General features: G+C 62.3%; 53 protein-coding genes (2 of these 53 cut by a window edge). 32 read left to right on the top strand and 21 right to left on the bottom strand.

From position 1 onward, the window contains the following. The 5 genes from RYH70_RS20270 to RYH70_RS20250 all read left to right on the top strand — a co-directional run. Positions 1–1,785 carry the 3' portion of a VIT and vWA domain-containing protein gene (locus RYH70_RS20270; RefSeq protein ID WP_284455561.1) on the top strand. The gene continues 282 nt to the left of window position 1, outside the view, so the window shows 1,785 of its 2,067 coding nt (coding positions 283–2,067); its start codon lies beyond the left edge, outside the window; its stop codon occupies positions 1,783–1,785. 198 nt (positions 1,786–1,983) lie between these two features. Next, entirely contained in the window at positions 1,984–2,460 is a 477-nt protein-coding gene (locus RYH70_RS20265; protein WP_022997273.1) for a peroxiredoxin, read from the top strand. 136 nt (positions 2,461–2,596) lie between these two features. Then, positions 2,597–3,406 carry a mechanosensitive ion channel family protein gene (locus RYH70_RS20260; RefSeq protein ID WP_022997272.1) on the top strand — a complete coding sequence of 270 codons (810 nt, stop codon included), beginning with the start codon at positions 2,597–2,599 and terminating at the stop codon, positions 3,404–3,406. Between the two features lie 52 nt (positions 3,407–3,458). Further along, a complete protein-coding gene (locus tag RYH70_RS20255) occupies positions 3,459–4,076 on the top strand; it encodes a glutathione S-transferase family protein (RefSeq protein WP_022997271.1) in 618 nt (205 codons plus the stop codon). A gap of 377 nt (positions 4,077–4,453) precedes the next feature. Then, the gene (locus tag RYH70_RS20250; RefSeq protein WP_233917639.1) at positions 4,454–6,340 is read left to right on the top strand and encodes a hypothetical protein; all 1,887 of its coding nucleotides are present in this window, start codon (positions 4,454–4,456) and stop codon (positions 6,338–6,340) included. 211 nt (positions 6,341–6,551) lie between these two features. Here RYH70_RS20250 and RYH70_RS20245 read toward each other — a convergent pair whose 3' ends face one another. Beyond that, positions 6,552–6,893, bottom strand: a complete 342-nt coding sequence (locus RYH70_RS20245) for a DUF3301 domain-containing protein (protein ID WP_022997269.1) — start codon at positions 6,891–6,893, stop codon at positions 6,552–6,554. An 88-nt stretch (positions 6,894–6,981) separates the two neighbouring features. Between RYH70_RS20245 and RYH70_RS20240 the strand changes: the two genes are divergently transcribed. Then, positions 6,982–7,215 carry a hypothetical protein gene (locus tag RYH70_RS20240; protein WP_022997268.1) on the top strand — a complete coding sequence of 78 codons (234 nt, stop codon included), beginning with the start codon at positions 6,982–6,984 and terminating at the stop codon, positions 7,213–7,215. A gap of 4 nt (positions 7,216–7,219) precedes the next feature. On the opposite strand, the gene RYH70_RS20235 is transcribed toward RYH70_RS20240, so the two are convergent. Beyond that, complete coding sequence (locus RYH70_RS20235; protein ID WP_022997267.1) at positions 7,220–7,981, bottom strand: ABC transporter permease; 762 nt, start codon at positions 7,979–7,981, stop codon at positions 7,220–7,222. Further along, a complete protein-coding gene (locus tag RYH70_RS20230; protein ID WP_022997266.1) occupies positions 7,978–8,937 on the bottom strand; it encodes an ABC transporter ATP-binding protein in 960 nt (319 codons plus the stop codon). The genes RYH70_RS20235 and RYH70_RS20230 overlap by 4 nt, the downstream gene beginning before the upstream one ends. A gap of 131 nt (positions 8,938–9,068) precedes the next feature. Here RYH70_RS20230 and soxR point away from each other — a divergent pair, with 131 nt between their 5' ends. Continuing rightward, a complete protein-coding gene (gene soxR / locus RYH70_RS20225) occupies positions 9,069–9,530 on the top strand; it encodes a redox-sensitive transcriptional activator SoxR (RefSeq protein ID WP_022997265.1) in 462 nt (153 codons plus the stop codon). Positions 9,531–9,537: 7 nt separating this feature from the next. Here the strand turns inward: soxR and RYH70_RS20220 are convergent, their stop codons facing one another. After that, entirely contained in the window at positions 9,538–10,149 is a 612-nt protein-coding gene (locus RYH70_RS20220) for a hypothetical protein (RefSeq protein WP_317009582.1), read from the bottom strand. After that, a complete protein-coding gene (locus RYH70_RS20215) occupies positions 10,139–11,857 on the bottom strand; it encodes a hypothetical protein (RefSeq protein ID WP_317009581.1) in 1,719 nt (572 codons plus the stop codon). Before RYH70_RS20215 ends, RYH70_RS20220 begins: the two co-directional genes overlap by 11 nt. A gap of 187 nt (positions 11,858–12,044) precedes the next feature. Here RYH70_RS20215 and RYH70_RS20210 point away from each other — a divergent pair, with 187 nt between their 5' ends. The 4 genes from RYH70_RS20210 (at position 12,045) to RYH70_RS20195 (ending at position 16,116) form a co-directional block, all read left to right on the top strand. Continuing rightward, on the top strand, positions 12,045–12,914 hold the full coding sequence (locus tag RYH70_RS20210) for an HAD family hydrolase (protein ID WP_317009580.1): 870 nt from the start codon (positions 12,045–12,047) through the stop codon (positions 12,912–12,914). A gap of 125 nt (positions 12,915–13,039) precedes the next feature. After that, on the top strand, positions 13,040–14,149 hold the full coding sequence (dctP, locus tag RYH70_RS20205) for a TRAP transporter substrate-binding protein DctP (protein WP_317009579.1): 1,110 nt from the start codon (positions 13,040–13,042) through the stop codon (positions 14,147–14,149). A 91-nt stretch (positions 14,150–14,240) separates the two neighbouring features. Continuing rightward, positions 14,241–14,798 carry a TRAP transporter small permease subunit gene (locus RYH70_RS20200; protein WP_317009578.1) on the top strand — a complete coding sequence of 186 codons (558 nt, stop codon included), beginning with the start codon at positions 14,241–14,243 and terminating at the stop codon, positions 14,796–14,798. A 10-nt stretch (positions 14,799–14,808) separates the two neighbouring features. After that, complete coding sequence (locus RYH70_RS20195) at positions 14,809–16,116, top strand: TRAP transporter large permease (protein WP_317009577.1); 1,308 nt, start codon at positions 14,809–14,811, stop codon at positions 16,114–16,116. Between the two features lie 147 nt (positions 16,117–16,263). Here the strand turns inward: RYH70_RS20195 and RYH70_RS20190 are convergent, their stop codons facing one another. After that, the gene (locus tag RYH70_RS20190; RefSeq protein WP_317009576.1) at positions 16,264–17,184 is read right to left on the bottom strand and encodes a LysR substrate-binding domain-containing protein; all 921 of its coding nucleotides are present in this window, start codon (positions 17,182–17,184) and stop codon (positions 16,264–16,266) included. A 1-nt stretch (position 17,185) separates the two neighbouring features. After that, a complete protein-coding gene (locus tag RYH70_RS20185) occupies positions 17,186–17,938 on the bottom strand; it encodes an SDR family NAD(P)-dependent oxidoreductase (RefSeq protein WP_022997257.1) in 753 nt (250 codons plus the stop codon). Between the two features lie 296 nt (positions 17,939–18,234). On the opposite strand from RYH70_RS20185, the gene thpD reads away from it, so the two are divergent. Then, positions 18,235–19,179 carry an ectoine hydroxylase gene (gene thpD / locus RYH70_RS20180; protein ID WP_097059083.1) on the top strand — a complete coding sequence of 315 codons (945 nt, stop codon included), beginning with the start codon at positions 18,235–18,237 and terminating at the stop codon, positions 19,177–19,179. 139 nt (positions 19,180–19,318) lie between these two features. Here thpD and mmsB read toward each other — a convergent pair whose 3' ends face one another. From mmsB to RYH70_RS20155, 5 genes are all read right to left on the bottom strand, one after another. Further along, complete coding sequence (gene mmsB, locus RYH70_RS20175) at positions 19,319–20,209, bottom strand: 3-hydroxyisobutyrate dehydrogenase (RefSeq protein WP_022994658.1); 891 nt, start codon at positions 20,207–20,209, stop codon at positions 19,319–19,321. A gap of 53 nt (positions 20,210–20,262) precedes the next feature. After that, positions 20,263–21,393: an enoyl-CoA hydratase/isomerase family protein gene (locus tag RYH70_RS20170; protein ID WP_317009575.1), complete on the bottom strand. Its 1,131-nt coding sequence runs from the start codon at positions 21,391–21,393 to the stop codon at positions 20,263–20,265. A gap of 51 nt (positions 21,394–21,444) precedes the next feature. After that, positions 21,445–22,596: an acyl-CoA dehydrogenase family protein gene (locus RYH70_RS20165; protein WP_063141243.1), complete on the bottom strand. Its 1,152-nt coding sequence runs from the start codon at positions 22,594–22,596 to the stop codon at positions 21,445–21,447. 78 nt (positions 22,597–22,674) lie between these two features. Then, complete coding sequence (locus RYH70_RS20160) at positions 22,675–24,180, bottom strand: CoA-acylating methylmalonate-semialdehyde dehydrogenase (RefSeq protein WP_022994661.1); 1,506 nt, start codon at positions 24,178–24,180, stop codon at positions 22,675–22,677. A gap of 118 nt (positions 24,181–24,298) precedes the next feature. Continuing rightward, a complete protein-coding gene (locus tag RYH70_RS20155) occupies positions 24,299–25,609 on the bottom strand; it encodes a GntP family permease (RefSeq protein WP_179746428.1) in 1,311 nt (436 codons plus the stop codon). Between the two features lie 127 nt (positions 25,610–25,736). On the opposite strand from RYH70_RS20155, the gene RYH70_RS20150 reads away from it, so the two are divergent. Then, the gene (locus tag RYH70_RS20150; RefSeq protein WP_022994663.1) at positions 25,737–26,657 is read left to right on the top strand and encodes an AraC family transcriptional regulator; all 921 of its coding nucleotides are present in this window, start codon (positions 25,737–25,739) and stop codon (positions 26,655–26,657) included. Positions 26,658–26,765: 108 nt separating this feature from the next. Here RYH70_RS20150 and RYH70_RS20145 read toward each other — a convergent pair whose 3' ends face one another. Genes RYH70_RS20145 through RYH70_RS20135 form a run of 3 tightly spaced genes read right to left on the bottom strand, consistent with a single transcriptional unit; the run spans position 26,766 to position 29,813 of the window. Then, on the bottom strand, positions 26,766–28,166 hold the full coding sequence (locus RYH70_RS20145; RefSeq protein WP_022994664.1) for a GTPase/DUF3482 domain-containing protein: 1,401 nt from the start codon (positions 28,164–28,166) through the stop codon (positions 26,766–26,768). Next, a complete protein-coding gene (locus tag RYH70_RS20140; RefSeq protein ID WP_284455344.1) occupies positions 28,163–29,521 on the bottom strand; it encodes a DUF2868 domain-containing protein in 1,359 nt (452 codons plus the stop codon). Before RYH70_RS20140 ends, RYH70_RS20145 begins: the two co-directional genes overlap by 4 nt. A gap of 46 nt (positions 29,522–29,567) precedes the next feature. Beyond that, positions 29,568–29,813, bottom strand: coding sequence for a hypothetical protein (locus RYH70_RS20135; RefSeq protein WP_022994666.1), 246 nt, complete (start codon positions 29,811–29,813; stop codon positions 29,568–29,570). A gap of 385 nt (positions 29,814–30,198) precedes the next feature. On the opposite strand from RYH70_RS20135, the gene RYH70_RS20130 reads away from it, so the two are divergent. Genes RYH70_RS20130 through RYH70_RS20105 form a run of 6 tightly spaced genes read left to right on the top strand, consistent with a single transcriptional unit; the run spans position 30,199 to position 35,944 of the window. Continuing rightward, positions 30,199–32,997 carry a monovalent cation/H+ antiporter subunit A gene (locus RYH70_RS20130; RefSeq protein WP_026948736.1) on the top strand — a complete coding sequence of 933 codons (2,799 nt, stop codon included), beginning with the start codon at positions 30,199–30,201 and terminating at the stop codon, positions 32,995–32,997. Then, on the top strand, positions 32,997–33,356 hold the full coding sequence (locus tag RYH70_RS20125) for a Na+/H+ antiporter subunit C (protein ID WP_026948735.1): 360 nt from the start codon (positions 32,997–32,999) through the stop codon (positions 33,354–33,356). The genes RYH70_RS20130 and RYH70_RS20125 overlap by 1 nt, the downstream gene beginning before the upstream one ends. Further along, complete coding sequence (locus tag RYH70_RS20120) at positions 33,356–34,846, top strand: monovalent cation/H+ antiporter subunit D (RefSeq protein WP_022994669.1); 1,491 nt, start codon at positions 33,356–33,358, stop codon at positions 34,844–34,846. Before RYH70_RS20125 ends, RYH70_RS20120 begins: the two co-directional genes overlap by 1 nt. Then, a complete protein-coding gene (locus RYH70_RS20115; protein WP_022994670.1) occupies positions 34,843–35,331 on the top strand; it encodes a Na+/H+ antiporter subunit E in 489 nt (162 codons plus the stop codon). Before RYH70_RS20120 ends, RYH70_RS20115 begins: the two co-directional genes overlap by 4 nt. After that, a complete protein-coding gene (locus tag RYH70_RS20110; protein ID WP_022994671.1) occupies positions 35,325–35,594 on the top strand; it encodes a K+/H+ antiporter subunit F in 270 nt (89 codons plus the stop codon). The genes RYH70_RS20115 and RYH70_RS20110 overlap by 7 nt, the downstream gene beginning before the upstream one ends. 17 nt (positions 35,595–35,611) lie before the next feature. Beyond that, entirely contained in the window at positions 35,612–35,944 is a 333-nt protein-coding gene (locus RYH70_RS20105; protein WP_022994672.1) for a Na+/H+ antiporter subunit G, read from the top strand. 732 nt (positions 35,945–36,676) lie between these two features. On the opposite strand, the gene yihA is transcribed toward RYH70_RS20105, so the two are convergent. Next, a complete protein-coding gene (gene yihA, locus RYH70_RS20100; RefSeq protein ID WP_026948734.1) occupies positions 36,677–37,312 on the bottom strand; it encodes a ribosome biogenesis GTP-binding protein YihA/YsxC in 636 nt (211 codons plus the stop codon). 215 nt (positions 37,313–37,527) lie between these two features. Between yihA and RYH70_RS20095 the strand changes: the two genes are divergently transcribed. The 10 genes from RYH70_RS20095 (at position 37,528) to RYH70_RS20050 (ending at position 48,084) form a co-directional block, all read left to right on the top strand. Further along, positions 37,528–37,815, top strand: coding sequence for a c-type cytochrome (locus tag RYH70_RS20095; protein ID WP_022994674.1), 288 nt, complete (start codon positions 37,528–37,530; stop codon positions 37,813–37,815). A 23-nt stretch (positions 37,816–37,838) separates the two neighbouring features. Beyond that, positions 37,839–38,480, top strand: coding sequence for a c-type cytochrome (locus RYH70_RS20090; RefSeq protein WP_284455345.1), 642 nt, complete (start codon positions 37,839–37,841; stop codon positions 38,478–38,480). Positions 38,481–38,767: 287 nt separating this feature from the next. Then, positions 38,768–39,409, top strand: a complete 642-nt coding sequence (locus tag RYH70_RS20085; protein ID WP_022994676.1) for a thiol:disulfide interchange protein DsbA/DsbL — start codon at positions 38,768–38,770, stop codon at positions 39,407–39,409. Between the two features lie 8 nt (positions 39,410–39,417). Beyond that, entirely contained in the window at positions 39,418–40,317 is a 900-nt protein-coding gene (locus RYH70_RS20080) for an endonuclease/exonuclease/phosphatase family protein (protein WP_026948732.1), read from the top strand. Positions 40,318–40,485: 168 nt separating this feature from the next. Further along, positions 40,486–42,612, top strand: coding sequence for a transcriptional regulator NosR (gene nosR / locus RYH70_RS20075; RefSeq protein WP_317009574.1), 2,127 nt, complete (start codon positions 40,486–40,488; stop codon positions 42,610–42,612). 38 nt (positions 42,613–42,650) lie between these two features. Continuing rightward, on the top strand, positions 42,651–44,558 hold the full coding sequence (gene nosZ / locus RYH70_RS20070; protein ID WP_026948730.1) for a TAT-dependent nitrous-oxide reductase: 1,908 nt from the start codon (positions 42,651–42,653) through the stop codon (positions 44,556–44,558). Positions 44,559–44,596: 38 nt separating this feature from the next. Continuing rightward, complete coding sequence (locus RYH70_RS20065; protein ID WP_055100356.1) at positions 44,597–45,898, top strand: nitrous oxide reductase family maturation protein NosD; 1,302 nt, start codon at positions 44,597–44,599, stop codon at positions 45,896–45,898. After that, on the top strand, positions 45,885–46,751 hold the full coding sequence (locus RYH70_RS20060) for an ABC transporter ATP-binding protein (protein ID WP_317009573.1): 867 nt from the start codon (positions 45,885–45,887) through the stop codon (positions 46,749–46,751). The genes RYH70_RS20065 and RYH70_RS20060 overlap by 14 nt, the downstream gene beginning before the upstream one ends. Further along, entirely contained in the window at positions 46,748–47,575 is an 828-nt protein-coding gene (locus RYH70_RS20055) for an ABC transporter permease (protein ID WP_022994683.1), read from the top strand. Before RYH70_RS20060 ends, RYH70_RS20055 begins: the two co-directional genes overlap by 4 nt. Before the next feature lie 8 nt (positions 47,576–47,583). Continuing rightward, positions 47,584–48,084, top strand: coding sequence for a nitrous oxide reductase accessory protein NosL (locus RYH70_RS20050; RefSeq protein ID WP_317009572.1), 501 nt, complete (start codon positions 47,584–47,586; stop codon positions 48,082–48,084). 101 nt (positions 48,085–48,185) lie between these two features. Here RYH70_RS20050 and RYH70_RS20045 read toward each other — a convergent pair whose 3' ends face one another. The 3 genes from RYH70_RS20045 to RYH70_RS20035 form a co-directional block, all read right to left on the bottom strand. Beyond that, on the bottom strand, positions 48,186–49,181 hold the full coding sequence (locus tag RYH70_RS20045; protein ID WP_080530207.1) for an IS110 family RNA-guided transposase: 996 nt from the start codon (positions 49,179–49,181) through the stop codon (positions 48,186–48,188). A 360-nt stretch (positions 49,182–49,541) separates the two neighbouring features. Then, positions 49,542–49,859, bottom strand: a complete 318-nt coding sequence (locus RYH70_RS20040; RefSeq protein WP_022994685.1) for a c-type cytochrome — start codon at positions 49,857–49,859, stop codon at positions 49,542–49,544. A gap of 115 nt (positions 49,860–49,974) precedes the next feature. Beyond that, a complete protein-coding gene (locus tag RYH70_RS20035; protein ID WP_022994686.1) occupies positions 49,975–51,327 on the bottom strand; it encodes a deoxyguanosinetriphosphate triphosphohydrolase in 1,353 nt (450 codons plus the stop codon). A gap of 178 nt (positions 51,328–51,505) precedes the next feature. Here RYH70_RS20035 and RYH70_RS20030 point away from each other — a divergent pair, with 178 nt between their 5' ends. Together RYH70_RS20030 and RYH70_RS20025 are read left to right on the top strand one after the other, a co-directional pair. Continuing rightward, entirely contained in the window at positions 51,506–52,180 is a 675-nt protein-coding gene (locus RYH70_RS20030) for a type 1 glutamine amidotransferase domain-containing protein (RefSeq protein ID WP_022994687.1), read from the top strand. Between the two features lie 53 nt (positions 52,181–52,233). Beyond that, complete coding sequence (locus RYH70_RS20025) at positions 52,234–52,725, top strand: glutathione peroxidase (protein ID WP_026948366.1); 492 nt, start codon at positions 52,234–52,236, stop codon at positions 52,723–52,725. Between the two features lie 187 nt (positions 52,726–52,912). On the opposite strand, the gene RYH70_RS20020 is transcribed toward RYH70_RS20025, so the two are convergent. Together RYH70_RS20020 and trhA are read right to left on the bottom strand one after the other, a co-directional pair. Beyond that, positions 52,913–54,943 (bottom strand): TonB-dependent receptor family protein, encoded by a 2,031-nt coding sequence (locus tag RYH70_RS20020; RefSeq protein WP_022994689.1) that lies wholly within the window; start codon positions 54,941–54,943, stop codon positions 52,913–52,915. A gap of 165 nt (positions 54,944–55,108) precedes the next feature. Then, complete coding sequence (trhA, locus tag RYH70_RS20015; RefSeq protein WP_080531752.1) at positions 55,109–55,765, bottom strand: PAQR family membrane homeostasis protein TrhA; 657 nt, start codon at positions 55,763–55,765, stop codon at positions 55,109–55,111. 214 nt (positions 55,766–55,979) lie between these two features. Here trhA and RYH70_RS20010 point away from each other — a divergent pair, with 214 nt between their 5' ends. Next, positions 55,980–56,659 carry the beginning of a catalase gene (locus RYH70_RS20010; protein ID WP_284455352.1) on the top strand. Its footprint extends 763 nt past the window's final position, so 680 of the gene's 1,443 nt are visible here — the first part of the coding sequence; the start codon lies at positions 55,980–55,982; its stop codon lies beyond the right edge, outside the window.

Below are 56,659 nucleotides of genomic sequence, written 5' to 3'. Positions count from 1 at the left end.
GGCAAGCCGGTCACCGGCGAGGTGCTGGAGAAACAAAAAGCCCGCGAGGTCTACGAGCAGGAGAAAGCCGCCGGCCGCGACGCCGGTCTGATGGAAAAGGACGATTACCGCACCTTCGATGTCTTCGTCAGCCCGGTACGGGCGGGCCAGGACACCCGGGTGCGGCTGGTGTATCTGCAACCGGCTTTTGTCGATACCGGCATCGGCCGTTATGTCTATCCTCTGGAAGAGGGCGGCGTGGATGAAGAGCGCCTGTCGTTCTGGACCGCCAACGACAAAGTGGAGCAGCACTTCACCTTCACCATGAACCTGCGCACCGGCTATCCGGTGGAGGCGGTGCGTCTGCCCAAGCACCCGCAGGCCCGGGTCAAACAGCTGGGACCACAACAATGGCAAGTGACGCTGGACAGCCGTGCCGGGGCCGCCGAAGAGACGGAAGAGGGCGCGGTGCCCGCCGGTGAAGGCGAGGACCCGGCGTCGCCGGCGGCGGCCTTCAGGCTTGACCAGGATGTGGTGGTTTACTGGCGGCATGCGGCGGATCTGCCGGGCAGTGTGGACCTCGTGGCTTATCGTGCCGCTGGCGCCTCCCGCGGGACCTTCATGCTGAGCCTGACCCCGGGGGACGATCTGCAGCCGATCACCACCGGCAGCGACTGGGTATTCGTGTTGGATATCTCCGGGTCCATGCAGGGCAAGCTGGCGACGCTGGCCGAAGGAGTCAGCCAGGCGCTGGGTAAACTGCGCCCCGGTGACCGTTTCCGTATCGTTCTGTTTGATGACCATGCCAGCGAGCTGACCAATGGCTATGTGGTGGTGAACCCGGAGAACGTGCGTCATTACGTGAAGCGGGTTCAGGCCCTGGGCCCCCAGGGCGGCACCAATCTGTTCGATGGTCTGAAATTGGCGCTGCGGCCTCTGGACGCGGACCGGCCCACCGGCATCGTGCTGGTGACCGATGGCGTCGCCAACGTCGGTGTCACCGATCAGAAGAAATTCCTCGAACTGCTCGAGACCCATGACATCCGCTTGTTCACCTTCGTCATGGGCAACAGCGCCAACCGGCCGATGCTGACCGCGCTCACCGACGCCAGCAAGGGCTTCGCGGTAAACGTCTCCAACAGCGATGACATTGTCGGGCAGATTCTGCTGGCCACCAGCAAGGTCACCCACCAGGCCATGAACAATGTGAAAGTGGAGATCGACGGCGTGAAAACCGCCGATGTGACTCCCGAACGTCTGGGCACCGTATACCGGGGCCGCCAGATGGTGCTGATGGGGCACTATTGGGGCCAGGGCCCGGCGGAGGTGACGCTTACCGCCGAAGTCGGCGGCGAGAAACGCCGCTACAGAACCCGCTTCGAATTCCCCGCCAGCGGAGGCGACAACCCGGAGCTGGAGCGGCTGTGGGCCTATGCCACCATCGAGGGGATGCAGCGGGAGCTGAATAATTTCGGTGACAACGCGGACCTTCGTAACGGCATCATCGATCTCGGTTTGGAGTACGGCCTGGTCACCAACTACACCTCCATGGTGGTGCTGCGGGAGGAGATGTTCCAGCAGTACGGCATCGACCGCGATAACGCCAAACGCCGCGATATCGAACGTCTGGCCAAGGCTCAGCGCGAGCAGGTGACGCCGGTTTCCAATCGGGTTGATGGTTCGCAGCCGATGTTCAAGGGGCATCGCCCTTCCACGGGTGGCGGCGGTGGCGGTGCGTTCGGACCGCTGGCCTGGTTGCCGTTCCTGATTCTGCTGCTGGGTGGATGGTGGCGGCAGCGTCGCTAAGAAGAGATCAGGTCCCAATGAGCAAGTGTGTCGCGGCCCTTTTCACTATGAAAAGGGCCGCGATGTCTTTCTTCCGTCGCACCGGGCCCGGCCATGCCGGTGATGCTGGGAGCGATCACGGATAGCATGCTACATTGACCCGGATTTCCTGGCGCGGAGCGCGCCCTGGCTTCAACGACAACCAAGCGGGACCTGATCATGACTATATCCGTTGGCGATAAACTGCCTGACGTCACCATCAAAACCAATGGCGCCAAAGGACCGGAAGACCTGTCCACCGGCGATTTCTTCAAAGGCCGCAAGGTGGTTTTGTTCGCCGTTCCCGGCGCTTTTACCCCCGGCTGTTCCGTGACCCACATGCCGGGTTTCGTGGTGAACGCTGATGCGTTACTGGAGAAAGTGGATGCCATCGCCTGCATGGCGGTGAACGACGCTTTTGTCATGGGCGCCTGGCAGCAGGACCAGAACGCCGAACACATTACCATGCTGGCGGACGGCAACGCTGAGTTCACCCGTGCCCTGGGGCTGGAATTGGATGCCAGCGGTGCCGGGCTCGGTATCCGCAGTCAGCGTTTCGCCCTGATCGCCGAGGATGGCGTGGTGAAGTATCTGGGCGTGGACGCCAAAGGCGTGGACAAAAGCAGCGCGGAAACCGTGCTGGCTCAACTGGGTTGATAGTGTTCGCTGGCATCGCGCGGTGCCGGCGAACCATGAATATTGTGTAAAAACACCAGCCCGAAGGCGATCCACGAATGGGGATGCCACTAAGGATGCGGCATAATTTTGGGCTTTCAGGAAAAGAGGTGGGTACATGGAACAAATCGAAACATTCATCAATGAAAACCTGATGCCATACGCCTGGAGCTTTGCCATGGCGGTGGTGGTCTTCGTCATCGGGATCTGGGTGGCCAAGCGTCTGGCCAACGGGTTCAAGGGAATGCTGAACAAGCGCCTGGACCCGACGGTGGCCAATTTCCTGGGCAACATCATCCACATCCTGCTGTTTGTCTTCGTGGTGATCGCCGCGCTGGATCAACTGGGTGTCGAGACCACCTCCCTGGTGGCCATTGTCGGTGCCGCCGGTCTGGCGGTGGGTCTGGCACTGAAGGATTCCCTGGGCAACTTTGCCGCCGGCGTCATGTTGATCATGTTCCGGCCTTTCCGTGTCGGGCACTATGTGGAAGTGGCTGGCACCTCCGGTACCGTGAAGGAAGTCCGGATTTTCGCCACCATCCTCAACACTCCGGACAACAAAGTGGTGACGGTGCCCAACGGTCCGATCATTGCCGGCAATATCGTCAACTACTCGGAAATGCCCACCCGCCGGGTGGACATGGTGTTCGGGGTTGGCTATGACTCGGATCTGAGCAAGGTGAAGCAGATCCTGCAGGAAGTGATCGCGGAAGACGAGCGCTGCCTCAAGGATCCGGCGCCGACCATCGTGGTCGGCGAACTGGCGGACAGCTCGGTGAATTTTCTTTGCCGTCCCTGGGTGAAGAACGCGGACTACTGGGGTGTGCTTTGGGATATCACTGAGAAGGTAAAACGCCGCTTCGATGAAGCGGGCATCAACATCCCCTTCCCGCAAATGGATGTGCACCTGAACAAGGTGGATGGCTGATCGTTGAGTGGCCGGTTGCCTGACGGCGCCGGCCCGGAACCGGAGAAGAGCGATGAAAGTGTGGGGCCGCAAGGATTCCACCAACGTGAAAAAGGTGCTGTGGTGCGCCGATGAGCTGGGGCTGGATGTGGAGCATCAGCCGCTCGGTGGCCGTTACGGCGGGCTGGATGAGCCGGTATATCGGGAAATGAATCCGAACGGCCTGATTCCCTGCCTGCAGGACGGCGACCTGGTGTTGTGGGAATCCAATGCCATCGTTCGTTATCTTGGCGCTCAGTACGGCGCCGGTCGAGTGTACGCCTCGGATCCGAAACGCCGTGCCGGCGCGGACAAATGGATGGATTGGGCTTCCACCACCCTGGTGGGGGCCTACAAGGACTGGTTCATCAACCGGGTACGCCAAACCGCGGAGACTCGCGATTCGGCGGCCATGGAACGGGGACTGCGGTTTTTGCGCGAGCAACTGGCGGTGGCGGACCAGGCTCTGGCCAGCCAGCCCTACCTGTCCGGTGATGACTTTGGCATGGGCGATATCCCGCTGGGCTGCCTGAGCTATCCGTGGTTTGAGCTGGATGACCAGCGCCCGGATCTGCCTCATCTGGAAGCCTGGTATCACCGTCTGGCCGAGCGCCCCGCTTATCGACACCGGGTGATGATCGAGATCACCTGATTCCCTTCCTGTCCTGTCGGCCCGCTCTGGCTGACAAGCGATCCTTGCTGGAACAGAAACAGGCCCGGCGTGCCGGTCAGGGCGCGCCAATCTTGTTGTTTTTTGCGCAATCCTGTTACGTGGTTCTCCTGATGGATGAGATAAAAGTCACAATCTGGTTACAGCCGCTGACAACGGAAACCGCGGGGTTACCTGAGCACGCGCCGTTAACATGACGTAAATCACATTCTACATTTTTTCATAGCCACCCTTTGTACATTCGTTCATTCGAGGTTCATCGGTTTTCAGGGGGACGGGGAGCTCAACCCTGGTCACTGGATGACCTGAATTTTTCGAACAATGGTTACTCAATGAGGGTGGAAGCGATGATTACGTCCATGGCAAGAGGCCTGCTACTGTGCTTGATGGTGGTCGCCCTGGCCGCCTGTGGTGGCAGTGGCGGTGGTGGTGGCGGCGGTACGCCGAACGATCCGAACAACCCGGGAACCCCGAATAACCCGGACAACCCCGATAACCCGGACAATCCGGATGACCCTGATAACCCGGACAATCCCGATGATCCGGATGATCCCGACAACCCTGATAACCCCGACGATCCCGACGAGCCGACTCCTGAAGAAGAAGCGGAGTTGTTGACGCTGATCGATAGCAACAACCATTTCACCGCTTCTGTTTGTCCTGGTGCTCTGATCGACTCCAATCTGGGCGATGCGATTGATGTTCTGACTTGTCAGAATGAAGCGCTTGAAAACATTTCCCTGAGCAACGACAACTTGCTGGGCCTGTTGTGTGCCAACGCGGTAGCGGACACCGAGTCCGGTCTGCTGGGTAGCGCCACCAATCCAGACTTCCTGCAAGCCTGTGTATTGGAAAGCGGCACTTACCTGAAGAACACCATCACTGGCTTGCTGGACGGTACCAGCCCGGTGACCCAGGCACTGTGTCCGGCTAACTCCCAGGACGCGGACGGCAACCCGGTGACCTGTCTGGTCGAGGTGCTGCAGTCCACTCCGGATACCATCCAGGGCGTGGTCGGCCTGCTGGGCTGCGAAGACATGATGAACCCGCAGACCTGCCTGACCGGCGTGGCCAACAACCTGGCCAGTGGCGAACTGCTGCTGGGCACCGTGAACACCGTTTCCATGGCGTTGTGCCCGGTGGCCACCAACGCGTCCGAGTTCAACCCGCAAGCGTGTCTTACCGAAGTGCTGGGCGCGGTAACCACCGTGGTTGGCCTGGGTGGCAACTGTGAAGATGGCGAGAACCAACTGACTTGTCTGCTGGATATCGGCGAAGGCCTGGGCCCGATCGCCGATGCCGTTGGCGGCATTCCGGTTCTGGGCGATCTGCTGGGCGGTCTGCTGGAAGGCGGCCTGCCGCTTCCGGGCGACGGCTCCGATCCGCTCACCAGCCTGCTGGAAAACCTGGGCATGCTGGGTGATCTGACCGGCGAGATTCCGGTTCTGGGTGATATCATTGGCGGTATCCTCAACGGCGATATCGGTGGTGACGGCGGCCTGCCGCTGGATCTGGAAGGTCTGCTGGGTGGTCTGAGCGGTGGCGATCTGGAAGCCGTGACCGGCCTGCTGGATCAAGTACCGGTGCTGGGCGACGTGCTGGAGCAAGTACTGGGCGCGCTGACCTGCGAATCCGGTAATCCGCTGTCTTGCCTGGCCGGTGCCGGCGACCAGCTGTCCGGTCTGACCGGTCTGCTGGGTGAGATTCCGGTGCTGGGTGACGTACTCGATCCCCTTCTGGCCACCTTGCTCGGCCTGGCCGACGGTGGCTTGGGTGGTGGTGACGGCAACCCGCTGGATATGCTCACCGGCGCTCTGGATCAGATCCCGGTACTGGGTGATCTGTTGAACCAGATACTGGGTACTTTGGGTGGTGGTCTGCCTGGCGGTGACGGCGGTTTCGAGCCTGATCTGTCCTTGCTGGAGAATATTCCGGTGCTGGGCGATCTGCTGACCGGCCTGCTGGGCGGCGCGCTGGGCGGTGACCTGGATCTGGACGGCCTGCTTGGTGGTGTCCTCGACGGCCCTGTCGGTGACGGCGGTGCCCTGGTTCCGACCGTGGGTGACCTGCTGGAGCAAATCCCGGCCCTGGGTGATCCGCTGGCCGGTCTGCTGGAAACCCTGACCGGTAACGATGAGAGCCTGCTGAAGCAGCTGTTGAGCCCGATTGAGGACGCCCTGCAGGACGTTCCTGTTCTGGGTGACCTGCTGAGCAGCCTGCTGGACCTGCTGTTCGGCTGGACCTGATACCCAGTCGATTCGCAACGAAGCAAAAAACGCCCCGGGAAGCGATTCCCGGGGCGTTTTCTTTTGGGGCAACGAGGCAAGGCACATCGCGGTGTTGTCCCGCCATTATGGAACGGCAAGATTCCCACGGAAGGGACTACGAAGCCGCTGTGGGAGCTTGCCTGCAAGCGAATTGGGGCCGTTTCTCAAGAATTCGCTTCACAGCCGCTCTCTAGTGCAGGCGCTGATCTTCCGGACTGAAGCGATGCGGCGGCAGGGTGATGCTGAGCACCCTTGGCCCCAGCATGCGGGTCTCGCCCTGGTAACGTTCGCCACCGGTGACGGTGAACTCGAAGCTGTAGCAGCGCAGCAGGCACAGCCCTCGGCCCGGATCGCGGCGTACCCGCACACGGCGCAGCGCCACGGTTTCGTCCAGCAACATCACGTCTTCTCTCTGGCAATACCGGCGTGTGGCCAGCAGGGCGCTTTCGCGAATCTTCTGGGCGCGCCAGAACAGGGCCGCGGCGATACACAAGGCGCTGAGCAAAAGCAGGTCCGTGAGTTGCAGATTCATGCTATGTCCGTCAGTTTGGTGATTACCCCGGTATTCACTCCGGGTAAAAGCGCAGTCAATGGCTTCCGGGAAGCCAAGTGAGGTGCTTATGCTGGCTTGGTTGAAACGTTGGTTCCACCGCCCCCCGTCAGCGCCGCCGGAGGAAGACTCCGGCGCCGCCCATGCCGGTGACGAGCCGGAGGATCTACATCGCGGCCGTCACCGTCTGAAGGAACGGTACACCAGCCATTGGGACCTGGACTACCTCAGTCAGGAAGAGCTGGACGAGTTGTTGGGTGACGATGATGATAAGGACCGCCCGGGCAGCTCGAACCGCCGCTGACCGGTTAATTCTTCAGCCGGTAGCCGGTTTTGAAGATCCAGTGGATCCCCCCCACGCACAGCACCATGAACAACACGGTCATGCCCAGGCTGATACCGACATTGACGTCGGCGACGCCATAAAAACTCCAACGGAACCCGCTGATCAGATACACCACGGGATTAAACAGCGTTATCGTTTGCCACACCGGCGGCAGCATGTTCACTGAATAGAAAGTGCCGCCGAGAAAAGTCAGTGGCGTGACGATCATCATCGGAATGATCTGCAGCTTCTCGAAGCCGTCCGCCCACACCCCGATGATGAAGCCGAACAGACTGAAGGTCACCGCGGTGAGTACCAGAAACGTCACCATCCACACCGGGTGGGCGATGTGGAAGTCCACGAACAGCCGCGCGGTGGCGAGGATCAGCAGGCCGAGAATGATCGACTTGCTGGCGGCGGCGCCGACGTAACCGGTGACGATTTCCACGTAGGACACCGGCGCCGACAGGACTTCATAGATGGTGCCCGAGAAACGCGGCATGTAGATGCCGAAGGAGGCGTTGGAAATGCTTTCGTTGAGCAGCATCAGCATGATCAGGCCGGGAATAATGAAAGCGCCGTAGCTGATACCGTCGATCTCCACCATGCGGGAGCCAATGGCGGAACCGAACACCACGAAATACAGCGAGGTGGAAATCACCGGCGAGGCGATGCTTTGCAGCAGCGTGCGCCAGGTGCGGGCCATCTCGAACAGATAGATGGCGCGAATGGCGTGGAAATTCATGCGGACTCCCTCCCGGGTGTGGTTTCATCATGGCGCGACTCATGGACCAGGTGCACGAAGATGTCCTCCAGAGAGCTTTCCCGGGTACGCAGATCGCGGAATTCGATGCCGTTGTCCTCAAGTTGACGCAATAACGGCGCGATGCCACTTTGCTCGTCGCGGGCGTCGAAGGTGAAGGTGATCTCCAGGCCGTCCTCGGACAGCGTCAACGGCAGGGCCGACAGGGCTTCGGGGATCCGCGTCAGCGGCGTCACCAGCTGCACATGCAGTTCGCGCTTGCCCAGTTTCTGCATCAGCGCGTTCTTTTCGTCCACCAGTACCAGCTTGCCATGGTTGATCACGCCGATACGGTCGGCCAGTTCCTCGGCTTCCTGAATGTAGTGGGTGGTCAGAATGATGGTGACGCCGCGCTCGCGCAGTTGTTCCACCAGTTGCCACATATCCCGGCGCAGCTCCACGTCGACGCCGGCGGTGGGTTCATCCAGGAACAGGATCTCCGGTTCATGGGACAGTGCCTTGGCGATCATCACGCGCCGCTTCATACCGCCGGACAACGCCATGATCTTGTCATTGCGTTTGTCCCACAGGGACAGGTCTTTCAGTATCCGTTCAATGTGAGCCGGATTACGTGGCTTGCCAAACAAGCCGCGGCTGAAGGTCACCGTTGCCCACACCGTTTCGAAGGCGTCGGTGGTCAGTTCCTGTGGCACCAGGCCAATCTTTCCGCGCGCCGCCCGGTAGTGCTGCTGGATGTCGAAACCGCCAGCCAGCACGGTGCCGGCGGTGGGGCGGACGATGCCGCAGATGATGCTGATCAGGGTGGTCTTGCCGGCGCCGTTGGGGCCAAGCAGGGCGAAGATTTCCCCTTTATGGATGTCCAGGTCGAGTTGTTTCAGCGCCTGGAAACCCGAGTCGTAGGTCTTGTTGAGATTTCTGACCGAGATAACCGTATCCACGGAGGCTCCTTGTGATGAGGCTTTGTTTCTGGTCGAAGCGGCTCGAAGTAAATCGACGATACCACCACGGTATTGCGAATTCAGAAAGAAAAAGCTACAACCTCAAGCATTGTTAAGGTCAAAGGTGAATCATGGAAAGGCTCAATGCCGATAATGTGGGCAAGGCGCTCACCGTGGGCCAGGTGGCCGAACGCACCGGCCTTGCGGTGTCCGCCATTCATTTTTATGAAGCCAAGGGGTTGATCCAGAGCCGCCGCAGCAGTGGCAATCAGCGGCGCTATACCCGTGACGTGCTGCGGCGGCTGGCGGTCATCAAGATTGCCCAGCGAACCGGCATTCCGCTGGCGGAAATCGCCCAGGCGCTGGCCACCCTGCCGGAGGAGCGTACCCCCAATGCCAAGGACTGGGGGCGCCTGTCGGCCCAATGGCGCGAGGATCTGGACAAGCGCATCGAGCGGCTGACCCTGCTGCGGGATCAACTCAGTGGTTGCATCGGCTGCGGCTGTCTTTCCCTGTCCGCCTGTCCGTTGCGTAACCCCATGGACGAACTGGCGGAAGAAGGCAGCGGTGCCCGTCTGGTGGACCCGGACTGAACCGGGTTCACCGTTCCCGGCATCGGCTCTCCAGAATACGCTGCTGGTTCTCCTTGTCGAGAATCGGGAACAGACTCCGGCTGACCCGGATCACGCCGACCTTCCAGGTACGATCGGTCAGACAGACAAAGTGGCGGCTGTCTTTGTAGCCTTCCCCATACAGCGTGCTCTCCTCATGGCTCTCGCTGTAGCGGAACAGCGGTGTGCGATGGCCGGTGAACAGCACCATGGTACGGTCCCCGGGACCATGGTAGTAACGCACCTGGAAGTCCACGGCCGGTGGCGCCAACAGCAGCAGTAGCGCGCAAAGGGCCAGGCCCGTCGTCAACGTGAAGATCAGGCCCGGGCGCCGTCCGCGCAGCTGGCGAATAAACAGAATCATCACGAGGATCACGGACGCCGCCATCAGCAGCGCCAGTAGCCAGGGCAGACCCCAGATCTGAGCGCCGGCGGCGCTGATGTCATCACCTATGGTCCGGTAGCCCGGGGCCAGATAGTCCCAATCCAGCAACAGCGACAGCAGGGTCACGGCGGCCCAGCCCAAAGTCGCCACAATGGCGAGCATCAACCCCGGTGCCGGACGATAGAGAGGCGATTCGACGGCACGCTCATTGCTCATGGCGGCACTCCAGTCGTTCGCTGTGAATGTAGGTGCCCTCGGGCAGCACCACCTTACAGGGCAGCTTCGCCTGCGCCAGGAACCGGTTTCGCTCCCGGGTTTGACGCTCGAAGCCGCCAGGCGGCAGCATCAGGCCCAACGAGCAGATTTCCTCCGGCGGACCGGCCATGTCCAGGCGGATCGGTTCGCCGCGCCACTGCCGGGCCAGGTCGTAGAGCGTCTCCAGAGCGCTGTCGTGGCTCACCATCCAGGGCATCACGTACAGTGCCTGACACAGGGCGTTGGTGTCCCGCCTTGGCGCCAATATGGCGGTGAACATGGGCACGATCGGCGGCAGGGGCAGGGTCTTCTCACTGAACTCGAACTGCTCATAGACCTTCCGAACGGCCTTGCTCTGTCGTTTGAAACGTTCTTCCCGGGGCAGCTTGTCCATCTCGGCGCCCAGCATTCTTTGCTGGTGGTTGAAAACTCCGGCACCGGTGGCCCGGCGCAGCAGGGTAATTACGTGCTCAGAAGGTTCCGGGTCGGTGTAGAAGCGGGCCAGCGCCACGCAATCCCGAGGGTCTTCCGCCTGGCTGGGCAAATTGGGCAGATTGACACTGACAATGCGCCGGGACACATCGGTGGCGCCTTTTGGTGTCGTCGCCCAGAGCCGGGATAGAAACAACTGCAGCACGGCGCTGTCCGCTGGCACCGCGAGCCCTTGCTTCTTGAGAAAAACCGCGTAGTCCGCGTCGCAGTGGAGATTGGCCGCGGTGTAGTCGAATGCCCGGTAGCCGCCGGTCTCGCGCAAGTGGGAGACGGACATCGGATCTTCCCCGCGCCAGCCAAAACCGGTGTCTTCACGTGGTGTCTCCACCGGTACAAGGTCGGTCAGGCCCAGTTTGAACAGGGCATAGCGTTGATACCATTGGGCGTCGTCGGGCTGCAGCCAAGCCTGGACGTGTGGCCGGCTGCCGAGCACCAGAGCGATGTCCGCCAAGGTGAGCGGGGCCGGGGAGGCCGGATCGGTGTGCAGCAGTTTCGCCAAAGCACCGCGCAGTGGCTCGCCCACATCGGTCAGTTGCAGTGCGAGCCGGCCTTTCTCGGCGTGATGTTGATCAAGCAAGGCTCTGGCCTGGTCGGCATCGCCCCTCACCAGAGCGCCTTCCAGCCCGTCCAATTGCGTCATCAATTGATGGCGGAAGCGCAGACATTCCTCCATTCCGCCGGTGCGCGATTCGGTCAGGGCCTCGGGCGTGCGCCAGCGATAATGCTGCTGGAAACGAAACAGGCCCCGGGCTTCCACCCGCTCTTCAATGCAGGCCGTGGGGCCGGAAGCAGGCTCGTTGAAGTTCACCAGTTCGGTGGTCATGGACTGACGCCGCCAGCCTTCACCCACCAGTTCCGGCAGAGAGCGGAGTGACACGGTAATCCCTTCGCCACCCCAGTCCAGTTGCACCAGCCTCATGGGTGAGGCGACCAGCATCAGCACGGCGATCCCGGCCAGTATCAGGAGGGGGCCGCGCGGACGCCGGCGTAGTAGCAGTATCAACGCCAGGCCCAGGAGAAGGGCAGCGCAAAAGAAGTGAACGCCGGCCTGGGCATAGCGGTCCAGAAAAAACGGGGAGGCGGCCCTGGCGGTGGTCCAGGCCAGCCCGGCCAGGACGGCGGCCACGATCAGACACAGCAAGGCGGTGATGCGGGACCAGACGGGGTTGATGCGCATGCGGGCTCCTTTCCCTCCGCCCCGGTGGCGTAGCAACTTTGGACAGACTCCAGGGGCGAAGCGAATGGTATTGAATGATGGCGGTACTGGCCACCCGCCGCTGTCCCGGAATGGTAAAAAGGGCATGCTATGCTGCATGGCGATGTTGAGTACCTTACATTGCGTGAGAACGGGTGTTGGAGGGACCATGAGCATTCTGCAGCTTCCCCAGGCGGTGCCCACGGCGATACTGATGGATTGGCACGCCACCCTGGTGGATACCCATGACGCCATGTATCACGCCATCGACGATGTGCTGCCCCGTCTGGAAGCGCTGGGCCTGCGTGACCGGCTGCTGACCACTGAGCAGTCGAAGACGCTGGAAGACGCCCGTTTGGTCAAATACGTCCGTGACCACCACCGTCTGCACCCGAAAATCACCGCCCAGCGCAAAATCTCGCGCACCGATATCTTCGAAGTGCTGTTCGGCTCGGATCAGGACGCCAAGGCCCGTATCCACGCGGCCTTCGATGACTGCTACAAGAAGTACGTGGACGATGTCCACGCGCTGGAGCCGGATACCACCTCACAGTTGCGCCGGTTGCGGGAGCTGGGCATTCCCATGGGCATCATCAGCAATCGCAAAAGAGACTATCTGGAGCACGAGTTGAGCCGGCTGGAGGACGGGGCCTGGATCGAGCTGTTCGATGTGATCGTCTGCGGCGATGACGTGGCCCACCGAAAGCCAGCCCCGGATATGCTTCTCGAAGCATTACGGCGGCTTGGGCAGCAGCCCGGCCCCACCTGCTGGTATCTGGGCGACAGCACCACCGACGTGATCGCGGGCAAGGAAGCCGGCGTCACCGCCGTGTTCTACAACGGCGCCCAGTGGTCGCAGTCCTGGCTCGACAAGATCTTCCCCGGTTCGCCACGCCACCCCCACCGCCCGGATGCGGTGGTGACCCGTTTCGGGGAGCTGGTGCGGCTGGTGCGTGACATGGTGGCCAACGGCAAACGGGTCCAGCGGGCGGCGGAAGCGGCCTTCACTCCTCCTGAAGGCAGACTTAGGGAAAACTGAATTGTCTCCATTGGCCCGGGCGGGCAGTGTGATAGAGCCGGCCCGACGGCACGGCCCGGTGATGACAACAACAATTCAGTGATTGGGGCTGTGGATGCGTGCTTGGGCCCCAGGAGAAGTACACTATGACTCTGACTGCCCGTACGGCCGGTTTGGCCGCCTTTTGTCTGACCCTGTTCAGCGGTGTCGCCACCGCCACCGACCTGTCCTACTCTTCCCCGTTCCCGAGCAACCACACTACCGTGGCCAAGGGCATCGAGCCTCTTGCCAAAGGCCTGGAGGAGGCGTCCGGCGGTGATCTGAAGCTGACGGTCTATTCCGGTGGCGTGATGGCCAAAGGACCGGCGACCCTGTCCACGATCCAGCGCGGCATCGTTGACTCCGGCCTGGTGGTTCCAGCCTGGGTCACCAGCCAGATTCCCGCCACCGACACCATCGCCTCGCTGATGCTGGCGGTCAGCGATGCCCGCGTGGCCGCCGCCGCCGCCAACGAGTACTACCTGCTCAAATGCCCCGAGTGCATGCAGGAGCACCTGAAACACAACGCCCGGCCGCTGGCGTTTTACGGCTCCGCGCCCTATCACTTCGAATGCCGCCAGGAACTCGACAGCCTGGACGACCTGGCCGGCAAGCGGGTGCGTGCCACCAGCACGCCATTGGTGAACTGGGTGGAGCAATTCGGCGCCACCATCGTCGCGGTCCCCACCGAGGACATCTATCAGGCGCTGCAGCGTGGACAGGCGGACTGCAACGTCGGCCCGCTGGCCTACATGCACACGCTCAATCTGAAGGAAGTGGTGAAGTGGGTCAGTGATATGCCGTTCGGTTCCTATTACGGCGCCACCGTCCTGGAAGTGAACGACAAAACCTGGAAAAAACTTTCTGATGACGAGCGCGCGGTGATCTCGTCCCAGTTGGCGAAACTGGTTCGCGACGTCACCGAAGGCTACGAAGATGATTCCGCCAAGGCGCGTTCCGAAGGCGAAGCCGCCGGCGTGGTATTCGCCAAGCCTTCCGAAACCGAGAGCAAGAAGCTGGCCGATCATGTCGATAGCGAATTCCGGCGGGTGCTGGCGCTGGCCAAGGAGCGTGGGGTTGGCGGTGATGACCCGGCCGCTTTTCTCCAGGGGTTCCTGGACACTCTGAGCAAATGGGAAAAACTCGTCGCCGACCTGGACGGTGACTACGATGCCTATCAGCAGGCACTGCAAGACGAAATTTTCTCCAAGCTGTAGCCGATAGAGCGACGGGCGGCGCCTTCACCGGTGGCCGCCGTGTCCTCCCTTTTCAAGACGCCCTTTCAAGCCTCTTTTTTAAGGAAATACAATGAAGGCTCTCGACCGTCTGCTGATGCGGTTGGTGCAGGGGTTCGCCCTGATCGCCGCCTGCGCCATGCTGGTGATGATGGGCCAGGTGACGCTGGATGTGTTGTTGCGCTGGCTCGCCAACCACCCGATCGATGGCACCCTGGAACTGGTCGCCAACTACTACATGGTGGCGTTGATTTTCCTGCCCCTGGGGCTGCTGACCTATACCCGTGATCACATCACCGTGGAGCTGTTTACCCGGCACATGGGTGAACGCCCGCTGGCGGTACTCGATCTGCTTGGCAATGTGGTGGCGTTGATTTATGTGGGTGTTTTGATCTGGATGGGGACCTTGGAAGCCTGGGACATGACTCTGATCGGCGAAACCTGGACCGCCGGTGTCGGCGAGATCGTGGTGTGGCCGGCCCGTTGGCTGGTACCCGCTGGCGGTCTGCTGATGGCGGCACTGTTCCTGCTGCACGCGGTGGATGACCTGATCATGCTCGTTGCCGGTCAACGCTCACTGGAGCCGATCAATCCGTTCTCCGCGTGGGACCAAGACGACACCGTGGCCTGAGGAATTTGTCATGACCGATATGATGATCGGCCTGAGCGGCGTCGGCATTTTGCTGCTGCTCATGGCTTTGCGTGTGCCCATTGCGGTGTCCCTGGGCGTGGTATCCCTGGGGGGAATCGTTGCCCTGAGGGGGGTCGATCCGGCGCTGGGCATGCTGCGTGCCATGCCCTATGAATTCGGTGCCAGCTGGACCCTGTCGGCGGTGCCCATGTTCCTGTTGATGGGGGCTTTCGCTTATCACTCCGGCTTGACCCGGCTGCTCTACGACGCCGCCCGGCTCTGGCTGATGCGGGTGCCCGGCGGGCTCGCCCTGGCCACCAATTTCGGATCCGCCGGTTTCGCGGCGGTATCCGGCTCCTCCATGGCCACCACCGCGTCCATGGGGCGGCTGGCCATTCCAGAGATGCTCCGCTACGGCTATGACCGGGGGCTCGCCACCGGCACCGTGGCCGCGTCCGGCACCCTGGGGGCACTGATCCCGCCTTCGATTCTGTTCATTATCTACGGCTGGTACACCGAGCAGTCGATCAGCAAGCTGTTTCTCGCCGGGGTTATTCCCGGCCTGCTCACCGCCGTTTTCTTCGCCTCCATGATCGTGATCCGTTGCTGGCTTAATCCGAAGTTGGCGCCGCAACGGCATGAGCAGGTGAGCTGGGCGGAACGCATGGCCAGTCTGCGCGCGGTATGGCCATTGCCGTTGTTGGTGCTGGGCGTGCTCGGCAGTATCTACGGCGGTGTCGCCAGCCCCACCGAAGCCGGGGCTCTCGGAGCCGCCATGACGCTGGCCATTGCGCTGCTGCAACGGCGTTTGCCCTGGCGTGCCTTTTGCGCGTCGCTGGCGGAAGCTCTGCGTACCACCGCATCGATTTTCTTCATCGCCATCGGCGCGGTCATGCTGACCCGCTTCCTGGCCATGGCCGGCCTTTCCACCGGATTGGTGGAGCTGGTGACGTCCATGGATATGACCGTGGCCTGGGCCTTGCTGGCACTGGTGCTGGTTTACCTGGTACTGGGTATGTTTCTCGATCCGCTGGGTGTCATGTTGCTGACACTGCCTGTGTTCCTGCCGGTATTTCATGCCCTGAACATGGATCTGATCTGGATTGGCGTGCTGGTGGTGAAGTTGATTGAAGTCGGGCTGCTGACGCCGCCGGTGGGCATGAACGTCTACGTGGTGAAGAGCGTGGTGGGCGACCAGGTGGCTCTGGGTACCGTGTTCAAGGGCCTGCTCTGGTTCCTGCTGTGTGAAGCGCTGTTGCTGCTATTGCTGAGCAGCTTCCCGCAACTGGCGCTATGGTTGCCGAACCTGGTGGGCTGAGAAAAAACAAGTATCGCATAACGCACACGCTGGGGGTGGCTGCAAGCCGATTCGCCGCCAAGGCAGCTCCCACAGCGGCTCCGTGGCCGTTGCTGCGGGAAGCGTGCTTGCTCGCGAATACGGCGTGAATTCATATCTCCAATTCCGTTAAGCCCCCGGTCCCGGCGTCGCCAGCAGGTAGTCCACCAACTCGCGGGCGAAGGTCGGTAATGCTTCCAGCTCCCGCACACAGATTTTCATCTCCCGTTCGGCCCAGGCGTCGGACAGTTCGATGACATGGATATCCATGGACCGGGCCAGCCGGCGCGCCGCGGAGCGGGGCAGCAGACCGATGCCGGCGTTCGCTTCCACCATGCGGCACAGCGCGTCGAAACTGGAAACCTGGACACGGATCTGGGTATCCAGGCCCAACTCGCTGGCCACCTGGGCCATAAAGGTGTGGATGGCACTGCCGGAGTGAAGGGACACGAAGTCGTGGCCCAGCGCTTCCTTGAAGGCCAGTCGCGCGCGGCTGGCCAGGGGATGGTTCAAGGCGGTGGTCAGCACCAGCCGGTCGCCGTGATAGGGAAGCGCCTGCAGGCCTTCGGTGGACACCGAGCCGGCGACGATGCCAATGTCGGTGGCGCCGTCCTGGACCGCCTTGACGATGTCGTGGCTGAGCCGCTCGCGCAGATCCATATCCACCCGCGGATGGTCGGACAGGAACCGGCCCAGCGCGGCGGGCAGGAACTCGGTCATGGCGGTGGTGTTGGCGAACAGGCGCACCCGGCCTTTGACTCCCTGGCCGTACTCCGCCAGATCGCCGAGCAGGCGTTCGCTTTGCTGCAGAATGCGCAAGGCGTTGCGCAACATGGCCTGACCGGCGGGGGTGAGTGTCACGCCCTGGCTGGCGCGGTTGAGCAGACGGGTACCGATGGCATCTTCCAGATTCTTGATGCGCATGCTCGCCGCCGCCAGGGACAGGCAGGAGCGTTCGGCGCCACGGGTCAGGCTGTTGGCTTCGGCGATATTGATGAACAGGCGCAGGTCCACCAGGTCGAAGAACAGCCGCTGCGTGGAGTTGGCCATCTCAGCTGAGCAACTGGCCGCCGTCCACCGCCAGCGTCTGGCCGGTGATCCAGCGCGCCTGCGGGGAAGCCAGGAACAGCACCGGTTCGGCGATGTCATCCGGCGCGCCAAAGCGGCCGAACGGGATGCCGGCCAGGATATTTTGATACAGCGTCGGATTATCGCGGCGGGCGTCGTCCCAGACACCGCCGGGAAATTCCACTGACCCTGGTGCCACCGCGTTGACGCGGATCCCGTCGCCGGCCAGCCGCAACGCCAGGCTGCTGGTGTAGTGACTCACCGCCGCCTTTACCGCGGCATAGGGGGCGGTGCGAACGGAGGGGTGGAATTGGGCGATGGAGGTCAGGTTGATGATCGACGCCCGGGAAGATTCCCGCAGATACGGCAGGCTGGCGTGACAGGCGCGCACCGTGCCCATCAGATCCACGTTCATGCTCATGCCCCAGCCGCTTTCGTCATCACCGCGTCCGAAGGCCGAAGCGCAGTTGACCAGTACGTCGAGCCCGCCGAGGGCTTGTGCCGCATCACGGATATAGCCGTCGATAGCGGTCTTATCACCCAGGTCGCAGGTGGCTACATGCAGTTCCCACCCCTTGGCGGCGGCGTCCTGGCGCAAGGCGTCCAGCGTCTCGGCGCCACGGGCGCAGACCGAGACCCGGGCGCCGGCCGCCGCGAACGCCAGGGCGATGGCGCGGCCGATGCCACGGCTGCCGCCGGCCACCACCACGCGCGTGTCGTTGAAATCGAATCCCATCTGTCTCTCCCTTTGATGCCGGCCAAACCGGGCCGATCGAGGGGTTACTGTACGCCGAAAGGGACGTCAGGACAGCCCCGTGGCAATACCGGCAGGTTGGTATGAATCGGCGTGGCTTCCGTGGCGCGGGTGTGCGGCAAGGCTCTTGAAATTTTTCTTGTGGCCACCATCATCCCTCACCACTGAAGGTTCCGTTCGTGGATTTTCTCAGTCACTGAAAAGGTTATTGAACACCCAGGCAACAGGCGGATCGTGCCGCCGCGCTGGAACTGATCGCAAATCTCGGAGGTGATTTGATGTCAGCACCGACGCTATCACGTCAGTCTTATCCCAGGTCTTTCCGGTCTGGAAACGACCCCTATCCCACCCGCCTTGCGCGGACTCCGGACCTTCCCTGGCTGCAACGCCGTGAGGCAGTGGTCAAAGGCGACGCCGGACAGGGCCCGCTGTCCGCGGATCAACTGGAGCGGTTTGAACGTCAGGGCTTTCTGTTCGAACCCGGCTTTCTCAATGCCGGCGAGGTCGCGGCGCTGCGACGGGAAATGTCCTCGCTGATGAATACGCCGTCATTTCGAGGGCGCCCTTTCACCATCACGGAGCCGGACAGCCGTGAAATCCGTTCTCTGTTCGCGGTGCACTTCCTGTCCCGGCGTTTCCGCCAACTGGCGGAGGACCCGCGTTTGATCGGCCGGGCCCGCCAGATTCTGGGCGGTGAACCCTATGTGCATCAGTCCCGGATCAACTACAAACCCGGCTTCAAGGGCAAGGGGTTCAACTGGCATTCGGACTTCGAGACCTGGCACGCGGAGGATGGCATGCCGGCCATGCACGCGGTCAGCGCTTCCATCGTGCTCACCGACAATCACACTTTCAACGGCCCTCTGATGCTGATCCCGGGGTCGCACAAAGTGTTCGTGCCCTGTCTCGGTGAGACTCCGGAAAATCATCATGAACAGTCATTGCAACGGCAGGAGATCGGTGTTCCCGGCGAGGCGATCCTGGCGGAGTTGATCCGGCGGCACGGTATCGAGGCGCCCACCGGTGCCGCCGGTGGTCTGCTGCTGTTCGACTGCAACACGCTACACGGCTCCAACGCCAATATGTCGCCGGACCCGCGCAGTAATGTGTTTTTCGTCTATAACCGCCGCGATAACCGCTGCCAGGCACCGTTCGCCGCGCGCCGCCGGCGCCCGGAATTCCTGGCCCACGACCCGGACCGGGAGTGGACGCCGGACCTCTGATGCCGGACCCAAACGCAGAGGTAGCCACAAGGCCACTGTAGGAGCTTGCCCTGCAAGCGAATGGTGTTTCACGGCCTAAAGGATTCGCTTGCAGAGCTGGCTCCTACAGCGGCGCCGTAGCCGCTTCCAGGTGCTCCGTTTATTCGTCCCGATGCTTGAAGAACCGCTGGATGCTGGAGAAATCCAGGCCGCCGTTACCGGCGTTGGCGTGCAGCCCATACAGGCTCTTGGCCAGCGCGCCCATGGGCGTGGCGGACTTGCTGGCCAGCGCGGCTTCCAGGGCCAGGCCGAGATCCTTGTTCATCAGGTTGACGCCGAAGCCGCCCTGATAGTCGTTGCTGGAAGGCACGCCCTCCATGACCCCGGGCCAGGGGTTGTAGACTTCCAGGGACCAGTTGCGGCCGGAGCTGGCGAACATGATGTCCGACAGGACCTTGGGATCGAGGCCGTGATCGACGCCCAGTTGCAGGGCTTCGGCGGTGCCGATCATGTGGACCGCCAACAGCATGTTGTTGCAGATTTTCGCCACTTGCCCGGCGCCATTGTCACCGGCACGGAAAATCTTGCTGCCCATGCACTCGAGCACCGCGCGGGCGCGCTCCACCGCATCTTCCGGGCCGCCGCAGATGAACGTCAGGGTGCCGGCCTTGGCACCGCCGACGCCGCCGGATACCGGGGCGTCGATCATCACCCGGCCGCTGTCGGCGGCGGCGCCGGCCAGCTCGCGGGCGGTGGCGGCATCAATGGTGGAGCAGTCGATGATCAGGCTGTCCTGGCCGATGGCGTCGAGAATACCGTCGTCTCCCAGGTAGAGCCCTTTGGCGGCGGCGCCGGAGGGCAGCATGCTGATCACCACCTCGGCGTTCTCCACCGCCTGCTTTGGTGAGTCGGCGGCGCTGGCACCGGCGTTCACCGCTTCCTGCAGCAAGGCGGGCACCAGATCAAAGGCGAGCACCTCATGACCGGCCTTGACCAGATTGGCGGCCATCGGACCGCCCATGTGTCCGACACCAAAAAACGCGATTCTCATAATTATTCCTCCAGCTGCTGAAGCCGACGCGGTGCCCGTTTTACAGATCCTTTCTATAGGTCCGCTAACGGGTCGGGTACGCCGGGAAGTTGATAAAATTCCGCCAGGTATGCCGGTGTGATGTCGGAAACCGAGCGGTGTTTGAAACGGGGCTGGCCGTCCTTGTCGATCAACAGGGCGCGCACGCCCTCCTGGAAATCGCCGTGCAGCGCGCACTGCACCGCCACGCGCCATTCCATGCGGAACACATCGGCCAGCGTCATGTCGGCGCCACGGTGCCAGTTTTCCCACACCAGGGCGGCGGTTTGCGGGCAGCCCCGGGCGAGCGTGGCCGCGGCCTTGCTCAACCAGCGGTCGTCGCTGTCGAGACCGGTGATTGCCTCGACCACCTGGCTCAGATCGTCCCCGCCGCAGAGCCGATCGATCTCGTCACGATGTTCGCTTACCGGGCTTTGCGGCAGGGTGTCCGCGGCCAGCGCGAAGCCGGCCAGCGCCTCGCTGACCTGGCTGTCGTGACGCTGTGGGTCGCTGTCCCAATTCAATTCGCTGAGCGCACTCATCACCGCCGCCTTGCTCTCATGGGCGATGGCCACGTCACCGAGGCCGATGGCGAGGCCGTCGCTGACGTTAATGTTGGCGCCGGTCAGCCCCAGGAACAGGCCGACCTTGCCGGGCATGCGACTGAGGAAGTAACTGCCGCCCACGTCCGGAAACAGACCGATGGTGATTTCCGGCATGGCGATGCGCGCGGTTTCGGTAAGCACTTTGTGCGAGGCGCCGGCCAGCAGGCCGAGCCCGCCGCCCATGATGATGCCATTGCCCCAGCAGATCAGCGGCTTGCCGAACGTATGCAGCCGATGATCCAACTGGTATTCGCGACCGAAGAACGCTTCCGCGTGCCGGTTCCGCTCACCCTGTGGCGTGGCCACCATGCTTTCGTACAGGCGCACGATGTCGCCGCCGGCGCAGAACGCCTTATCGCTGTTGGCGTCCAGCCAGACCGCCTGGATCGTGTCATCGCCCTGCCAGGCGGACAATTGCCCCTCCAGCAGGTCGATCATTTCCAGGGACAGGGAGTTGAGGCTTTTCGGTGCGTTCAGGGTGGCGCGGCCGATACGGCCGTGACGGCCTTCCAGGACTTCGAACGTCACGGGGGCGGTGCTGTCGCTCACGGTGCTATCCATTAACAGGACTCTCCATCAATTGATTGCGTTGCGCGGCATTATCCCGGTCGCTCACAGGAACGCCAGGTCACCCAACACGCGGCGGGCAATGATTACCCGCATGATTTCGTTGGTGCCCTCCAGAATCTGATGCACGCGGGCATCGCGCACGTAACGTTCCAGCGGGTATTCCTTGATATAGCCGTAACCGCCATGCAACTGCAGCGCCTGGTTGCAAACGTCGAAACACAGGTCGGTGGCGAGCCGTTTGGCCATGGCGCAATACATGGACTTGTCGCTGTCGCCCTGGTCCAGCTTCCAGGCCGCCAGCCGCACCATCTGTTGCGCCGCCAGCAGATGCGTGGCCATGTCGGCGAGGGTGAACTGGGTATTCTGGAACTGGCTCAGTGCCTGGCCGAACTGCTTGCGTTCCTGCACATAGGACCGGGCTTGACTGAGCGCCGCGGTGGCGGCCCCCAGGGAGCAGCTGGCGATGTTGATGCGGCCGCCGTCGAGACCGGCCATGGCGATCTTGAAACCCTGTCCCTCTTCACCGATGCGATAGCGCTCCGGAATACGCACGTCTTCCAGGATCACGGCCCGGGTGGGCTGGCTTTTCCAGCCCATCTTGTCCTCGTTGCGGCCGTAGCTGACACCGGTGGTGTCCGCTGGAATGGCGAAGCAGGTAACGCCACCGGCACCGCTGCCGCCAGTGCGTGCCATCAAGACCAGCACGTCGGTGTCACCGGCGCCGGAAATAAACGCCTTGGCGCCGTTGAGCACATAGTCGCCGCCGTCCTTTTTCGCGCTGGTGCTCAAGGACGCCGCATCGGAACCGGCGTTGGGTTCGGTGAGGCAGTAGGACGCCAGCTGTTCACCGCTCATCAGCCCCTCGGCCCACTGGTCGCGAAGCGCGTCGGAACCGAAGTTCGACAGCATCCAGGTGGCCATGTTGTGGATGGTGATGAACGCCGTGGTGGAGGTGCAGCCGGCCGCCATTTGCTCGAAGATCAAGGCGGCGTCAAGCCGGCTCAGTCCCATGCCGCCGTGGTCGGGATCGCAATATAGCGCGCAGAAGCCGAGTTCCCCGGCCCGCTTGATGGTGTCCTTGGGAAAAGTGCTGTGTTCGTCCCATTCGGCGGCGAAGGGCGCCAGTTCCTTTTCGGCGAACTGGCGGGCGGTATCGCGGAACGCCTGTTGTTCTTCGTTGAGGGAGAAATCCACGGTATCGGTCTCCGCTGTTCGCGGGCGGGCCCGCTCTCTCATGGCGGTGCCAATGAGGGAGCGGGTACGCCGGCGAGGTTATTTCAGATGGATGGTCATGTTCGGGCCGCTGTGGGTGGCGTCGGCGATATCGTCGTCAAACCAGCGGCTGGTGACGGTCTTGGTCTCGGTGTAGAACCGCACCGCCTGTTTGCCGTAAGCGTGCTGGTCGCCATAGAAGGACCCTTTCCAGCCGGTGAAGCTGAAGAACGGCAGCGGCACCGGAATCGGGATGTTGATGCCGACCTGACCGACTTCCACTTCGTGCTGGTATTTGCGGGCGGCGGCGCCGCTGGCGGTGAAGATGGAGGTGCCGTTGCCGTAGGGGCTGTTGTTGACCAGCTCGATGGCTTCTTCCAGCGTATCCACGCACACGCAGCACAGCACCGGGCCGAAAATTTCTTCGTTGTAGATGCTCATTTCCGGCTTCACGTCGGTGAACAGCGTGGGGCCGACCCAGTTGCCATCCGGCAGGCCGTCCACGGTGCAGTCGGAGCCGTCCAACAAGCAGGTGGCGCCCTCTTCCTTGCCCTGTTTGATCAGGGTGAGGATGCGCTCCCTGGCCTTCGGGCTGATCTGCGGGCCGTAGGCGGCACCGGCGTCGTCCCAGGCACCGGGGCGCACCTTGGCGAACTCTTCCTTGATGTCGTCGATCCACTGTTTTGAATCACCGACGAACACCGCCACGCTGATCGCCATGCAGCGCTGACCGGCGGCGCCGCAGGAGGAGCCGACCAGATTGCCAACCACCTGGCTCTTTTGTGCGTCCGGCATGATCACCATGTGGTTCTTGGCGCCGGCGAAACACTGGGCGCGCTTGAGATGCTCGGTGGCGGTGCGGTAAACATGCTGGCCCACCGGCACGGAACCGACGAAGGACACCGCCTTGATCTCCGGATGGGTGAGCAAGGTATCCACCTGCTGCTTGCCGCCGTGCACCACCTGCAGCACGTTCTTCGGCGCGCCGGCTTCCAGGAACAGTTCCGCCAGCAGATTGGGGGTCATCGGATCCTGCTCGGAAGGCTTGAGCACGAAGGTGTTGCCGCAGGCGATCGCCATCGGGAACATCCACAGCGGAATCATCGCCGGGAAGTTGAACGGGGTGATGCCGGCGCACACGCCCAGCGGCTGGATCCAGGAATGGGTGTCGATGCTGCGGGCCACGTTCTCCACCGTTTCGCCCATCATCAGCGACGGGATATTGGCGGCCTGTTCGACCACTTCGATACCACGCCAGACATCGCCCTTGGCGTCCTCGAAGGTCTTGCCGGTCTCCTTCGCCAGCACCTTGGCGATATCGTCGTGGCGCTCCTTCAGCAAATGCTGGTAGCGCATCATCAAACGGGCCCGTTCGGTGACCGGCACCTCACGCCATTCCTCGAAGGCGGCCTTGGCGGCGGCGATGGCTTGCTCCATTTCCTCGCCGGTGGCCGCCGGGGCTTCGCACAGCACTTCCTGGGTGGCCGGGTTGGTGACGGGAATCCAGGTATCGGTGGCGCTTTGCGCGAACTCACCGTTGATCAATTGAGGCAGTCGGGTGGACATAACGCTCTCCAAATGTTTTTAACAACATGTCTGTGGTGTAACACATCCCGTCCTCGCTGCGGATGGGCGGGATTGATCGGTCATGGAGGATCTTGCCCGACCCTCCCCGGCGCCGGCTCTATACCAGCGTATACAGTACCACCGCCAATGCCAGTACCAGCGAGGGTACCAGCACACTGGCCACGAACACCGCCGGATAGGCGCGCTGGTGGGTTTCCTTGCAGATGGCGCGGATGGTGGTGACCACGTAGCCGTTATGCGGCAGGGAATCCAGGCCGCCCGACGCCAACGCGGAAATCCGGTGCATGGCGCCGTTGTCCAGCCCCATGCCCTGATAAATGGGTGCCAGAATCGGCAAGGCGATACCCAGGCCGCCCGAGGCGGAGCCGGTAATGCCGGCAATAGCCGTTACCGCCATGGCGAGCCCGGCGTACTCCAGGCCGGGTAAATCAGTGAGTACCGCGACGATTTCCTTGAAGGCCGGCGTCAATGCCGCCACCGCGCCGAAACCCACCACCGCGCAGGTGTTGGCGGTGGCTACCAGGGCGTTGTCCGCCCCCAGTCCCAGGGTGCGGCCGCGCTGGTGCAGATGACGGTGAAACAGCGTGAAACCCAGCGCGAGACTGGCGACCATGGCGATCAGCAACGCCTCCACCGCGCGCATTTCGAAGACCAGCGCCAGCACGTTGAAGCCACCGACCAGGACCACCAGAGGGGCCAGAGCGGCGATAATCGGAATCGAACTGTCCGTTTCACTGCCACCATGATTGCGGCTGGCCGCCGGCGGATCGAAGGTTTCGCCAGCGGCAATGGCGCGACGCACCAGGGTTCTGATGGCAAAGGCGCCGATCATCAGGATGGTGATGCCGCAGAGGACACCGATGAACCCGCCGGCCACGGCGGTGGTGCCGAAATACTCGGTGGGAATCAGATTCTGTACTTCCGGCGAGCCCGGCGATGTCATGGTGAAGGAGATCGAACCGAATACCATGGCGGCGGGAATGAAGCGGTGTGGCAGGTTGGCGCCTTTGAACAGCTCGTAGGCGATGGGGTAAACGCTGAAGCCCACCACGAATACGCTGACGCCGCCGTAGGTGAGGATCGCCGATGCGCCCACCACGGCCATGATCGCGCGCTTTTCGCCGAACCAGTCGCGGGATTTTCTGGCAATGGCCTTGGCGGCGCCGCTGTCATCCATCAACTGACCAAAAATGGCGCCCAGAAGAATGGCCGGGAACCAAGTGGTGAAAAAACCGGTGAAGCCGTCCATGTAGCTGTCGAGCATGGCATCGCGCAGGGACAAGCCGCTGCACAAGGCGACCAGAACGGCGCAAAGCACCGCCGAGATGATGATGTTGACCCCTCGCATGGTCAGCACCACCAATAAAGCAAGGCCGGCGAACAAGCCAATGAAGCTGGCTACCAACATGTTCAGTCCTGGTTGTTGTTCTTCACCGCCGTGGGGAGCGGGAGGGCGTTATGCCATTTACTTTTAAAATTATTGCGCTTTTGTATCACGGAGAGATGGCCATTAAGATGGCGGCAATTGATCAAAGATGGATAAAATTGCTCTCATGATTGGTGAGCTTTCTCCTCAGGTGGAGACCTCCCAGTGGCCATTGCCGAAAGCCGGCCGGCGGGTGGTGATCCCTCATACGCTGGTGGCGGAGCTGGCGGAACATCCGCTGTGCCGGGACTGCATGCCCCATGGCGTCGGGTTCTATCCCGCCGCGGCCGGACACCATATGGGGCGGGCGGCGCCGCGGGATCATCTGGTGATTTATTGCCTGGCGGGGTCCGGCGTGGCGGAACTGGAGGGGCGGCGCCAGCCGGTGCGGGCCGGGGATGTTCTGTTGTTACGGGAAGGCCAGCGTCACCGTTACCGGGCCAACCCTCAGGACCCCTGGACGATCTACTGGGTGCACCTGGGGGGCGCCGAGGTGGATACCTATTTCGACGAAATCCTCAGTTCCCCGGACGGTTTCACCGCCACCGTTGGGCAGCACTCGCGACTCACCGAGGATTTGGAGCTGCTGTTGACCACCGTGACGCGCTTCCGTCCCCATCACTTGATTTACGCCGCCAATCTGCTCAAGAGCCTGCTCTCTTTCATGGCATTGATGCGGCGGCAGCGTCAGGCCCGCAACGTGGCGCTGGACGTGCCGCGGATCCAAGCCTGGTTGCAGGCGCATCTGCATCAACGCATCGAGCTGGAACAACTGGTCAGTGCCACCAGTGAACTGTCGCTTTATCACTTCATTCGCGAATACAAACGGCAGACCGGGCAGACGCCGATGCAGGCGTTCCAGCATTTGAAGATCACCCGCGCCTGCTATCTGCTCGACATCACCGATCTCAGCATCACCCAGGTGGCCGCCGATCTTGGCTACGATGACCCTTATTATTTCTCCCGCCAGTTCAAGAAGGTGATGGGGGTGGCGCCAAGGGACTACCGGCGAGAGAGGTCGGAGCGGTGACGGGGCGGTTCTTCGTGTGCTGACGAATGGGGCCCGCGCCCAAAAATTCGCCTGCAGGGCAGGCTCCTACAGCCACGTTGCAGCAATCGTCAGGCTCAACCCGCCACGTCACTTCCGCCGCCACTGCAGAAACGCTTCCCCCGCCTGGGCCACCGCCTCGCGCAGCGCCTGCCGACGTTTCTCGTCCTGCTGGCGGGTGTTTTGCTGCAAGGCTTTCTGTAGTGCGTGGCGTTGACTGCGGGGCAGGGCATCGAGCCAGTGGCTGTCGGCATTGTCCAGGGTCAGCGGGTCGCGGCCGGCGTGATTGCGATCGGTGATCTGATACCAGTGTTGCAGGGCGCGGCCGAGCACCACATAGCCGAATTGCGGGTCGCGCAGTGGCCCGAAGCGCGCCTCGCGGCCGCCGGAGGATAGCGGGCCCAAATTCAGGCGATCCAGCTTGCTGGAATAGTAGAGGCTGCCGGCGGCGCCGAGCACGCCGCCGATCAACGCGCCGGCGCCCAGCGTATGGCCGGCGGTGAGGGCGTCCACGCCGGCGCCACCCAGAGCGCCGGCGCCGAAACCAGCGGTGGCCAGATAGGCCCGGCTGACGCCCCAGGCCCGGCGTTCCCGTTCGCTGAACAGGTCATGCCCGGGTTCCCATTCCAGGTGCTGTTCCTGTCGTTGCAGGTGGTGGTGCTGATAAAGCTGCTCCACTTCACGCCGCAGTCGTAGCTCCCGTTTGCGTTGCCAGTCCTGCCAGCTTTGCCGCAACCGGACCTCCAGGGCGGAGCGGCTGGCGTCTTCGCCGAGGCGGGCGCTTTCGGCATGGCCGAGCATATCGCTGAGGGCATCGGCGATCAGTGCCCAGGCCCGCTTCTGGCGATGCCGGCGCTGCTCCCGGAGATGTTCGACGGCCTGATCCAGAGCGGTTTCCCACTGTGGCGCCAGCTGTCCGAAACTGCGCAGCAGACTCAGATGGGTTTCGAACGGCGCGGTGACCGCGTTGAAGTCGCGGACGATGCGGAAGTACTGCCCCAGGGCGGTGCGCCATTGTTCGCCGTGATCGTCTTCGCCGATGCGGTTGATCAACGCCAGACTGGGTTGGCCGGTCCAGCGCAGAATTTCCATTTCCGCCTCGTGCTCCTGATGATAGGGCACCGAACCGTCCACCACATAGATGATGCCGGCACCGTCGAGAATCGGCGTCAGCAGTTCGCACTCATCGTGAAAGCGCGGATCGTCGCGGTGCTGATTGACGAAGGCGCGTACCGTGTCGGGCCGGTCCGAGGCGGAATGGCTGTGCGCCTGCAACCAGGCCAGCACCCGGCGCGGGCGCTGGAACCCGGGGGTGTCGATCAGCTCGTAGAGCAGATGGCCGTCCACACTCAGCGGGTAGCGCTCGCTGTCACGGGTGGTGCCCGGCTCCAGGGCGATGGCGACGGCGTCGTTCTGCGAAAGAGTGGCGACGATACTCGACTTGCCCTTGTTGGGATGGCCGACCACGGCGAAGCGGGGAGCGGTGGTCATGAGGACACCTCCGGGGCGCGGCACAGACGCAGATGGGGATGTTGCCGCCGGTCCACGAACCGGCGCCATTGGGCCAGGGTGGCATCGGATAAAGCACCGCCCGGATCGGCGGCCAGGGGAACCAGGGCGATCACGGTGTCCTCGCCCCATTGTTGGCGGGCGTCGTCGAGAAAGTCCGCCAGCTCGCCGGTGGGCGGTTCCCAGCCCTGGGCCAGGATCAGTACCGGTTCGCGCCTCTGGCCGGCCTGTTCCAGCACCGCCCGATCATGCTCCAGGCTGGCGCTGCCGCCTGCTGCCAGCCGCAATGGGGCACGCTCCCCACCGGCGAGCGCACTGAACAGTCCGTCATCGGCGAGGCCAGCGCCAGCCCAGTGGATTACCGTGCCACTTTCCGGCAGCACGCCATCGGCCGCCTTGCCCTGATCCAGTTCCGGCGCCGGGGTGGCATTGCCGGCGCCGGTATCCACCCACGGCTGTTCAAAGCGTTGACGCAGGGCCGCCATACCGGGATGCCGGGCCAACAGCCGCTTTGCACGCCAACGTAACTGGGCACGGCTCAAGGCCAGGAACACCAGGCGGGGCAGCACCACATAGACCAGCCAGACCATGGCCAGGAATGCCCACCAGGCGCCGAGCCGGGCCGGATCAGCGGGCGTTTGATCGCTGATACGGAAGAACCGGGATTGCTCCACCAGTTCCAGCGACGGCACCGCCGCTGGCAGCCATTGCCGCCATGGCCAGGCCAGGGCGTGGGTGAGTTCGTGGTAGGCCGGGGCGGAGGTTTGCAAGGTGGTGCTCCAGCCGAACGCCAGGTCTCGCACCACCACCTGCACCAGCAGCGTCAGCAGCGCGGCGATCGCGAACGCGAGCCCGCCGCTGTGCGCGACCCGGGCCGCCAGCGGCGGTTGCAGATCATGCAGGGCGGAAGGCGTGGCGCCGGCCCGGTCCAACAGCCGCCCCCAGGGGCGCCAGCCGATTCCCGCCTGCACCGTGGTCAGGACCGCCAGAGTCAGTTGCAGGGCCGCGAAGCCGAGCAGCAGGGTGACGTTGATGCGCTGGCTGCCATCGTAATAAAGCAGCCCGAGCATGGTGAGCACGCCGAGTACCGCGCCGCCGAGAACGAACAGTACACGGGCTCGCCGCCAGGTGCGCAGACGGGGATCGTGGCCGCCGCCGACGCGGTCGGCGCCCAGGGTGCGTAACCAATCCTCGGGGAGTGGCGTGGAGCCGTCCCGCTGTTGCGCCTGCAGCGCCAGTTGTCGGTCCCGGCGATGGAGAAAATCCGGGCTCTGGCGCTGATCCCGCTGGTATTGATCATCGAAGTCCAGCAGCAGGCGCAAAGGGGAGTAGGGCAAGGTGAGCGTCCGTTCCAGGGTTACAGTGATGTATCGAGCAGTAGGATCACCGTCTTACCGGAATGGTGTAGCTGATGTCGTCCTGACCACAGGCGCCGCAAGCGTTGCCGAATTCACCCTGGTCCTCGCCCGCGGCGTTGAAACCGTTCACCGGATTGTAATCCATGGTGCAAACGGTGGGACGCGGATCCGGACAGGCGGTGGCGCCCTCCGGCAGATTCGCGGAGGGAGTGCTGGCGCAACCGGTGGCGAACAGGGCGGCGGCGGCCGTAACGAACAGAATGCGGTGCATGTGATTCTCCTTGCTTCAAACAGCTACAAACGGGGCCCGGCGTCAGCCCATGAATCGGTCGCCGGTGATTCGGTGGTCAGCAACGGCGCCACCGAACCGATAGTGTAGTACGAGATATGGCGATGGCGACAATGGCCGCTACCGGTCCCGTATTTTCAAGTGATGATTTCATGGCATACTGCGGATTCACTGAGTCATGATTGAAGCGATGAACTGCTGTCTGCCTGATTCCGCTCATACCCATAGCCCGGTGGATTGTCCCCGCCGCGGCCGCCGTCCCTATTTTCCCGATCCGCCGATCGTTTTCGCTTAATCTCCCGTTATAGACGGTTCTCCCGTACTCTTGGGTGTTCCACGCCCGAAACGACAAATCGACGGATAGTCTATGAATCTTGGGTTTCTGGTTTTGCTGCCCTTTCTTGGGGCGGTGCTGCCACCGTTGGCTGAACGATGGCGGTTTTCGCGTCCGGCGTTGTCCTGGACGGCGGCGGTACTGCCTCTGCTGGCGCTGGGGGTCTTGTGGTTCCACGGCCGCCGGGTGTTCTCCGGTGAGACAGTACGTCAGTTCGTACCCTGGATGCCGGATCTCGGCCTGAATCTGGCGTTTCGTCTGGATGGCCTGGCGCTGTTGTTTTCGTTGCTGGTACTGGGCATCGGCCTGTTGATCATTCTCTACGCCCGTTACTATCTTTCCGCCAACGAAAAGGCGGGGCGTTTCTACGCCTTCCTGCTGTTGTTCATGGGCGCCATGATGGGAGTGGTAACCAGCAACAATCTGCTGCTGCTGGTGGTGTTCTGGGAACTGACCAGCCTCAGCTCCTTCCTGCTGATTGGATTCTGGTATCACCAGACCGATGCCCGTAAAGGCGCGCGCATGGCGTTGGCGGTCACCGGTATGGGCGGGCTGGCCCTGCTCGCCGGCGCCATTGTGATTGGTCAGGTGGTGGGGTCCTATTCCCTGGATGATGTACTGGCCAGCGGTGATCTGATCCGCGGCCACTCGCTTTACCCGCTGATTCTGTGTCTGGTGCTGTTGGGCGTGTTCACCAAGAGCGCCCAATTCCCGTTCCATTTCTGGCTGCCTCACGCCATGTCGGCGCCGACCCCGGTCAGTGCCTACCTGCACTCGGCCACCATGGTGAAAGCCGGGGTGTTCCTGCTGGCGCGTTTGTACCCGGCGCTGTCCGGCACCGACCTTTGGTTCTTCCTGGTCACCGGTGCGGGTCTGGCCACGTTGCTGTGGGGGGCCATCTGGGCGCTGTTCCAGCATGATCTCAAGGGGCTGCTGGCCTATTCCACCATCAGCCATCTGGGTTTGATCACCATGCTGTTCGGCCTCAACGCCCAGCTGGCGGCGGTGGCGGGGGTGTTCCACATTATCAACCACGCCACCTTCAAGGCCTCGTTGTTCATGGCGGCGGGGATCATCGATCACGAGACCGGTACGCGCGACATGCGGCGTATCAACGGTCTGTGGAAATACATGCCGTACACGGCGGTACTGGCCATGGTGGCGTCGGCGGCCATGGCCGGGGTGCCGCTGTTGAACGGCTTCCTGTCCAAGGAGATGTTCTTCGCCGAGACCCTGGATTCCGGCCAGCTGGGGAGCCTGAGCTGGATTCTGCCGCTGGGCGCGGTGCTTGGCGGAGTGTTCTCGGTGGCCTATTCCGCCCGCTTCATTCATGACGTGTTTTTCAACGGCGAACCCATCGACCTGCCCAAATATCCGCCCCATGAGCCGCCACGCTATATGAAGGTGCCAGTGGAAGTGCTGGTGGCCTTGTGTCTGGCGGTGGGTATCTTCCCCTCGTTGACGGTGGCGGCCCTGCTCGAGGTGGCCGCCCGTGCCACCCTCGGCGGCACCCTGCCGGAGTATCATCTGGCCATCTGGCACGGATTCAATGTGCCTTTGATGATGAGCATCGTGGCCCTGGTGGGCGGCGTTCTGGTGTACAGCCAGCGTCTTCGGTTATTCGCGCTGAATGACCGCCTGCCGAGCCTCGACGCCAAACTGGTGTTCGAAGCCCGCATGCAGTCCCTGGCCAGGTGGGCGGGCACCATCAGCAGCACCCTGCGTAACGGCTCCCTGCAGAGCTATACCGCCTGGTTGTTGATGGTGGTGGCGCTGGTGCTGGTGACGTCGGTGACGCGGGAACTGCTGGCTGGTGGCGGCCGCGAAATGCTGCCGCTGGATGGCGTGGCGTTGCTGTGCGGCGGGATGTTGATCGTCGCGGCGATTCTTACCACCGCCCTGCACCGCCACCGGATGACCGCGATCATGTGTCTGAGCGTGGTGGGGCTGGTGGTGTCACTGATGTTCGTGCGCTTCTCCGCGCCGGATCTGGCGCTCACTCAATTGTCGGTGGAGGTGGTCACCATTCTGCTGCTGATGCTGGCGATGTACTTCCTGCCGGTGCGCACCCGCCGTGAATCCTCCATGCCGCGTATCGGCCGGGATGTGGTGCTGTCAGTCCTGGTGGGCGGTGGTGTCGGCATTCTCGCCTTCATGATGATGACCTCCGGGGTCGATTCGATCAGCCCGTTCTTCCTGGAAAACGCCAAACCCGGCGGAGGGGGCACCAATGTGGTCAACGTGATTCTGGTGGATTTCCGTGGTTTCGATACCTTCGGCGAGATCATCGTGCTGGGCATCGCCGGCATGGGCATTTATGCCCTGCTCAAGGATCTGGAGCTGTACTCGCCGCAGACCGATTCACTCGGGCGGCCCTGGGCCAAGGATGCCCACCCGCTCATTCTGGTCACCATTTCGCGGCCGCTGCTGCCTCTGGCCTTGATGATCTCGGTGTACATCTTCCTGCGCGGACACAATCTGCCCGGCGGTGGTTTCATCGCCGGTCTGATTACCTCGGTGGCGCTGGTGCTGCAGTACGTGGCGTCCGGGGTGGCGTGGATGCATCGCCGCATTCCCGGCGATTACCATCCGGTGGTCGCCTTGGGTGTGCTGCTGGCCGGGTTCACCGGTGTCGGCGCCTGGTACTTTGGCCACCCGTTCCTGACCAGCGCCTTCTGGCATGTGAATTGGCCGGTGGTGGGTGAGTTCGAGGTGGCCACCGCCATGTTGTTTGATACCGGGGTGTTCCTGACCGTGGTTGGCGCCACGCTGCTGATTCTCGCCAACCTGGGCAAATTGTCCTTGCTGGACGACAAGGGAGGGGTTCGCTGATGGAAGCGTTGGTCGCGATCATCATTGCCGTCCTGGTGGGCAGCGGTGTTTATCTGGTGCTGCGGGCGAGAACTTTCCCGGTGATTCTGGGGCTGACCCTGCTCAGCTACGGCGCCAACCTGTTTGTGTTCATTTCCGGGCGGCTCAAGCTGGACCAGGTGGCGGTGGTGGGGCAGAGCGCCGATCCCACCGACCCCTTGCCCCAGGCCCTGGTGTTGACCGCCATTGTCATCGGTTTCGCCATGACCGCCTTTCTGGTGGTGCTGGCGCTGCGTGCGCAGGGGGAGTTGGGCTCGGATCACGTCGACGGACAGCGCGATGAGCTGTACGGCGAGCAACAGAATAAGGGGAGCCGCTGATGTCGAACTGGATCATGGCTCCGATTCTGATTCCCGCGCTGGCGGCAATGATGTTGCTGCTCGAGGTTCGTGAGCGCCATTGGTTGCGCCGGGTGACCGGGCTGACCGCGACGCTGGCGCTGGTGCCGGTGAGTATCCTGCTGTTCCGGCAGGCCGCCACCGGCGACATTCAGGTGTATTCGCTGGGGGATTGGCCGGCGCCGTTCGGCATCGTGCTGGTGCTGGATCAGCTCAGTGCGCTGATGGTGCTGCTGACCTCGGTGCTGGCGGTGCCGGCGCTGCTCTACGCCAGCCATGGCGACGATCGCCTGGGCCCCAACTTCCATTCGCTGTTCCAGATGCAGTTGATGGGTATCAACGGGGCCTTTCTTACCGGCGATTTGTTCAATCTGTTTGTATTTTTCGAGGTCCTGCTGATTGCCTCCTATGGGTTGGCGCTGCATGGGCGCGGGCCGGCACGGGTGCGCGCCGGGTTGCACTATGTGGTGCTCAACCTGATCGGTTCCGCGGTGTTCTTGCTGGCGCTGTCACTGATCTACGGTGCCACCGGTACCCTGAACATGGCGGATTTCGCCGCGCGGGCCGCCGAGCTGGAGGGGCCGGCGCTGACCCTGGTGAAAGTGGCGGGTTTGTTGCTGTGCGTGGTGTTTGGTCTGAAGGCGGCGCTGTTTCCGCTGTACTTCTGGCTGCCGGCCACATACGCCAGCGCTACCGCTGGCGTCGCCGCGTTGTTCGCGGTGATGACCAAGGTGGGCATCTATGCGCTGCTGAGAGTGCATGGTCTGGCATTCAGTGACGGCGCCCTGGCCGGCCTGGGTGATATGGCCCTGTGGACGGTGTCCCTGTTGACCCTGGGGCTGGCCACGGTGGGGGTGTTTGGTGCCCGGCGACTGGGGGAACTGGTGGCCTACCTGGTGGTGATGTCGGTGGGGACGCTGGTGGCGGCGTTGGCCTGGGGCACGGAAGAGGCGATTAGTGGCGCGCTGTTCTATCTGCTCCACTCTACCTTGATATGCGCCGGCCTGTTCCTGCTCGCCGATCTGGTGTCACGGGGGCGGGGAGATGCTGGCGATACCCTGATGGCGGGGCCGCGTCCACCCGCGGCAGGCCTGCTGGGCGCGTTGTTCTTCATTGGTGCCGTGGCGGTGGCGGGGCTGCCGCCTTTGTCCGGTTTCCTTGGCAAGGTGATGCTGTTGCGGGCGGTGCCCGCGCCCGCGTACTGGGCACTGCTGTTGGCGGGCGGCCTGCTGGCGGTGGTCGGCCTCAGCCGCGCCGGCTCCACGCTGTTCTGGCGGGCCGGAGAGCCGATGGCGGGCACGGTGCTCAACAAGGGGCGGCTGGCGGCGGCGGTGCTGCTGCTGGCCATGGCGCCGGCCATGGTGTTGTTGGGCGGGCCGTTGTCGGCGATCACGCAGTCGGTTGCTGCCCAGTGGGCGCAGCCGGATCTGTATATCCACGCGGTCCTGGGCTATCCGGGAGGTGCGCAATGATCCGCAAGCTCTATCCGTTCCCGACTCTGAGTGTGTTTCTGCTGCTGATGTGGTTATTGCTCAGCGGCTTCAGCGCCGGCCACCTGGTGCTCGGCATGGTGCTGGCGACGGTGCTGCCGCTGGGTACCCTGCCGTTCTGGCCCAATGTGCCGAGGCTGCGCAATTTTCACAAACTGGTGCTGTTCGTGTTGATGGTGCACTGGGACATCATCGTCGCCAATCTGTCGGTGGCCCGGCGCATTCTGGGGTCGCCGAAGAAATTGCGCCCGGCGTTCGTCGAGGTGCCGCTGGATATCAAGGACGACTTCGCCATCACCCTGCTTACCAGCACGGTGTCGTTGACGCCGGGGACGGTAAGCGCGGATATCAGCGCGGATGCCAGCCGTATGCTGGTGCATGCCTTGCACGTGGAAGACGAAGCGGTGCTGGTTGATCAGATCAAGCAGCGCTACGAGCGGCGTCTCAAGGAGATCTTCGAATGTTAGAAACGGCCATCGCCATTGCGTTCGGACTGTTCGTGGTGGCCCAGTTGTTGAATCTCTACCGCCTGCTGCGAGGGCCGAGCCTGCCGGATCGGGTGCTGGCGCTGGACACCATGTATGTGAACAGCATTGCACTGATCGTGCTCTACGGTTTGTCCAGTGGCAGCAAGTTGTATTTCGAGGCGGCCATGCTGATTGCCCTGATCGGGTTTGTCAGCACCGTGGCCGTGGCCAAGTACATGACCCGCGGCGACATCATCGAATAAGCCGCGAAGGAGCTTGAATGGACATCGTAATCGAATACATCACCGCGATTTTCCTGCTGATTGGCGGGGTGTTCGCGCTGATCGGCTCTCTGGGGCTGGTACGGTTGCCGGATTTCTTCCTGCGCCTGCATGGCCCGACCAAGGCCACCACGCTGGGCGTGGGCGGTACCATCATGGCGTCGCTGGTGTACTTCTCCTGGACCGAGCATGCCCTGCATCTCCACGAGATTCTGATCACTCTGTTTCTGTTTATTTCGGCGCCGGTGTCGGCGCACATGCTGGCCAAGGCGGCCATGCACAGGGAGCTCAAGTACCGCGAGGACACCCGCGGCAAGCCCTGGAAGCAGTAGGCGGGCCCTCTAAGGTATTGCTCCCACAGCGGCGCCGTAGCGGCCTCCGAATTTACGTTTCCAAAAAAAGAGGGACACAGTGGCCTTCGTGCGGGAGCCCTCGGGCCAGCCTGTGATCCCCATCATGAAATTTGTAAAAGATGGAACCGGCAGGAACTTTCGTTGAGGTGGAGCCGTCTTAATTTACAGCTACGGACTGGTAACCCCCGATCCCCCAGTACCCTCGCCGGTTCGTAGCTTCTGGACACCCCGGCCTCTTCCCCAGGAGGCCGGGGCGGCAAGCCTCCCTGGCAGCGAAGTCGTTCCCTTCCCCCCCAATTGCTGCCAGGGATTTTTTTTGTAACCTGCCTTCCATGGCGGTCACCCTGCCGGGCCGTTGCTGGCGCAACGTCAAAAATCGCTCCCGGCGATTTTTTACCCGAAGATCAGGCCCCGGGCATCCCCCCTTCTTTTATGACCCCCGTCTCCGGCGGTCACACCCTTCCTCTCGACCGTGGCCTGGGTCCCACCATGAATCGCCCCCCAGCGATGTTTTGGCGGTGCCCGTTTCGATGCCTCGGTCTGGGCCGGTATTGCACCCGATACGGAGCAAGGGCTGTGCCAGTTTCGTGAAAACGGGGAAAATGGCCAAAATTCAAAGAGTTGGCGCTCACTGCCGGAAGTGGTCTGGTATTGATGGGATCGTGGGACCGACAAAATTGGGCGCCGGGTGACACAAATGGGCAGTTCCGGTCAGATCGCGGGAGGGGCTTCGTCCTCGATTCGCAACCACTCGGCCATTTGGTCCCAGGCTTGCTCACAGCCCTGCCCGGAGGTGGCGGAAAAAAGCTGCACCCGCAGTGGCGCGGGATGATCTTTGAGGGTCTTGGTGACCTGCATCAAGGCGCTTTTGGCGGCGCCGAACTTTAATTTGTCCGCCTTGGTCAGCAGGATCAGCAGCGGCATTCCGGAACGGGCGGACCATTCGAGCATCAACTGGTCGAATTCCCGGAGCGGGTGGCGAATGTCCATCAACAACACCAGGCCGGTCAGACATTCGCGGCGCGCCAGGTAGTCGTCCAGATGCTCCTGCCATTGCATGCGTACCGCTTTGTCCACCTTGGCGTAGCCATAGCCGGGCAGATCCACCAGCCGGCGTTGCTCGTCCAGGGTGAAAAAGTTCAACAACTGGGTCCGGCCCGGTGTCTTGGAGGTGCGAGCAAGACTGCGCTGGCCGGTAAGGCGGTTGATGGCACTGGACTTGCCGGCGTTGGAGCGCCCGGCGAATGCCACTTCCAGGCCCTCGTCAGGGGGGCACTGTTCGACGGTTTGCGCGCTTTTCAGGAAAGCGGCCTGGTGCAAAAGGCGTTGAGCGGGATGCAATGGCATGGCGGTCCGGTTACGAGCATCAATGGAGGGCATCGCCCTGTCTCCGCAAATACCCATGCATAAACAAGGGATATGACGGAGGCGAGCCCGTAGTATATAATGCGCGCCGTCACGCGTGTGGCGCGTGGCGGGATTTCTACAGGTGTTTGTCTTTAAAGGCAAATTTAGAGACGCGCCTGTCGCCAGCATGACGCCAGCCCATTGGGAGGTATTGCATGAAGGGTTTGCTCGCGGGGTTCGCCCTGATGTTCATCGCCGTGGGCGCCAGCGCCGCCACGGTGCAGGAGCGTTACGACCAGAGCTGCACCTACTGCCATAGCACCGGAGCCGCCGGCGCGCCCAAGACCGGGGATCAGGCCGCCTGGAAACCGCGTATGGAGAAGGGCATGGATACGCTGGTGAAGCACGTCAAAGAGGGGTTCAAGGCAATGCCGCCAGGCGGTATGTGCAGTGACTGCTCCGACGAAGAATACCGCGCTCTGATCGAGCATATGACAAAATAACACGCTGCTTTAAAGGAAGGGCCATGAAGTGTCTTAAGCTGTTCGTGCTGCTAGCCGCTACGGCGGTTTCCCATGCCATGGCAGCCGGTGATGTTGATGCCGGCAAGGAAAAATCCCAGCCCTGCGCGGCCTGTCATGGCCCTGACGGCAACTCCCCTTCCGGTGAATGGCCCAGCCTCGCCGGACAGGGCGAAAAATACCTTGTCGAGCAGATTCAGGCGTTCAAGGCCGGCGACCGGCAGAACGCGCTGATGGCGCCGATGGTGGCCAATCTCAGCGAACAGGACATGGCCGACCTGGCGGCGTACTTCTCCGCTCAGACCATCAAGGTGGGGCAGGCCGATCCGGAGTTGGTGGAAGAAGGCGAGCGGATCTATCGTGGTGGCGTGATCGCTGATGGCATCCCGGCTTGTTCCGGCTGTCACGGTCCCGCCGGTGAAGGTGTCGACGCCGCCGGCTTCCCGTCCCTGGCCGGTCAGCACGCCCAGTATCTGGAAATCCAGTTGAAAGCGTTCCGTGCCGCGGGCCGGGGTGATCTGGGGGACAATGTGGTCAAGCGCACCAATGACCCGCAGGAAATGATGCGTACCGTGGCCGCCAAGATGAGCGACGCGGAAATCAAGGCGGTGGCCAGCTTCCTCAACGGTTTGTCCATCGAGGAATAACCCCGCTCCCGCGCGGGCAAAAGGCAGCTTCGGCTGCCTTTTTTGATGGCCACCCTCCCTGGTGGCCACCCTCCGGGCCGTCATTGAAGCAACGTTTAAAATTGCTCCCGGCAATTTTTTATGACTGCCGTCCATGGCAGTCACCCTCTGGGCCGTCCATGACGCGCGCCAAGCCTTCACTACTGTGATACAAAAGACTCCTATCATCGAAAGGGGAACCAACGGGGGTGTTCATGACTCTTAATGGTTTCGGTTCTCGCTAAAGCTGTGACAACAAGGAGAATTTCATGCTGCGTATGGTTAGCGCCCTGCTGATGTCCCTGGGGCTGATGATGTCCGCCACCGTGGTGGCTCAGGAAGGGCAGCCTCAATACAAAGAAGGCGTTCATTACCGGGTGCTAGATAATCCCGGCACCACCAGTGTCCCCTCCGGCAAGGTGGAAGTGCGGGAGTTTTTCTCCTACATGTGTCCGCATTGCTATTCCCTGGAACCCACCGTGGACAACTGGTTGAAGAACAAGCCGGAGGCGGCGGCCTATGTGCGTACCCCGGTACTGTTCATGCAGCACGCCGAGCCGCTGGCCCGGGCCTACTTCATCGAGGAATCCCAGGGACTGACCGGCGAGATTCACCGGCCGCTGTTCGACGCCATTCACATGCATCGTGAGCGCCTGTTCGACGCCGACGCCCTGGCTGGTTTCTTCGAGAAGTACGGTGTGGAGCGCGACAAGTTCAACAGTCTGTACGGCTCTTTCGCCGTGTCCACCAAGGTTCGCGAGGCGGACGCCCTGACCCGTGAATATCAGATCCGCGGTGTGCCCTCCCTGGTGGTGGCTGGCAAATACGCGGTGATGCGGGATAACCTCAAGAACAACGCCGAGATGTTCGACGTGGTGGATTTCCTGGTTAAAAAAGAAAGTGAGAAGTAAGCAACGCCATGCTGCTGGAACGCGCCCGTAACGCCTATCAGAACTGGAAAACCCGCCCGTCGGGTTTTTCGCTGGCACGGGAAGGGCACCGCCGCACCCGGCGGGTGCGTGAGGTGTCGCTGCCCAGCGACACTCTCAAAATCCTCAGCTTCAACATTCAGGCGGGTATTGGCACCAGCCGGTTCCGGGACTACGTGACCGGCAGCTGGAAGCATCTGGTGGCGCACCCGCGCAGCGTGGAGATCATCGAACAGATCGCCGATGTAGTGCGTCATTTCGATGTGGTAGGCCTGCAGGAAGTGGATGGCGGCAGTCTGCGCTCGCGCAACCTCAATCAATTGGTGCATCTGGCGAGTCTGGCGGATTTCCCGTTCTGGCATCAGCAGTTGAATCGTAATCTGGGGCGTCTGGGGCAGTTCAGCAATGGGTTACTCAGTCGCATGCCGCCCTACGCGGTGGAAGACCACATTCTTCCCGGCTTGCCTGGTCGGGGTGCCATCGTGATCAAATTCGGCCATCCGGTGGAACCGCTGGTGGTGGCGGTGTGTCATCTGGCGTTGGGCGAAAAGATGCGCAATACCCAACTGACCTACCTGGCGGACCTGCTGCGACCGTACCGTTACAGTCTGATCATGGGTGACTTCAATTGCCGGCCGGAGCATCTCTCCGCGTCGCCGTTGACGGATCTCGGGCTGGTACTGGTGGAAGGCGATTTGCAAACCTACCCCAGCTGGGCGCCGGATCGTCACATCGACCATATCCTGGCCACACCGGAACTGCAGGTACGCCACAGCCGCGTGCTGGAGGACTGTCTGCTGTCGGATCATCTTCCCCTGGCCACGGAAATCCGTATTCCCGATGCGGTGCGCGCGGCCAGCCTGGAGCATCGGCTGCCGCTGATCGACTGACGCTCCGCAAGAGTCTCTTCCCACAGCGGCTTCGTAGCGTAGCTATCTCTGAATCAGGCCGGGGCCGATGGTGGCATCCTGATTTTCCTTCGCCTCGTTGATGTATGTCAGCCAGACTGGCGGTACGGCTTGTAACATGCTCCACAAATACATGTTATGGGGCGTGCAATGTCGTTGTTTTCCCGCTGGAAGGGGGGATGGCTGACCTTACTGTGTGTGGTCGGCACCTGGCTGTGTTCGCCCGCCCTGGCGGACCTGGATCGGCAGCGTGTGGAAGCGTTGTTTCCCGGAGCGGACTGGTCCGAGCCGGAAGGGGACTTCCGGGTCCGCACTTTGTCCCGCAACGGCGATCTTCTCGGCTATCTGTTTTACAGCCAGGATGTGGTCAACATCCCCGCCTATTCCGGCAAACCCATCAACGTGCAAATCGTGATGGATCCTCAGGGTGTCATTCTCGACGCCTACGTGGTGGAGCATCACGAACCTATCCTGCTGGTCGGGATTCCCGAACAGAAGCTCCATGATTTCAGTGCCCACTATGCCGGCGTCGACGCCGATCAGCGGGTCGTGGTGGGACGTTCCCGCGACCCCGAGACGGTGACCGTCGATGCGGTAAGCGGCGCGACAGTCACCGTCATGGTGGTCAATGAAACCATCATGGGCGCGGCGCGCAAAGTAGCGGTGTCGCTGGGATTGATCGAAGCGCCATCGGGCCGGCGCCGCGCGGCGCGTATCCGTGGTGGCCGTGGAACCGCCGTGGGCTGGGAGGAACTGGCCGGCAAGGGGGCACTGCGCCGGCTGCATCTGACCCGCGGGCAGGTGGATGAGGCCTTTCGCGGCACCGAGGCGGAAGGAGTGGAGCAGACTGCCCCTGATCAGCGCGGCGGCGTCTTCATCGATCTGTATACCGGCTTGCTGAACCCGCCGGAAGTGGGCATCAGCCTGCTGGGCAAAGCGGGCTACGAGACCTTGATGGGGGAATTGGGGGAGGGCGAATACGCCATCGCGGTGCTGGCCAACGGGCGCTATTCGTTCAAGGGCTCCGGCTATGTGCGCGGCGGTATCTTCGACCGGGTCCAGCTGCGTCAGAACGGCACCATCATCAGTTTCCGGGACCTGGACTACCAGCGGTTATCCGATGTTTATGCCGCCGGCATGCCGGGGTTTTCGGAAATGGCGATCTTTATCGTCCGCCCGGAGCACCGTTTCGACCCCGGCAGTCCCTGGACCCTGGAATTGCTGGTGCGCCGGCAGACCGGGCCGGTCAGCGGCATCTTCACCAGCTTCGAATTGCCCTACGCCACGCCGGAAACCTATCTGCAACGGCCGGAACCCGTGGCGGCGCCCGAGGAGAAACCGGTATGGGTGCGGATCTGGTACCAGAAGCAGTTTCAGGTGGTGGTCATCGGCGTCGCTTTGGCACTGTTGCTGGTGATTCTGTTTCTGCAGGACCGCCTGGCCCGGCACCCGCGCCAGTTGCATTGGCTGCGGCGGGCCTACCTGCTGTTCACCGTGGTCTTCATCGGCTGGTACGCCCTGGGCCAGTTGTCCGTGGTCAACGTGCTGACCTTCGCCCACGCGGTAATGGACGATTTCCATTGGGGATTGTTCCTCAGCGATCCGGTGATCTTCGTATTGTGGACTTTCACCGCGGCCAGCGTGCTGTTGTGGGGCCGGGGTGTGTTCTGTGGATGGCTGTGCCCTTTCGGCGCGCTCCAGGAGTTGCTCAATGAAGCCGCGCGCAAACTCCGCGTTCCCCAGTATGAATTGCCATTCGCTCTGCACGAGCGTCTGTGGGCGGTGAAGTATCTGATCCTGCTGGCTCTGTTCGGTATCTCTCTGGATTCCATGGCCACGGCGGAGCGGTTCGCTGAAATCGAACCGTTCAAAACCGCCTTCACGCTGCATTTTGACCGCCAGTGGTGGTTCGTTCTGTACGCGCTGGCCTTGCTGGTCATGAACCTGTTCACCCGCAAGGTTTACTGCCGCTACCTGTGTCCGCTGGGCGCGGCTTTGGCGGTGCCCAGCAAACTCAGATTGTTCGACTGGCTCAAGCGGCGCAAGGAATGCGGCAGCCCCTGCCAATTGTGCGCCAAGGAATGCGAAATCCAGGCCATTCACCCGGACGGGCGTATCAACGTCAACGAGTGCCACTACTGCCTGGATTGCCAGATGACCTATCACAACGAAGACAAATGCCCGCCGCTGATCCTGAAGAAAAAACGGGCCGGCAAAGGAAAGCGGAGCGTCCCCGAGGCGGAGCGTATTCCCGCCTTGCAACTGGAAGAAGGTTGAAGGCCGTTACAGCGGCCACAGACAACGGAGAAACGACAATGACACACGATCGGTTCAATGACGACAACGGGAACGCCCGGGGCGAGGGGCTGACCCGGCGCGGATTCCTCGGTGCCGGCACCCTGGGGGGCGCGGCCCTGGCCGGTGCCGCGACGCTGGGTGGCGTGGCGATGACGCGGGAAACCTGGGCCTCCTCGGTAAAGGAAGCCATGGCCAAGGCCCATGTGGGGCCGGGTGAGCTGGATGAATATTACGGCTTCTGGAGTGGCGGCCACTCCGGCGAGGTGCGGGTACTGGGTGTGCCCTCCATGCGTGAACTGTTGCGGATCCCGGTGTTCAACGTGGACTCCGCCACCGGCTGGGGGCTGACCGACGAAAGCAAACAGGTGCTTGGCGACAGCGCTCGTTACCTCAACGGCGACAGCCACCACCCGCACGTGTCCATGACGGATGGCCGTTATGACGGCAAGTACCTGTTCATCAATGACAAGGCCAATAGCCGGGTGGCCCGGGTGCGTCTGGATATCATGAAATGCGACCGCATACTGACGGTGCCCAATGTGCAGGCGATCCATGGTTTGCGCCTGCAGAAAGTCCCGCGCACCAAGTACGTATTCGCCAACGCCGAATTCATTATTCCGCATCCCAATGACGGTTCGTCCTTCGATATCCAGGGCGATGGCAGCTACACGATGTTCAACGCCATCGACGCCGAGCGGATGGAGATGGCGTTCCAGGTTATCGTCGACGGTAACCTGGACAACACCGACGCCGACTATACCGGCAAGTACGCCGCGTCCACCTGTTACAACTCTGAGAAAGCCACGGACCTGGGCGGCATGATGCGCAATGAGCGCGACTGGGTGGTGGTGTTCAATATCCCGCGCATCGAGGCGGCGATCAAAGCCGGCAAGTTCACTACCCTGGGTGACAGCAAGGTGCCGGTGGTGGATGGCCGGCACGGGTCGGATCTGACCCGCTACATTCCGGTGCCGAAGAACCCGCACGGCCTGAACACGTCGCCGGACGGCAAGTACTTCATCGCCAATGGCAAGCTCTCACCCACCTGCACCATCATTGAGATCGCGCGGCTGGATGAGCTGTTCGGCGGCAAGCTCAAGGCGCCCAGGGACGTGGTGGTGGGCGAACCGGAATTGGGGCTGGGGCCGCTGCATACCACCTTCGATGGCCGTGGCAATGCCTATACCACTCTGTTTATCGACAGCCAGGTGGCGAAGTGGAACATCGATGAGGCGATCCGCGCCTACAAAGGGGAAAAAACCAACTACATCAAACAGAAGCTGGATGTGCACTATCAGCCGGGACACAATCACGCTTCGCTGACCGAAAGCCGCGACGCGGATGGCAAGTGGCTGGTGGTGCTGAGCAAGTTCTCCAAGGACCGTTTCCTGCCCACCGGCCCGTTGCACCCGGAGAACGATCAGTTGATCGACATTTCCGGCGAGGAAATGAAACTGGTGCACGACGGCCCCACCTTCGCCGAGCCCCACGATTGCATCCTGGTGCGCCGGGATCAGATCAAGACAAAAAAAATCTGGGAGCGGAACGATCCGTTTTTCGCCACCACTGTGGCCCGGGCCAAAAAAGACGGCATCACCCTGGAGCAGGACAATAAAGTGATCCGTGATGGCAACAAGGTGCGGGTCTATATGACCTCCATGGCACCGGCCTACGGGTTGACCGAGTTCAAGGTCAAGCAGGGTGATGAAGTCACGGTGACCATCACCAACATCGACCGTATCGAGGACGTGTCTCACGGCTTCGTGCTCACCAATCACGGCGTCAGCATGGAAATCAGTCCGCAGCAAACCTCTTCCATCACCTTCACCGCCGATAAACCCGGCGTGCACTGGTATTACTGCAGCTGGTTCTGCCATGCCCTGCACATGGAGATGGTCGGCCGCATGCTGGTGGAGAAAGCCTGATTGGAAGGGGAAGGGAGCACGACGGTGCGGGTGTGGTGATGGGGGCGCTGAGCCGAACCGGGTTGTTTTGCCTGGCGCTGTGGGGCGCGTCCGGCATGGCGGCCCAGGCCGGGATGCCATCCCGCGACCTTATCGCCGTGGCGACGGCGGCCCCGGAGGAGAACCGCTGGCGTGTGCCGGCGGGGATTCACCGGGGGCGTTTTCGCATTGACCGGGAGGGCGCCGAGGTGATTTGCGAGCCCGGCGCGGTGCTGGACGCGGAAGGCCTGGGTAACGGTTTGACCATCGCCGCCGCCAATGTCCAGGTCCGTGGCTGCACATTGCGTCACTGGGGCAAGGATCTGACCGCCATGGACTCAGGGGTATTCATCGAAAAGGGCGCTGATGGCGTCACGTTGCGGAACAACCACCTCAGCGGGCCTGGCTTCGGGGTCTGGGTGGACGGTACCGCCGAGGTCACGATCAGCGGTAATCGTATCCGCGGAGACACGTCGCTGCGTTCCCAGGATCGCGGCAACGGCATTCATTTGTACGCCGTAACCGGGGCCCGGGTGACCGGCAACCAGGTGCGCGAAACCCGCGATGGCATCTACATCGACACCTCCAACGGCAACCGGCTGGAAGGCAATGTGCTGGAGGACCTGCGCTACGGCATTCATTACATGTTTTCCCATGACAACAAAGTGGTTGGCAACATCACCCGGCGCACCCGCACCGGCTATGCCTTGATGCAAAGCCGTGCCCTGTGGGTGGAGGGCAACTGCTCCGAGGAGGATCAGAACTACGGCATTCTGATGAACTACATCACCTATTCCACCCTGCGCGGCAACCGGATTCATGGTGTGCGCCGTGGGGCCACCGGCGACGCCATGATCAGCGGTGCCGAGGGCAAAGCGTTGTTCGTTTACAACTCACTGTACAACGACATCACCGATAACCGTTTTGAACAAAGCACCCTGGGCATCCATCTGACCGCCGGTTCCGAGGACAACCAGCTCAGCGGAAACCGTTTTATCGGCAATCAACAACAGGTGAAGTACGTGGCCACCCGCACCCAGGAATGGTCGCGACAGGGTAGAGGCAACTACTGGAGTGACTACCTGGGTTGGGACCGCGACGGTGACGGCATCGGCGACGTGCCGTATCAGCCCAACGACGATCTCGATCGGCTGCTGTGGTTGTACCCCCAGGCCCGGCTGTTGATGAGTAGCCCGTCCGTGAGCCTGTTGCGCTGGGCGCAGAGTGCGTTCCCGGTAACGCGCTCACCGGGCGTGCGCGACAGCCACCCCTTGATGACGGTGGGTGAGACCGCCGTGGAGATCTGTCATGACAGCGATTGAGATGCATTCGGTACGGCACGGTTATGGCCGCACCACGGTGCTGCACGATTTGAGCCTGACGGTGGGGGCAGGGGAGGTGTTGGGCCTGTTCGGGCATAACGGCGCTGGCAAGACCACCACCATGAAACTGATTCTCGGCGTATTGCGGCCGGATGCCGGTGAGGTGCGGGTGCTGGGCGTGCCGGCGGGGGAAGCACGGGCCCGCCGCGAACTCGGGTATCTGCCCGAGAACGTCAGTTTCTATCCGCAACTCAGTGGCCGGGAGACCCTGGCCTATTTCGCCCGTTTGAAGGGCGTGCCGGTGTCTGGCATCGCGGCGCTGCTCGATCAGGTGGGCCTGACGGACGCCGCGGATCGCCGGGTCCGCACCTACTCCAAGGGGATGCGTCAGCGCCTGGGGCTGGCCCAGGCGCTGCTCGGTGAACCCCGCCTTTTGCTGCTGGATGAACCCACGGTGGGGCTGGATCCCATCGCCACCGCGGACCTGTATGCGCTGATCGACGATCTGCGCCGCCGGGGCACGGCGGTGGTGCTGTGCTCCCACGTGCTGGCCGGGGTGGAGAGCTATATCGATCGCGCCGCCATCTTGTGCCAGGGCCGGCTCAGGGCGCTGGGCAGCCTGCCGGAGCTGCAACGGGAAGCGGGAGTGCGCTGGCGTTTGACCAGCCTGCAGGTGGATCCGCTGGGGCGTACCCTCCGATGCGAACGCACCGTGGTAGCGAAGGAAAAAATGGCCTGGTTGCGCGCTCTTTCAAACCAGCCGGAAACCGTGGACGTGGAAGTGCGGGCGCCGTCCCTGGAGGATCTTTATCGCCATTTTCAGAACACCGCCGGGCGGAGGGAGCGAGTGTGACCGTGCCATGGTCCATTGCCATCAAGGAACTGCGGGATGCTCTGCGCAACCGCTGGCTGCTGGCCATCAGTGTTTTGTTCGCCGTTCTCGCCGTGGGCATCGCCTGGTTTGGCGCCGCCGCCTCCGGCACGGTGGGTTTCACCAATGTGCCGGCCACCATGGCCAGCCTTTCCACCCTGGCCACCCTGCTGATTCCCCTGATCGCGCTGATGCTGGCTTATGACGCCATCGTCGGTGAGGATGAGGCCGGCACTTTGCTGTTGCTGTTGTCCTATCCGCTGAGGCGGGAGCAGCTGCTGCTGGGCAAATTCTTCGGACACGGCCTGATTCTGGCCCTGGCCACGGTGGCCGGATTCGGCGCCGCCCTGTTGGTCATTCTGGTCGGGGCGGAAGACGTGCCAGCGGCGTTGCTGGTGGGCGCGTTCGCGCGTTTCGCGGTGTCGTCGATGATGCTTGGCTGGGTGTTCCTGGCCATGGCCTATGTGCTCAGTTGCCGGGTGCGGGAAAAATCCACCGCCGCCGGACTGGCCCTGGCCGTATGGTTCTTCTTTGTGCTGGTGTTCGACTGGCTGCTGCTGGCGTTGCTGGTGCTCAGCGAGGGGCGTTTCAGTCCGGAGTCTCTGCCCTGGGTGCTGCTGTGCAGCCCCACGGATCTGTACCGGCTGATCAACCTGAGCGGATTCGACGCCGGCGCGGAAATGACCGGTGTGCTGGCCCTGGGCCGGGAACTGCCGGTGCCGGTCTGGGGGCTTTGGGGAGCCTTGGGGTTGTGGATGCTGGTGCCGCTGACGCTGGCGCTGGTTCTTTTCCGTCGTCGTATATGAGGTGCGCCATGGGAAAACGCGGAATCCTTACTCTGCTGATACTGATGATGCTGTCGGGCTGTGAGGAACCGTCGCCGGCGGCCCTGGATCCCGCGCCGTTCCATGCCGATGACGAATGCCATGTCTGCGGCATGATCATCGCCGATTTTCCGGGCCCCAAGGGGGAAGCGGTGTCGCCGCGGCGGGTGCGCCGCTTCTGCTCGGTGGCGGAGATGCTGGGCTGGTGGAGTCAGCCGGAGAACCAGGTGGGAGAAAACCGTCTCTATGTCCACGACATGGCGCGCGGAGACTGGAATCGGCCGGATGATGATCATTTGATCGACGCGCGTAAGGCCTGGTACGTGATTGGCGGCGATTTGCCGGGAGCGATGGGCGTGACCGTGGCGTCCTTCGCCGGGGAAGCGGCGGCCGAGGATTGGGCCGGACGGCACGGTGGCCGGGTGTACCGCTTCGAGGAGCTGAAACCCTCGCTATGGCGCCCGTCGGCGCCCATGGCCGGGCATCATTGATCGGGGCACGCCCACACGCCGATTCGCTGCCGAGCGGAGCGCCGCCCGGGCAGCTTCCCACAGACCGCACTACGAAGTCACTGTAGATACCCTGTTCGATATCAAGCGTTTTGAAGCCCTTGAGGCTGAAATAAACGCGATGAATCGAATGGGGTATCGGTCTTCAAACAGGCCCACAGGCCGGTGAGGTATTTACGCATCACCGCTACCAGAGCCTGGATCTTCTTCTTGCCCCGCGCCACCAGAGCCTCATAGAACGCCTTGGCGTTGGGATCATAGCGCACCGCCGATAGCGCCGGCATATACAAGGCGGAGCGTAGGTAAACATTGCCCGCCTTACTGATGCGTCCAGGCCGGTTCACACTGGTTCCAGACTGGTGCTGACGCACATCCAACCCCGCATGCCGACTGACCTGACTGGACTTCAGATCCCGTGGCAGCACGCACAACTCCGCCAGGACCGACAAGGCTGTCGCCTCTCCAACACCCTTGGCCGCCAACAGATGCTCATACTGACGCTGCAGTACGGGAGCCTCGGCCATCAGCTCCAGGGCGGCCTGGCGAAGCCGCTCAATACGGCTCTCCAGAGTGGCGATGCCGTCCTGCTCATCCTCGATCAGCAGAGCCGGAGTGGAGCGGGTGGCCTTCAGAGCATGCAACCGGTTCTTAGCCTGAGCCCGGCTGCCCACCAGCCGGTTGATCTGTCGTCCCAAGCTTCTCAGCGCCTGGTGCTGCTGATCGGGCGGCGTCCACAGCGCCGGGGCCATACGCTGGCCGTATTCGGCCAACAGATCCGCATCGATGCCGTCGGATTTACTGGTCTGCAGCTTCAACTCAGCGAAATGGCGGAAACTCTTGGGGTTGATCACCGCGACCGGCAGGCCCGCGTCGGCCAGTGCCACCGCCAGATCGAAATAATAGATGCCCGTGGCTTCCATCACGATCAGGGCCGGCTTGGCCTTCTTCAGCTGTGAGATCAGAGCCGCGTGCCCCTCCACGGTCTGTTTGTACTGCTTGGGCTGAGAGGCCTTGTCGCCTTGCCGAATCACGGCATCCACGCTGTAAGCACTGATATCCAAGCCCACATTAACTGACACGTCACTTCACCCCAGGTCATTGATTAGAGACAATGGGCACCGGTTCCCCGACCTCGCACTGCTTGCCACTACCGACCTTGTGGATACGAAGTCCCTTGGTGGGCTTCGGGATACCCTTCGGAGTGAGCAATGAGGCGGGGAGCCGCTCTACAGACGAAGTCAGACCACGCTGCTTCCAGGAGCGAACGGCCTCCCCGGTAACCGTGTTAAACCCTATCAATATCTTCCGGGGCAACATACAAGGAGCTTGCCTGCAAGCGAATTCTTGGGACGCAGCGCAATTCGCTTGCAGGCAAGCTCACAGCGGCCTTGTAGCCAGCTCTGAAGTTATATTTGGCGTGTGGGAGACCGGCGGTGGTTTTATTTCTGCTGCAGAATCCACTCGGCCAGGGTTTTGGCTTCCTCGTCGGTCACCGCGTTCGGAGGCATGGGGATGGCGCCCCAAACACCCTGGCTGCCTTCCTGGATGTGTTTTGCCAAAGTGGCGGCGGCGCCGTCCTGACCGGCGTATTTCTTCGCCACATCCTGATAGGACGGGCCGACCATGGGGCCGTCGATCTTGTGGCAGGCCACGCAGGCCTTGGCTTGATAGAGTGTCTCGGCGTCCGCCGCCAGGGCCAGACCAGGACTCAGGGAAGCGGCCGCCAGGGCGGCCAGGGAAAAGGCGATTACTTTCATCGGGGACTCCGTCGCGGGACTGCCAATAGGGATCGGAGTCGATTGTAGGGCCGGTCACGGAAGCGGCCTTGATCTGGATCATGCCGCTTCCGGTGGAGCCCTATCGAGGGGCCGCTCAGTAGCGGGTTTCCGCCATCCCCGAGAACTGCTTGGCCAGATAAGTGGCGTAGTTGTCGGTCATCCCGGAGAGGAAATCCAGCGCCCGCATGATGCACTGATAAATGCGCTCCTGCTCCGGCAGGGCCGGCAGATCGTCGGGAAAACTGTGGCGGCCGATCAGATCGATGATGCGCTCGTGGCGGTAGTTGCGCGCGGTGCCACGGGCGTGGGACAACGCCGCGTCGATCAGGCCGTCGAGCAGGGCGCCCATTACCTCGAAGGCACCGATTTCCAGTTCAATTTTGCGTGGATGCTCGAACACCTTGCCGCGAGCCAGTTGTTTGGCGTTCTCCACCACATCGTGTACCACCGGCTCACAATGGTGCAGCAGATCCCCGTCCATGCGGCCTTCCAGCAAGCGCTGGTGATTGGCGATGAAGGCCTCGACGCCGGCCTCGATAAAGCGTTCAATGATCTTGCCCCGCAGCAGCGCCGCCTTACGGCCATCGCGCAGTCCGGAGTGCACCAGGCTGCGTACTTCGGCGGTGTCCGGCAGTGCCGGTTGCAGCAAGGCATAGACCTCGTCCCAGTGCAGCAGATCCATCTCCAGACCGTCCTCCAGATCGATGATGGCGTAGCAGAAATCGTCCGCTGCCTCCATCAGGTAGGCCAGGGGATGGCGGCAATAGCGGTCCGCGTCCAGGGGGCGCAGTCCGGTGGCCTGGCAGACTTCCCGGAACGCCCCGGTCTCGGAGACAAAGGCGCTGTACTTGCCCGGTTTGATGCCGCTTTCACCGGCCTGGGCGGATAACCAGGGATATTTGAGAAAGGTGGCCAGAGTGGCGTAGGTTAGACGCATGCCATCCTGGTATTGGTGGTACTCGCTTTTGGTGAGAATGCGGAAACCCTGGGCATTGCCTTCGAAGTAAATCAGATCGGATTGTTGGGCGGGGCTGAGCAGTTCCAGATAACGCTGGCCCCGCTCCTGGAACCAGGCTCGGATGGCCCGCTCGCCGGTATGGCCGAACGGCGGGTTGCCGATGTCATGGGCCAGGCACGCGGATTGCACAATGTCTCCGAGGTCGGTGGCGTTGGTGCCCGCCGGCAACAGCTTCAGGCGTTCCAAGCGCTCACCCACCTGGATGCCCAAGGTCCGGCCCACGCATGACACCTCCAGGGAATGGGTGAGGCGGTTGTGCACGTGGTCGTTGGTGGCCAACGGGTGCACCTGGGTTTTGCGGGCCAGGCGCCGGAAGGCGCCGGAAAAGATGATCTTGTCGTGGTCGCGCAGAAAGGCGGTGCGCCCGGTTTCATCCTTGGCGCCGCGGTGTCCCAGGCGCTCCTTGTTGAGCAGGTGTTCCCAATGCATGGTTTGGATGCCATTGAAAGGAGGAGCCGGGCTCCCCAACTGCGTTTACATCGGTGAGGCGGGCCACCGATACCGTTGATGTCATCTTGGTGGACCCGGTGCCGGGGTCAAGCCCCTTTTCGCCCCGGCGGCGGGTTCAAGTCATGAATCCTTTGGGTCGTCAGAGTAAGGAGCAGTGATGAATCTGGACAAACCCCTACTGATGTTGGTGACCAGTGCCGGTCAAATGGGACAAGGGCAACAAACCGGCCTGTGGCTTGAGGAGTTCGCCGTGCCCTACGGTCTGTTCCGTGATGCCGGTATCCCGCTGCAAGTGGCCAGTCCGCTCGGCGGCAAGGTGCCGGTGGATCCGCGCTCGGTGCCGGATGACGCCGAGAAGGACGCCTGGCAGGATGCGATCACCGCGTTGCAGGACACCCGGGCCTTGGAGGACATTTGGGAAGACGGCTTCGCCGGCGTCTTCGTGCCCGGCGGCCATGGCGCCATGTTCGATATGCCGGATCATCCCATGGTGGCGCGGGTGCTTAACCGTACCTGGGAACAGGGCGGGCTGATCAGCGCCGTGTGCCATGGCCCGGCGGCGCTGGTGGGCGCCCGCGACGGCGCCGGCAAGCCGTTGGTGGCTGGCCGCGTGGTAAGCTGCTTCAGCAACGAGGAAGAACACGAAGTCGGGCTCGACGACGTCATGCCCTTCCTGCTGGAGAACCGGCTGCGCGAGCTGGGCGCGGAAATCAGCAACGGTGACATGTTCACGCCGCGAGTGGTGGAGGACGGTAATCTGATCACCGGTCAGAACCCGCAATCCAGCACGGTGGTGGCCGAGGCCGTCCTGAAACGATTATTGTCCCGGTAAGCCGGGTGGCGGCTCGCCCGCCGCGTCGGCCGGGGAACCAAGGAGTAATACAAGTGGGTATCTACGACTATAACGCCGTCACTCTGGACGGCGAGGAGCGGTCCCTGGCCGATTTCAAAGGCAAGGTGCTTTTGATCGTCAACACCGCCAGCAAATGCGGCTTCACTCCTCAATACAAAGGGCTGCAGGCGCTGTACCAACGTTACAAGGATCGCGGACTGGTGGTGCTGGGTTTCCCCTGTAACCAGTTCGGTCACCAGGAGCCCGGCGATGAAGTGGAGATCGGCGCCTTCTGTGAGAAGAACTACGGCGTCGACTTTCCCATGTTCGCCAAAATCGACGTTAACGGCAGCGATGCTCATCCCCTTTATCGCTACCTCAAATCAGAAGCCCCCGGCCTGCTCGGCAGCGAAGGCATCAAATGGAACTTCACCAAATTCCTGGTCGACCGCGAAGGCCGGGTGATCCGCCGTTACGCCCCTAAGGATAAACCGGAAGCGCTGGCAGCGGACATCGAAAAGCAGTTAACAGGGAACAGTGAATAGTTAACAGCGGAAAGGCCGAAAAACGAAAACAGATAATCTTTAGCCGCTGTGGGAGCTTGCCTGCAAGCGAATGGGGTTCGGTCAGGCGTTGAGCAATATTCGCTTGCAGGCAAGCTCCCACAGAAAACACATGGGTCGACTTTTTTCTTTCGCTGTTAACTATTCACTGTTCCCTGTTAACTGCTTCTCACAGTCTTATCTCCATCCCCGCCACCCAGGTCCGTCCCGGGCCGGGCTCGAAGTAGCCGCGGCTGGCCAGCGGGCGGTCGCTGTTGGCGTTGATGCGGATGTTGGCGTAGTAGTCCCGATCCAGCAGGTTATGGGCGGCGAGGTAGGTGGTCAGTTGGTGGCCGCCGGCGAGCCGCCAGCGGTGGCCGACCCGGCCGTTGACCAGTGCGTAGCCGCCGACACGGGTATCGTTGCCGTTCTCCGCGTAGACCGAGCTGATCATCAGGGTTTCCAGACTGGTGAAGGTGCCGCCGCGATAGTCCCGTTGCCATTCCAGGTAGAGCTGGTGTTCAGGCAGTCCCGGAAGACGATGGTCCCGCAGGGATTCGCCGTTTTCCTGGAAACGGCGGAACCGGTAATTGCCATAGGTCCAGGCGGCGCTGATCCGGTTCCAATCGTCCGGATACCAGCTCAGTCCCAGTTCCACACCGTCCCGCCGGGTACGGCCGGCGTTTTCATAAAAGGTGCGGCCGTCCTGCTCGAAAGGCACGATCTCGTCGCGGGTGCGCACGGTGAACAGGGTCAGTTCGTACTGCACGGTGCCGGACAGGTCGCCGCGGGCGCCGATCTCGCCATTCACGGCTTTCTGTGGTTCCAGGTCCGGGTTGAAGCCGCCGCCGTCGGGATTGGCGAATTCCGTGAAGGTGGGGCTCTCGAAAGCGGAGCCGATGTTGGCGAACAATTGATGGCGGGGATGGAGCCGCCAGTTCAATCCGGTGCTGTAGCTGCGTTCGGTGAAACGTCGATGGCCGTCGTCGTCGCCGTCCGCCAGAAAGCGGTCGTCGATGGACAGCTGCAACCGGTCCAGACGTCCGCCCAAGGTCCAGGACCAGTACTCATTCAGTGGCAGGGTGGCCTGGGCGAACAGTCCGGCGGCGGTGGCGTTCTGCTGCTCGTCGGCGGTGCGGCCCTGGCGTGCGCCGCTGGCACTGACCTGATAACGGTCACGATCATCCTCCTGCCGGTTCACTTCGGCACCGACCACGTAGTTGAGCTTTCCGGCCTGGCCGGCATGGCGCAGGCCGGTGCCGTAAAATTGCCGCTCATAGCCCAGCTCGCTGCTGCCCGGAAAGGGTAACTGCTGTTCGAAATCGCGGTGGGTGTAGTGCAGATAGCCCTGCCAGGCGCCATGCTCCGTGGGCTGATCCCAGACCCAGCCCAGCCGTTGCTGGCGCACCACCTGGCCGGCGTCGAGCAGGTTGGAGAAGCGGGAGGCCTGATCACGATCCTGGTGCGCCTGGGCCCGGGTCAGGCCGCCGGGATCCTCGGCGGTGGGAATATCCAGCACCTCCAGCAAGGTGGTGATGCGGCCGCCGTTGGCGAGAGCGTGCCGCCATTTGCCATTGAGTTGATATTTCTCCACCCGGCTTTGTTGCCGCTGGCCATCGAAGGACAGGGCGGAAACGCCCAACGCGTAGTCATTGTTCTCGTCCCGCTGATACAGCGTGGCGCCGAGCTTGCGGTAGTCGTCGCTGCCGCCGGCCACACGCAAGTGCGCCCCGGGAGGCTGGCTGCCGCCGTCGTCGCTGTTCAGCAACAGCACGCCGCCGGCGGCGTTACCGTACAGGGAAGAGGCCGGGCCGCGCAGCACTTCCACCTGCCGCAGCCGGTCCAGATCAATGGCGTCCACCTGGGACTGGCCGTCCGGCAGGGTATAGGGCAGGCCGTCCACACGCAGATGCAAGCCGCGCACGCCGAAGGGCGCGCGAGCGCCGAAGCCGCGGCTGGAGATGCGCAGGTTCTGGGCGAAATTATAGCGGTTCTGAAAGAACAGGCCGGGGACCCGGTTGAGGGTCTCGTCCAGTTGCAGGTTCGGGCGGCCCTCGCCGTGAGCCTGACTGTCCACCACTGTTACCGCCGCTGGCGTGTCCAGCAGCGCCTGGCTCTGACGGGGCGCGGTCACGGTCACCGTCTCTAGGGGAATCGGCTGGGCGCCTTGGCCAAGACAGGGTAAAAGTAGCACGGGGGACAGCAGAACCGGATATCGCATGAGCACCTCTTGTTTGAATTATGGAATTAGCCGGTTTTGGCGTCCCGGGTCAATGCAACTTCCGTGCTGATCCCCCAATACCTATGGATCGGGGGTGGGGAGAGGGGAAAGTGACGCGGATTGAAACGGCCGGGTGTTCACAGTGACTTGTTTCGAGACAGTCTCTTAGACGGGCAGAACGCCGTAATACACTGCCAGGAAATGGCAAACGCTGCCGCCGACCACGAACAGATGCCAGATGGCGTGGTTGTAGGGCAGGCGATCCGCCAGATAGAACACCACACCGCCGGTGTAGGTAAGACCGCCGGCCAGCACCAGCCAGAAGCCCACGTCGTTGAGCCGGCCCACCAGTTCACCGGAGGCGAACAGAACCAGCCAGCCCATGACCAGATAGATGGCCACTCGGGCCAGCTTGTAGCGGTTGCCGAACACCAGCTTCAAGGCGATGCCGGCCAGCGCCAGCGACCAGATCACCGCGAACAGCACCCACCCCACGGTGCCGCGCATGTTGACCAGCAGAAACGGCGTGTAGGTGCCGGCGATCAACGCGAAGATGGCGCAATGATCGAGCATCTTGTAAAAGGCTTTGAGGGCGGGGCGGCGGGCACCGTGATAGAGGGTGCTGGCGGTATAGAGCAGAATCAGGCTGGCGCCAAAGATGCTGAAGCCGACAATCTTCCAGGGATCGCCAAGCAGGCTGGCGGCCACCACCAGGATCACCGTGCCGACGATACTGAGAGCGGCGCCGATACCGTGGGTGAGACTGTTGAGAAACTCTTCCAGCCGGGAATAGGCGGTCGCGGCCACGGTTGTCGAGGTCATGCGGTTCGGAATCTCATGAACGGGTGAAAAACGCATCATGCGATGATTGCCGGCGGACTGTAAAGGCCGGGCATACTTGTCCACTATGAAATAAAGGCCATTGATCGAAAAGATCTATTAATCTCATGCTGTCTCACTGTTCGTTTTGTCACTCCGTTCGTCGTAACCTCGAAGGGTCTGTTAACCCCCCAGGTTGAACCCAAGGAGAGGCATCATGAGTAAGAAGAAGCAGACCCTGACTACCAGCGCCGGGATTCCGGTGGCGGACAATCAGAACAGCTTGACGGCCGGTCCGCGTGGACCGCTGCTGGTGCAAGACTGGCAACTGTTCGAAAAGCACGCCCACTTCAACCGCGAACGGATTCCCGAGCGGGTGGTGCACGCCAAGGGGTCGGCAGCCTTCGGCACTTTCAAGGTGACCGGTGACATTACTCAGTACAGCAAAGCACAGGTGTTCCAGCCCGGCACCGAAACCGACGTGCTGTTGCGCTTTTCCACCGTGGCCGGTGAGCGTGGCGCCGCCGACGCCGAGCGTGATGTGCGGGGTTTCGCCCTCAAGTTCTACACCGAACAGGGCAACTGGGATCTGGTCGGCAACAATACGCCGGTGTTCTTCGTGCGCGACCCTTACAAGTTTCCGGATTTCATCCACACCCAGAAACGCGACCCGCGTACCAATATGCGTTCCAATACCGCGGCCTGGGACTTCTGGTCGTTGAGTCCGGAATCCCTGCATCAGGTCACCATCCTGATGTCCGACCGGGGCCTGCCGAAAAGCTATCGGCATATGAACGGCTATGGTTCTCACACCTACAGCTTCATCAACGCGAACAACGAGCGGTTCTGGGTGAAGTTCCACTTCAAGACCAAACAGGGCATTGAATGCCTGACCGA

This window comes from Alloalcanivorax xenomutans (assembly GCF_032810065.1).
Taxonomy (GTDB): domain Bacteria; phylum Pseudomonadota; class Gammaproteobacteria; order Pseudomonadales; family Alcanivoracaceae; genus Alloalcanivorax; species Alloalcanivorax xenomutans.
The sequence above is the reverse complement of the archived record's forward strand: the minus strand, read 5'-3'. Positions and strand labels throughout refer to the sequence as shown.

Excerpts from the sequence above, each read along its gene's own strand:
- RYH70_RS20265 (WP_022997273.1), top strand. The coding sequence starts at position 1,984 with ATGACTATATCCGTTGGCGATAAACTGCCTGACGTCACCATCAAAACC.
- RYH70_RS20260 (WP_022997272.1), top strand. The coding sequence starts at position 2,597 with ATGGAACAAATCGAAACATTCATCAATGAAAACCTGATGCCATACGCC.
- RYH70_RS20255 (WP_022997271.1), top strand. The coding sequence starts at position 3,459 with ATGAAAGTGTGGGGCCGCAAGGATTCCACCAACGTGAAAAAGGTGCTG.
- RYH70_RS20250 (WP_233917639.1), top strand. The coding sequence starts at position 4,454 with ATGGCAAGAGGCCTGCTACTGTGCTTGATGGTGGTCGCCCTGGCCGCC.
- RYH70_RS20245 (WP_022997269.1), bottom strand. The coding sequence starts at position 6,893 with ATGAATCTGCAACTCACGGACCTGCTTTTGCTCAGCGCCTTGTGTATC.
- RYH70_RS20240 (WP_022997268.1), top strand. The coding sequence starts at position 6,982 with ATGCTGGCTTGGTTGAAACGTTGGTTCCACCGCCCCCCGTCAGCGCCG.
- RYH70_RS20235 (WP_022997267.1), bottom strand. The coding sequence starts at position 7,981 with ATGAATTTCCACGCCATTCGCGCCATCTATCTGTTCGAGATGGCCCGC.
- soxR (WP_022997265.1), top strand. The coding sequence starts at position 9,069 with ATGGAAAGGCTCAATGCCGATAATGTGGGCAAGGCGCTCACCGTGGGC.
- RYH70_RS20220 (WP_317009582.1), bottom strand. The coding sequence starts at position 10,149 with ATGAGCAATGAGCGTGCCGTCGAATCGCCTCTCTATCGTCCGGCACCG.
- RYH70_RS20215 (WP_317009581.1), bottom strand. The coding sequence starts at position 11,857 with ATGCGCATCAACCCCGTCTGGTCCCGCATCACCGCCTTGCTGTGTCTG.
- RYH70_RS20210 (WP_317009580.1), top strand. The coding sequence starts at position 12,045 with ATGAGCATTCTGCAGCTTCCCCAGGCGGTGCCCACGGCGATACTGATG.
- dctP (WP_317009579.1), top strand. The coding sequence starts at position 13,040 with ATGACTCTGACTGCCCGTACGGCCGGTTTGGCCGCCTTTTGTCTGACC.
- RYH70_RS20200 (WP_317009578.1), top strand. The coding sequence starts at position 14,241 with ATGAAGGCTCTCGACCGTCTGCTGATGCGGTTGGTGCAGGGGTTCGCC.
- RYH70_RS20195 (WP_317009577.1), top strand. The coding sequence starts at position 14,809 with ATGACCGATATGATGATCGGCCTGAGCGGCGTCGGCATTTTGCTGCTG.
- RYH70_RS20190 (WP_317009576.1), bottom strand. The coding sequence starts at position 17,184 with ATGGCCAACTCCACGCAGCGGCTGTTCTTCGACCTGGTGGACCTGCGC.
- RYH70_RS20185 (WP_022997257.1), bottom strand. The coding sequence starts at position 17,938 with ATGGGATTCGATTTCAACGACACGCGCGTGGTGGTGGCCGGCGGCAGC.
- thpD (WP_097059083.1), top strand. The coding sequence starts at position 18,235 with ATGTCAGCACCGACGCTATCACGTCAGTCTTATCCCAGGTCTTTCCGG.
- mmsB (WP_022994658.1), bottom strand. The coding sequence starts at position 20,209 with ATGAGAATCGCGTTTTTTGGTGTCGGACACATGGGCGGTCCGATGGCC.
- RYH70_RS20170 (WP_317009575.1), bottom strand. The coding sequence starts at position 21,393 with ATGGATAGCACCGTGAGCGACAGCACCGCCCCCGTGACGTTCGAAGTC.
- RYH70_RS20160 (WP_022994661.1), bottom strand. The coding sequence starts at position 24,180 with ATGTCCACCCGACTGCCTCAATTGATCAACGGTGAGTTCGCGCAAAGC.
- RYH70_RS20155 (WP_179746428.1), bottom strand. The coding sequence starts at position 25,609 with ATGTTGGTAGCCAGCTTCATTGGCTTGTTCGCCGGCCTTGCTTTATTG.
- RYH70_RS20150 (WP_022994663.1), top strand. The coding sequence starts at position 25,737 with ATGGATAAAATTGCTCTCATGATTGGTGAGCTTTCTCCTCAGGTGGAG.
- RYH70_RS20145 (WP_022994664.1), bottom strand. The coding sequence starts at position 28,166 with ATGACCACCGCTCCCCGCTTCGCCGTGGTCGGCCATCCCAACAAGGGC.
- RYH70_RS20135 (WP_022994666.1), bottom strand. The coding sequence starts at position 29,813 with ATGCACCGCATTCTGTTCGTTACGGCCGCCGCCGCCCTGTTCGCCACC.
- RYH70_RS20130 (WP_026948736.1), top strand. The coding sequence starts at position 30,199 with ATGAATCTTGGGTTTCTGGTTTTGCTGCCCTTTCTTGGGGCGGTGCTG.
- RYH70_RS20125 (WP_026948735.1), top strand. The coding sequence starts at position 32,997 with ATGGAAGCGTTGGTCGCGATCATCATTGCCGTCCTGGTGGGCAGCGGT.
- RYH70_RS20120 (WP_022994669.1), top strand. The coding sequence starts at position 33,356 with ATGTCGAACTGGATCATGGCTCCGATTCTGATTCCCGCGCTGGCGGCA.
- RYH70_RS20115 (WP_022994670.1), top strand. The coding sequence starts at position 34,843 with ATGATCCGCAAGCTCTATCCGTTCCCGACTCTGAGTGTGTTTCTGCTG.
- RYH70_RS20110 (WP_022994671.1), top strand. The coding sequence starts at position 35,325 with ATGTTAGAAACGGCCATCGCCATTGCGTTCGGACTGTTCGTGGTGGCC.
- RYH70_RS20105 (WP_022994672.1), top strand. The coding sequence starts at position 35,612 with ATGGACATCGTAATCGAATACATCACCGCGATTTTCCTGCTGATTGGC.
- yihA (WP_026948734.1), bottom strand. The coding sequence starts at position 37,312 with ATGCCATTGCATCCCGCTCAACGCCTTTTGCACCAGGCCGCTTTCCTG.
- RYH70_RS20095 (WP_022994674.1), top strand. The coding sequence starts at position 37,528 with ATGAAGGGTTTGCTCGCGGGGTTCGCCCTGATGTTCATCGCCGTGGGC.
- RYH70_RS20090 (WP_284455345.1), top strand. The coding sequence starts at position 37,839 with ATGAAGTGTCTTAAGCTGTTCGTGCTGCTAGCCGCTACGGCGGTTTCC.
- RYH70_RS20085 (WP_022994676.1), top strand. The coding sequence starts at position 38,768 with ATGCTGCGTATGGTTAGCGCCCTGCTGATGTCCCTGGGGCTGATGATG.
- RYH70_RS20080 (WP_026948732.1), top strand. The coding sequence starts at position 39,418 with ATGCTGCTGGAACGCGCCCGTAACGCCTATCAGAACTGGAAAACCCGC.
- nosR (WP_317009574.1), top strand. The coding sequence starts at position 40,486 with ATGTCGTTGTTTTCCCGCTGGAAGGGGGGATGGCTGACCTTACTGTGT.
- nosZ (WP_026948730.1), top strand. The coding sequence starts at position 42,651 with ATGACACACGATCGGTTCAATGACGACAACGGGAACGCCCGGGGCGAG.
- RYH70_RS20065 (WP_055100356.1), top strand. The coding sequence starts at position 44,597 with ATGGGGGCGCTGAGCCGAACCGGGTTGTTTTGCCTGGCGCTGTGGGGC.
- RYH70_RS20060 (WP_317009573.1), top strand. The coding sequence starts at position 45,885 with ATGACAGCGATTGAGATGCATTCGGTACGGCACGGTTATGGCCGCACC.
- RYH70_RS20050 (WP_317009572.1), top strand. The coding sequence starts at position 47,584 with ATGGGAAAACGCGGAATCCTTACTCTGCTGATACTGATGATGCTGTCG.
- RYH70_RS20040 (WP_022994685.1), bottom strand. The coding sequence starts at position 49,859 with ATGAAAGTAATCGCCTTTTCCCTGGCCGCCCTGGCGGCCGCTTCCCTG.
- RYH70_RS20035 (WP_022994686.1), bottom strand. The coding sequence starts at position 51,327 with ATGCATTGGGAACACCTGCTCAACAAGGAGCGCCTGGGACACCGCGGC.
- RYH70_RS20030 (WP_022994687.1), top strand. The coding sequence starts at position 51,506 with ATGAATCTGGACAAACCCCTACTGATGTTGGTGACCAGTGCCGGTCAA.
- RYH70_RS20020 (WP_022994689.1), bottom strand. The coding sequence starts at position 54,943 with ATGCGATATCCGGTTCTGCTGTCCCCCGTGCTACTTTTACCCTGTCTT.
- trhA (WP_080531752.1), bottom strand. The coding sequence starts at position 55,765 with ATGACCTCGACAACCGTGGCCGCGACCGCCTATTCCCGGCTGGAAGAG.